49 protein-coding genes and 2 pseudogenes (2 of these 51 cut by a window edge) are annotated in these 57065 nt (G+C 59.3%); 14 read left to right on the top strand and 37 right to left on the bottom strand.

From position 1 onward, the window contains the following. Positions 1–360, bottom strand: the 5' end (the start) of a protein-coding gene (locus ACS4RR_RS29540; RefSeq protein ID WP_162115877.1) for a carbohydrate ABC transporter permease. Its footprint begins 570 nt before the window's first position; only the first 360 of its 930 coding nucleotides appear in the window; its start codon is at positions 358–360; its stop codon lies beyond the left edge, outside the window. A 170-nt stretch (positions 361–530) separates the two neighbouring features. Continuing rightward, complete coding sequence (locus ACS4RR_RS29535; RefSeq protein ID WP_162115876.1) at positions 531–1829, bottom strand: type 2 periplasmic-binding domain-containing protein; 1299 nt, start codon at positions 1827–1829, stop codon at positions 531–533. A 369-nt stretch (positions 1830–2198) separates the two neighbouring features. On the opposite strand from ACS4RR_RS29535, the gene ACS4RR_RS29530 reads away from it, so the two are divergent. Continuing rightward, on the top strand, positions 2199–3245 hold the full coding sequence (locus tag ACS4RR_RS29530; RefSeq protein ID WP_170255533.1) for a Gfo/Idh/MocA family protein: 1047 nt from the start codon (positions 2199–2201) through the stop codon (positions 3243–3245). A gap of 8 nt (positions 3246–3253) precedes the next feature. Here ACS4RR_RS29530 and ACS4RR_RS29525 read toward each other — a convergent pair whose 3' ends face one another. Beyond that, positions 3254–4393 (bottom strand): ROK family transcriptional regulator, encoded by a 1140-nt coding sequence (locus tag ACS4RR_RS29525; RefSeq protein WP_170255534.1) that lies wholly within the window; start codon positions 4391–4393, stop codon positions 3254–3256. A 146-nt stretch (positions 4394–4539) separates the two neighbouring features. On the opposite strand from ACS4RR_RS29525, the gene ACS4RR_RS29520 reads away from it, so the two are divergent. Next, the gene (locus tag ACS4RR_RS29520; RefSeq protein ID WP_260111354.1) at positions 4540–5082 is read left to right on the top strand and encodes a hypothetical protein; all 543 of its coding nucleotides are present in this window, start codon (positions 4540–4542) and stop codon (positions 5080–5082) included. Positions 5083–5147: 65 nt separating this feature from the next. On the opposite strand, the gene ACS4RR_RS29515 is transcribed toward ACS4RR_RS29520, so the two are convergent. From ACS4RR_RS29515 to ACS4RR_RS29485, 7 genes are all read right to left on the bottom strand, one after another. Then, entirely contained in the window at positions 5148–5330 is a 183-nt protein-coding gene (locus tag ACS4RR_RS29515) for a hypothetical protein (RefSeq protein WP_246725894.1), read from the bottom strand. A gap of 162 nt (positions 5331–5492) precedes the next feature. Beyond that, positions 5493–7202 (bottom strand): GH32 C-terminal domain-containing protein, encoded by a 1710-nt coding sequence (locus ACS4RR_RS29510; RefSeq protein WP_260111355.1) that lies wholly within the window; start codon positions 7200–7202, stop codon positions 5493–5495. Positions 7203–7257: 55 nt separating this feature from the next. After that, positions 7258–8631: a NosD domain-containing protein gene (locus ACS4RR_RS29505; RefSeq protein ID WP_456190518.1), complete on the bottom strand. Its 1374-nt coding sequence runs from the start codon at positions 8629–8631 to the stop codon at positions 7258–7260. A gap of 141 nt (positions 8632–8772) precedes the next feature. After that, positions 8773–9915 (bottom strand): ABC transporter ATP-binding protein, encoded by a 1143-nt coding sequence (locus ACS4RR_RS29500; RefSeq protein ID WP_260111357.1) that lies wholly within the window; start codon positions 9913–9915, stop codon positions 8773–8775. A 13-nt stretch (positions 9916–9928) separates the two neighbouring features. Then, a complete protein-coding gene (locus tag ACS4RR_RS29495; RefSeq protein ID WP_456190517.1) occupies positions 9929–10765 on the bottom strand; it encodes a carbohydrate ABC transporter permease in 837 nt (278 codons plus the stop codon). Beyond that, on the bottom strand, positions 10758–11639 hold the full coding sequence (locus ACS4RR_RS29490; protein ID WP_162115867.1) for a carbohydrate ABC transporter permease: 882 nt from the start codon (positions 11637–11639) through the stop codon (positions 10758–10760). Before ACS4RR_RS29490 ends, ACS4RR_RS29495 begins: the two co-directional genes overlap by 8 nt. A gap of 63 nt (positions 11640–11702) precedes the next feature. Further along, complete coding sequence (locus ACS4RR_RS29485; protein WP_170255540.1) at positions 11703–12962, bottom strand: ABC transporter substrate-binding protein; 1260 nt, start codon at positions 12960–12962, stop codon at positions 11703–11705. A 170-nt stretch (positions 12963–13132) separates the two neighbouring features. On the opposite strand from ACS4RR_RS29485, the gene ACS4RR_RS29480 reads away from it, so the two are divergent. Together ACS4RR_RS29480 and ACS4RR_RS29475 are read left to right on the top strand one after the other, a co-directional pair. Next, positions 13133–14152, top strand: a complete 1020-nt coding sequence (locus tag ACS4RR_RS29480; protein WP_162115865.1) for a LacI family DNA-binding transcriptional regulator — start codon at positions 13133–13135, stop codon at positions 14150–14152. A 275-nt stretch (positions 14153–14427) separates the two neighbouring features. Continuing rightward, complete coding sequence (locus ACS4RR_RS29475) at positions 14428–17454, top strand: alpha-mannosidase (protein ID WP_456190516.1); 3027 nt, start codon at positions 14428–14430, stop codon at positions 17452–17454. 67 nt (positions 17455–17521) lie between these two features. On the opposite strand, the gene ACS4RR_RS29470 is transcribed toward ACS4RR_RS29475, so the two are convergent. Beyond that, positions 17522–18160, bottom strand: a complete 639-nt coding sequence (locus tag ACS4RR_RS29470; RefSeq protein WP_456190515.1) for a TetR/AcrR family transcriptional regulator — start codon at positions 18158–18160, stop codon at positions 17522–17524. Between the two features lie 196 nt (positions 18161–18356). Between ACS4RR_RS29470 and ACS4RR_RS29465 the strand changes: the two genes are divergently transcribed. Together ACS4RR_RS29465 and ACS4RR_RS29460 are read left to right on the top strand one after the other, a co-directional pair. Beyond that, positions 18357–20819, top strand: a complete 2463-nt coding sequence (locus tag ACS4RR_RS29465; RefSeq protein WP_456190514.1) for a glycoside hydrolase family 3 C-terminal domain-containing protein — start codon at positions 18357–18359, stop codon at positions 20817–20819. Between the two features lie 696 nt (positions 20820–21515). Beyond that, positions 21516–21986 carry an Hsp20 family protein gene (locus ACS4RR_RS29460; RefSeq protein ID WP_162115860.1) on the top strand — a complete coding sequence of 157 codons (471 nt, stop codon included), beginning with the start codon at positions 21516–21518 and terminating at the stop codon, positions 21984–21986. 316 nt (positions 21987–22302) lie between these two features. On the opposite strand, the gene ACS4RR_RS29455 is transcribed toward ACS4RR_RS29460, so the two are convergent. The 3 genes from ACS4RR_RS29455 to ACS4RR_RS29445 form a co-directional block, all read right to left on the bottom strand. Continuing rightward, positions 22303–22839: an OmpA family protein gene (locus ACS4RR_RS29455; RefSeq protein ID WP_260111434.1), complete on the bottom strand. Its 537-nt coding sequence runs from the start codon at positions 22837–22839 to the stop codon at positions 22303–22305. 14 nt (positions 22840–22853) lie between these two features. Further along, positions 22854–23528, bottom strand: coding sequence for a L,D-transpeptidase (locus ACS4RR_RS29450; RefSeq protein ID WP_260111435.1), 675 nt, complete (start codon positions 23526–23528; stop codon positions 22854–22856). Between the two features lie 179 nt (positions 23529–23707). Beyond that, a complete protein-coding gene (locus ACS4RR_RS29445) occupies positions 23708–24634 on the bottom strand; it encodes an alpha/beta fold hydrolase (RefSeq protein ID WP_456190513.1) in 927 nt (308 codons plus the stop codon). Between the two features lie 159 nt (positions 24635–24793). On the opposite strand from ACS4RR_RS29445, the gene ACS4RR_RS29440 reads away from it, so the two are divergent. The 3 genes from ACS4RR_RS29440 (at position 24794) to ACS4RR_RS29430 (ending at position 26903) form a co-directional block, all read left to right on the top strand. After that, on the top strand, positions 24794–25843 hold the full coding sequence (locus ACS4RR_RS29440; RefSeq protein ID WP_260111365.1) for an AI-2E family transporter: 1050 nt from the start codon (positions 24794–24796) through the stop codon (positions 25841–25843). 92 nt (positions 25844–25935) lie between these two features. Further along, positions 25936–26376, top strand: coding sequence for a DUF2267 domain-containing protein (locus ACS4RR_RS29435; protein ID WP_064250491.1), 441 nt, complete (start codon positions 25936–25938; stop codon positions 26374–26376). Between the two features lie 101 nt (positions 26377–26477). Continuing rightward, on the top strand, positions 26478–26903 hold the full coding sequence (locus ACS4RR_RS29430) for a CBS domain-containing protein (RefSeq protein ID WP_162115857.1): 426 nt from the start codon (positions 26478–26480) through the stop codon (positions 26901–26903). A gap of 39 nt (positions 26904–26942) precedes the next feature. Here ACS4RR_RS29430 and ACS4RR_RS29425 read toward each other — a convergent pair whose 3' ends face one another. The 7 genes from ACS4RR_RS29425 to ACS4RR_RS29395 form a co-directional block, all read right to left on the bottom strand. Next, entirely contained in the window at positions 26943–27947 is a 1005-nt protein-coding gene (locus tag ACS4RR_RS29425; protein WP_162115906.1) for an ABC transporter ATP-binding protein, read from the bottom strand. Then, complete coding sequence (locus ACS4RR_RS29420) at positions 27947–28924, bottom strand: ABC transporter ATP-binding protein (protein WP_260111366.1); 978 nt, start codon at positions 28922–28924, stop codon at positions 27947–27949. The genes ACS4RR_RS29425 and ACS4RR_RS29420 overlap by 1 nt, the downstream gene beginning before the upstream one ends. Then, positions 28921–29835: an ABC transporter permease gene (locus ACS4RR_RS29415; RefSeq protein ID WP_138390398.1), complete on the bottom strand. Its 915-nt coding sequence runs from the start codon at positions 29833–29835 to the stop codon at positions 28921–28923. The genes ACS4RR_RS29420 and ACS4RR_RS29415 overlap by 4 nt, the downstream gene beginning before the upstream one ends. Positions 29836–29839: 4 nt before the next feature. After that, complete coding sequence (locus ACS4RR_RS29410) at positions 29840–30814, bottom strand: ABC transporter permease (RefSeq protein WP_260111367.1); 975 nt, start codon at positions 30812–30814, stop codon at positions 29840–29842. Positions 30815–30878: 64 nt separating this feature from the next. Next, on the bottom strand, positions 30879–32489 hold the full coding sequence (gene ggt, locus ACS4RR_RS29405; RefSeq protein ID WP_260111368.1) for a gamma-glutamyltransferase: 1611 nt from the start codon (positions 32487–32489) through the stop codon (positions 30879–30881). Then, positions 32486–33340, bottom strand: a complete 855-nt coding sequence (locus ACS4RR_RS29400) for an alpha/beta hydrolase (RefSeq protein ID WP_260111369.1) — start codon at positions 33338–33340, stop codon at positions 32486–32488. The genes ggt and ACS4RR_RS29400 overlap by 4 nt, the downstream gene beginning before the upstream one ends. A gap of 156 nt (positions 33341–33496) precedes the next feature. Continuing rightward, a complete protein-coding gene (locus ACS4RR_RS29395) occupies positions 33497–35071 on the bottom strand; it encodes an ABC transporter substrate-binding protein (RefSeq protein WP_260111370.1) in 1575 nt (524 codons plus the stop codon). A gap of 193 nt (positions 35072–35264) precedes the next feature. Here ACS4RR_RS29395 and ACS4RR_RS29390 point away from each other — a divergent pair, with 193 nt between their 5' ends. Beyond that, positions 35265–36029 carry an IclR family transcriptional regulator gene (locus ACS4RR_RS29390; RefSeq protein ID WP_020047487.1) on the top strand — a complete coding sequence of 255 codons (765 nt, stop codon included), beginning with the start codon at positions 35265–35267 and terminating at the stop codon, positions 36027–36029. A 47-nt stretch (positions 36030–36076) separates the two neighbouring features. On the opposite strand, the gene ACS4RR_RS29385 is transcribed toward ACS4RR_RS29390, so the two are convergent. From ACS4RR_RS29385 to ACS4RR_RS29340, 10 genes and pseudogenes are all read right to left on the bottom strand, one after another. Continuing rightward, positions 36077–37012: a dihydrodipicolinate synthase family protein gene (locus tag ACS4RR_RS29385; protein ID WP_222295203.1), complete on the bottom strand. Its 936-nt coding sequence runs from the start codon at positions 37010–37012 to the stop codon at positions 36077–36079. Positions 37013–37038: 26 nt separating this feature from the next. Next, positions 37039–37992 (bottom strand): ABC transporter ATP-binding protein, encoded by a 954-nt coding sequence (locus ACS4RR_RS29380; RefSeq protein ID WP_222295204.1) that lies wholly within the window; start codon positions 37990–37992, stop codon positions 37039–37041. Then, positions 37993–39009 (bottom strand): ABC transporter ATP-binding protein, encoded by a 1017-nt coding sequence (locus tag ACS4RR_RS29375; RefSeq protein WP_260111371.1) that lies wholly within the window; start codon positions 39007–39009, stop codon positions 37993–37995. Between the two features lie 8 nt (positions 39010–39017). Continuing rightward, positions 39018–39935 carry a dihydrodipicolinate synthase family protein gene (locus ACS4RR_RS29370; protein WP_222295205.1) on the bottom strand — a complete coding sequence of 306 codons (918 nt, stop codon included), beginning with the start codon at positions 39933–39935 and terminating at the stop codon, positions 39018–39020. An 18-nt stretch (positions 39936–39953) separates the two neighbouring features. Then, the gene (locus ACS4RR_RS29365) at positions 39954–40832 is read right to left on the bottom strand and encodes an ABC transporter permease (protein WP_222295206.1); all 879 of its coding nucleotides are present in this window, start codon (positions 40830–40832) and stop codon (positions 39954–39956) included. 2 nt (positions 40833–40834) lie between these two features. After that, positions 40835–41794, bottom strand: a complete 960-nt coding sequence (locus tag ACS4RR_RS29360) for an ABC transporter permease (protein ID WP_162115844.1) — start codon at positions 41792–41794, stop codon at positions 40835–40837. Between the two features lie 69 nt (positions 41795–41863). Beyond that, positions 41864–43462, bottom strand: coding sequence for an ABC transporter substrate-binding protein (locus ACS4RR_RS29355; protein ID WP_260111372.1), 1599 nt, complete (start codon positions 43460–43462; stop codon positions 41864–41866). Beyond that, positions 43446–44189, bottom strand: a complete 744-nt coding sequence (locus ACS4RR_RS29350; protein ID WP_260111373.1) for a FadR/GntR family transcriptional regulator — start codon at positions 44187–44189, stop codon at positions 43446–43448. Before ACS4RR_RS29350 ends, ACS4RR_RS29355 begins: the two co-directional genes overlap by 17 nt. 161 nt (positions 44190–44350) lie before the next feature. Next, a complete protein-coding gene (locus ACS4RR_RS29345) occupies positions 44351–45637 on the bottom strand; it encodes a GGDEF domain-containing protein (RefSeq protein WP_260111374.1) in 1287 nt (428 codons plus the stop codon). 451 nt (positions 45638–46088) lie between these two features. After that, positions 46089–46427, bottom strand: a pseudogene (locus tag ACS4RR_RS29340) (4'-phosphopantetheinyl transferase family protein); the annotation flags it as partial. A gap of 413 nt (positions 46428–46840) precedes the next feature. Between ACS4RR_RS29340 and ACS4RR_RS29335 the strand changes: the two are divergent. From ACS4RR_RS29335 to ACS4RR_RS29325, 3 genes and pseudogenes are all read left to right on the top strand, one after another. Continuing rightward, complete coding sequence (locus ACS4RR_RS29335) at positions 46841–48715, top strand: HAMP domain-containing methyl-accepting chemotaxis protein (protein WP_260111436.1); 1875 nt, start codon at positions 46841–46843, stop codon at positions 48713–48715. Positions 48716–49187: 472 nt separating this feature from the next. Beyond that, a pseudogene (locus tag ACS4RR_RS29330) lies at positions 49188–49427 on the top strand (DUF4143 domain-containing protein); the annotation flags it as partial. A 202-nt stretch (positions 49428–49629) separates the two neighbouring features. After that, positions 49630–50019, top strand: coding sequence for a RidA family protein (locus ACS4RR_RS29325; protein ID WP_260111387.1), 390 nt, complete (start codon positions 49630–49632; stop codon positions 50017–50019). Here the strand turns inward: ACS4RR_RS29325 and ACS4RR_RS29320 are convergent. From ACS4RR_RS29320 to ACS4RR_RS29295, 6 genes are all read right to left on the bottom strand, one after another. Further along, the gene (locus ACS4RR_RS29320) at positions 50016–50597 is read right to left on the bottom strand and encodes an NAD(P)H-dependent oxidoreductase (RefSeq protein WP_260111388.1); all 582 of its coding nucleotides are present in this window, start codon (positions 50595–50597) and stop codon (positions 50016–50018) included. The two genes, ACS4RR_RS29325 and ACS4RR_RS29320, sit on opposite strands and share 4 nt — an antisense overlap. Further along, the gene (locus ACS4RR_RS29315; RefSeq protein WP_260111389.1) at positions 50594–52003 is read right to left on the bottom strand and encodes an FAD-binding oxidoreductase; all 1410 of its coding nucleotides are present in this window, start codon (positions 52001–52003) and stop codon (positions 50594–50596) included. The genes ACS4RR_RS29320 and ACS4RR_RS29315 overlap by 4 nt, the downstream gene beginning before the upstream one ends. Before the next feature lies 1 nt (position 52004). Continuing rightward, on the bottom strand, positions 52005–53318 hold the full coding sequence (locus tag ACS4RR_RS29310; RefSeq protein ID WP_260111390.1) for a cytosine deaminase: 1314 nt from the start codon (positions 53316–53318) through the stop codon (positions 52005–52007). Then, a complete protein-coding gene (locus ACS4RR_RS29305; RefSeq protein WP_130818229.1) occupies positions 53318–54160 on the bottom strand; it encodes an ABC transporter permease in 843 nt (280 codons plus the stop codon). The genes ACS4RR_RS29310 and ACS4RR_RS29305 overlap by 1 nt, the downstream gene beginning before the upstream one ends. Beyond that, positions 54160–54984 carry an ABC transporter ATP-binding protein gene (locus ACS4RR_RS29300; protein WP_260111391.1) on the bottom strand — a complete coding sequence of 275 codons (825 nt, stop codon included), beginning with the start codon at positions 54982–54984 and terminating at the stop codon, positions 54160–54162. The genes ACS4RR_RS29305 and ACS4RR_RS29300 overlap by 1 nt, the downstream gene beginning before the upstream one ends. 73 nt (positions 54985–55057) lie before the next feature. Next, complete coding sequence (locus tag ACS4RR_RS29295) at positions 55058–56074, bottom strand: ABC transporter substrate-binding protein (protein ID WP_260111392.1); 1017 nt, start codon at positions 56072–56074, stop codon at positions 55058–55060. Positions 56075–56257: 183 nt separating this feature from the next. On the opposite strand from ACS4RR_RS29295, the gene ACS4RR_RS29290 reads away from it, so the two are divergent. Continuing rightward, positions 56258–57065: the 5' portion of a LysR family transcriptional regulator gene (locus ACS4RR_RS29290; RefSeq protein WP_456190512.1), read on the top strand. 182 nt of this gene lie beyond the right edge of the window; only the first 808 of its 990 coding nucleotides appear in the window; its start codon is at positions 56258–56260; its stop codon lies off the right edge, out of view.

Below are 57065 nucleotides of genomic sequence, written 5' to 3'. Positions count from 1 at the left end.
AATGGTGGTGCCGAACAGCCCACGCTTCTCACCGCGGATAACCACGACGGCGACTGCAAGGCCTAAAATCTGCTGACCGATGACGCTGCCGCCGACAAAGATCAAGGTTGCCCATAATATGTCTGGCAGCTGCGGCGAGCTCAACGCATTAGTGATCGACCCCAGCGTATAATCCTGATTGTCGCCGATCAGCGTGGCATTGGTGAATGAAAGCCTGAAAACGTCGATGACGGGGTAAAGGTAGAAGATGCCGATGACGATGATCACGGGCATGATCCAGGGCAGCGGCGCACCGGCGAAACGGCGCATGAACGATCTGCTTTGAGGCGGGCTGTCAACCTCGATGGCAATGGGGCTCATTAAGCTTCTCTGTCCGGGTTGGCTCGCGCATCGGCCCGAAATCGGAATCGATTTTCGGAAAGCACGATGCGTAGATTCAACGTGTTCCAGCGTCCTTTTGCGCGTGAAAAGGCGCGCGACGCTGTAGGTCGACGGCGCCTAGCGGGCAGGCGCCGTCACAGTCGGAAACACTAGAGACGCTTGTAAGCCTCCAGCGCCGCGTTAAAGGCGGCATTCAAGGCGTCTTCCGGCTTTTTGGTCCCGGAGAGAACGTCGCCCATCATGATCTGGATCTGGTTGGAGATTTCAGGATAGATCGGCACACCCGGGCGCGCCTGTCCGTCAACCAGAGCCTTGGCGAAGGTCTTGTTGGCTTCGGTGGAGAAGACCTCATATTTGTCGAACAGTGATTTCCTGGTCGGCAACTGCTGCTGCAGCGCGTTTGCCGGCCCCATATAGACCTCGCGTGCGAGGTTGGCGCACATCTCGACCTTGTCCTTGTCCTTGCTGAAGGAGGCGATCGTCCAGCCGCCGGTGCCGGTCGAACGCTGATCGGCGGTAGGGCCGGGAATCGGCGAGAAGGTCCATTTGTTGAACTCGTCCTCGTCGAGCGTGGCCTTCAGCTGCGCATATTGCCAGTTGCCGCCGATGAAGAGCGCCGTCGTCGCCGCTGCGGCCGCAGCATTCATATCGTCGTAGTTCGCGATCGTGCTGACGCGTTTGGGCGCGGCACCCGAATCGACGAGATCCTTGAAATAGTTCAGCGCCTTCAGGAATTTCTCCTTGTTTTCGCCTTCGCCGAAGACTGGCTTGCCCGAGTCGTCGACGAGCTTGCCGCCCAGCGCCCAATAATTCGCGAGCCAGTCGAACGTCGTCCCTTCCCAGCGCCCGCCATTGAAGAGAACACCTTCCATGCCTTCCTTGGTGGAGGCGAGCGCGGCCTTTTTCAGGTCGTCCCAGGTCTGCGGCGCATCGGCAACGATCGACTTGTTGCGGTAGAGCACACGAAGGTCCGTATCCCACCACCAGGCGCGGACGGTCTGGTCCTTATCGGTGATGCCGCTGCGAATGAAGGGAAACAGGTCGTCCACTTCCTCCTTCGAAAAATACGGCGTGAAGTCCGCAAGCACATGATTGACCATGAACTGCGAGAGGACGAAGGAGTCGACTGCAGCGCAGTCAGGCGCGTTGCCGGCCTTGGCCTGCTCCAGCATCTTGGCCTGTTCGGTGCCGATGTCCGAGGACATGAATTGCATCTGCAATTTCCAGTCCGGATGCTTCTTGATGAAATCGACGAAGAGCTTCTGGTAGCCCTCGGCGATCGCCGGATCCGAATTGTTGGGACTGTCGTTCGTCAGACGGACGACGAGGGATTTTGGCGCATCGGCAAGGCCGATCCTGTCTTTCGTGGCAAGTTCCTGGGCAAATGAAACGGATGCTGAAAACAACATAGTGCTCAGCGCAAATGCGCTGACGGTGGCGCTCTTCATGATGGGTCTCCTCCCCATTTTGAACGGATACAGCCTGGCGGTCAGTTGACCTCTCCTCATTTCCGTGCTGCATTAATTAGATTAAGTTACTTTGATTTGATGTCAAGCCACAGCTTGGGAGCCAGAACCTGGGAGGTTGAGATGCTGGCGACAATCAACAGCAGCTAGCGCAGAGTTCCGGAAAATCGAGATCGATTTTCGGAAATGGATCTGCGTCGTGAAGGTGATGGAGCGTCCCGCGGGACGCGCGGCGCATCCACCGCAATTTTCCTGAAGAAGAGCACGAGGCAATCGCGGATGGCTGCGATGGCGTGAGTGTGGTTTTGCCCGGCGGACGCCGCGGCGGAAGTTAATTCCATGGAGGATAAGATGCGTTTACTCATTCTTGGTACCGGCGGAATGGCCAACCAGCATGCTGCCAACTTCAAGGCGATCGAAGGCGTCAGTGTCGTGGGCGGCGTCGATGTCGTCCCGGAAAGGCTCGCTGCCTTTTGCACCGAACATGGCATCGCCAATCATTTCATGACCCTCGAGGATGCTCTCGCCTGGGGCGAGTTCGACGCAGTGGCGAACGTCACGCCGGACCGCATTCATTACCCGACGACGCTGCAGGCGATTGCAGCCGGCAAGCACGTCTTCTGCGAAAAGCCGCTCGCCACCGATGCCATCAAGGCCATGGAGATGACCGAGGCAATCGAGCGATCGGGCAAGGTCGGCATGGTCAATTTCACCTACCGCAACTCGCCCGCCCTTCAGAAGGGCCGGCAGATGGTGCTCGCCGGCGAAATCGGCGAGATCAGGCACGTCGAGGCGTCTCACCTTCAAAGCTGGCTGGTCGGTCGCCACTGGGGCGACTGGAAGAGCGAGAGCAAATGGCTTTGGCGGCTGAGCAAAAAACATGGATCGAATGGCGCGCTCGGCGACATCGGCATCCACATCGTCGATTTCGCATCCTATGGTTCAGGGCTCGACATCGCCCATGTCTTCGCCCGGCTGAAGACCTTCGACAAGGCACCGGACCATAGGATCGGCGAATATGATCTCGACGCCAACGACAGTTTCACGATGAATGTCGATTTCGCCAATGGCGCAATTGGGACGATCCAGGCGACGCGGACGGCGGCCGGACAGATGGATCAGCTGCGCCTCAGAGTCTATGGCGAAACCGGCTCGATCGAGATGATCTACGATACCGGAAAATCGACGCTACGCGCCTGTCTTGGAGAGGACGTGCACACGGCGACCTGGCGCGACGTCCCCTTCGATCCGGTCGAGACGAACTATCAGCGTTTCGTCCAGGCCGTGCGGGCGGGCAGGACCCAGGAACCCTCGTTCCGGCGGGCGGCCAATATCCAGAAAGTCCTGGACCGGGCGCTGGCCTCCGATCTCAGCCACGCCGATGAAGCGCTCGCCTGACCCGGCCATCAGGCCGAAGCCGGCGGCAGCAGCAAAGTGTTGAGGAAGGGCAGGAGTGCTGCACCGAGCGCAACGCCGCCGCCGCTGAAGCTCGCGGGTTTCATCGGCGAAATCCAGGGGGTCAGCAATGGTCTCGTCGAGGTGTCGCGCCGCTCGATCGAAAGCTGATGGATCAGCGCTTCGATCACGCTCTGCGGCAGGTCGCTGCCGATCATGACAACGCTCGGGGCGAGAAAACCGGCCATGGCGATGATCGGGTCGAGCAGGTGGCCGGCGGCTTCCCGTATCCATTGCGACAGCGACAGCGAGGAGAATTCCTCCCCTTGCAGTAGGCGGGTGAATGCCTGGTCGCCGATCCGTGATCGCAGCGACTCGAAACCGACCACGGTGTTCAGCTGGACATTGTCTGGACCTGTCAGCATTTCGCCGATGCTGCCTGCCCGGCCATGCACGCCGGAATAGGGAATACCGCGAATGAGAAAGCCGGCCTGAACGTCGTCGTCGATGATGATCATCGCCAGTCCGCCTTCCCTGCCGGAGCTGCCGATCGTGCGCTCCGCGAGAAGGCTCGCCGTGCACTCGTTCTCGACATAGGGACGCGCGATCGTCGAGATCGCGGCGATCTGCTCGCTTTGATCGTCTGTCCAGTCGTTGGCGGCGATGCCGAGCCCGATGATCGGCAGTGCGGCGTGGCGATCGACCATATCCCTGACCGCCGCATGCAGCAGGCCGACTCTATCAGCGAGGTCCAGGCCGAAGTAGACCCGGTCGTGCACCTGGCCACTCAGATCGATGAGCACGGCCTCGCCACGCCTTTGGCGAAGCTTGACGCCGATCGAGAAAGCACCTTCCGGTCGAAGCGCGAATTCCGTGGCGGTTGCGCCACTTCCAATCCCATTGCGGCGGTTTGACGTGACGAGTTTTTCTTCCGCCAGCCGCCGCAGAATATTGGTGATGCCAGGCCCGGTCAGGCCGCAATGCCGGCCAAGCTCCATCCGCGTCAGCGGGCCATGGCGGCGGATGGCTTCCAGGATGACGCGAATATTCCGGTCGGCGATCTCGCCCGACCTCAGACCCACCGTTTTGGCGCGCGGACCGCCCATCTCCTGGGTGTGAAGCCGACGCGGCCCTGACCGAAGATACCGCATGACCGTCTTTCCTAGAGCACTATTCGGTTGTGTATCACGCTTGCAGGTGTTCGTAACGATTTTCCAGTAGATGCTCGTAACGAAGGGCCGCGGCTCTACACTAAGGTGTGCTCGGAATTACTTCCGTGGAGAGTTGAATTCAACCGATGACTGATGAACCTTCTACCGCCGCCGACCGCGACCCAAACGCCACCCAGCCAATTATCGTACTGCGAGGGATCGTTAGATACCCCTTCATGTTCCTTGGCGTCATGGCGCTCCTTTTCGTTTACCTCTCACTTATCGCCCTTGGGCAGATCGAAATGAGCAGAGCTACGAGCGGTGTCGGAGAGGGCCTGTTCGCGATCCTGCTCCTCGTCGTCATCGTTTATGTTGCGGTAAAGGCTCGGCAGGTGGACTTCAGAAAGCCCACAATGGTGGTCGGACCCGACGGTATCACTGGTCAAAAGCTGCCGAAGCTCATCCCTTGGTCAATGATCGAACGCGTTGATATCCCTCAAGCCGGGCAGGCGGGATTTATCTACCTGACTGTGCGCAAAGATGCCGATCCGGAGATACTTGAACAGTTGCGCAAGCGTCAGCCTCTTGAAAGGACCGTCGCGATACCGCACAGATGGGTTCCGGGATTCAGTTCAAGCGAAGTCAAGGACATCGTGAATCGCTACTTTGAACGTTCACGACAAAGCTGAAGCGGAATGAATATTTGCTTCCGACGGCTCATCCGCTGATGTCGCTCGTCGAGCAGCCATTGCCTCTAATAGCTGCAAGGATGATCGTTGCCGAATCCATCGCGGCAGGCAGGCCTGAGCGAATAGTCGGCGCCGGTATATCCAACCGAGCCGGTTTGCATCGAGTCATTCGAGCTCGTCGTGCAGGACGATAAGGCAACCACGATGACGGCTGTCGCGGCTGTCAATAATTTGCGGACTTGAAGCATCCCACCCTCCCCAGCGCTGCCTGAAATTTGCGATATCACTGCAATTCTCGGTCACATAGGGCCGACACAGTGATCAGTCTATGATCCATACGCCAGTTTGAAGCGCTCGACGAGCATGAACCAGTGGCGAGCGTTTCATTCAATAACTCATCTCGCGGCAGCTCAATGGCGTTTCGCATATCTTTCCAGCACCCGCGTTGAAGCGGACGATGAGATTTCCAGATAATCTGGGTTGATGTTCGCGTAGCCGCGACGGGTTCCACAGACAGTTCCGTCATCGGCGAAGATCTCGACGATTCCACGGTCATGAAACAGACGAAGCTCCTTTCCGTCGCCAAGCTCCGCCACGTAACGGATCGAGCCGTCGTCCTGGGCGAGCCGGATCGAGAGGATACCGCCTGCGACGCCCACCTCGAATGCAAGTTCGCCGCCCTGCGTCGCAACGACCTTGCTACCTTCCAGGGCGCCGGAAAGGCGGATTTCAATGGGCGCCATCGGTAGCGAGAATTTGCCGCTTTGTTCCTCGACGATAGGGTCAGCGGCAAAGTGATCGTCGACTTCGATCGCCGGCAGCATGCGCAGCCTCTTCCTATCTTCGCTCAATCTCAGAACACGGGGCAGGGACAGCTCCCCTGAATAGGACGAACCCTCAAGCTTGCGGTATTCCCAGTTGAACAGCCAGGCAAAGGCGATCTGGCGCCCTCCCGCTTCGAAACTCTGCATCGCGTAGTAATCGGTGCCGAAATCCAGCAATTGCAGTTCCGGGATGTCTGGCACGAAGCAGTCGTCAATAAACTCGCCGATCAGGGCATAAAGGAGATTGTGGCGCCGTGTTCGTGGCTCGACATGGCCAACAAAACCCATCACCAGAACCCACTTTTCCTCCAGCCGAAAGAAATCCGGGCATTCCACCGCACGCGCGCCCTCCTGGCGGAATTTAACCGGCGCACGGTAGAGCGGCCTGAGATATTGCCAATCGAGGCCATCGCCGGAGCCGAACAACAACACCGCGGGATCGCCTTCAATCGATGCGCCGAGTATCATGCGATAGGCATTGGCTGCGTCGTCCCACCAAACCTTTGGATCGCGGAAATCGTGCTCGACCCCGTCGGGACGCTCTTCCAACACCGTCACAATGCCTTCCGCCTTGATCATCCGCCGATCTGGGCGCGCTATTTTCTGAATTTCCCGATAGCCCTTGAAAAGGTCATAGGCGGGCAGGCGCTCGGTGTAAAAGAACATCAAACTTCCATCTCGATCCCGAAAGGCATTGCCGGAGAATGCGCCTCCTGTGGCGCCGAGACGCCACAGGTTCTGTTCCGGATGCAGAAATACCGGCATATGAAGCCAATTGACCAGATCGCGGCTGGTCGCATGTCCCCAGTGCATCGGTCCCCAATCATTGCCGCCGGGATGGAATTGATAAAAAAGGTGCCATAGCTCGTCGATCTTGCAGAGACCGACCGGGTCGTTCATCCAATGCCGGATTGGCGAGAAATGAAGCACAGGACGATCCGGATCGGACCGAAGCCAATCTTCAATTTCCGCGCCGGTGTGCTGAAGGATCCCTTTTTGCGAGAATTCAAACACCGTTATGCCGGTCTCGTTCACGGTTTGAGGCTGATATCCATAGGCCCACAGAACAGCGTCCGGCGCATTGGTGACAATGGTGACCTCGCAAGCTTCCCTGTGGTGATATTTGAAAAACTCCGGATCGATGGCAAATGACCGAACCTGCCAAACCGTTTTCCCGTCAATGTCGATACGAAAAAAGCCGTCGCCCGCGGCCCAAAATTCCAAGCGGTACCCAGAGGGTAGGAACAGGTTTTGCTGCGTCAACGGGTCATCTTCCCGGTCCATTTGGTTTGCCATGAACACAACTCCGAATGTCACTGTATTTTTGACCGACGACCTGGCTATGCTCGGTCTAGTGAAACTCTGCCGACGATTGCCCAAGAACTGGAGTGCCCCTGAAAGCATTCACCGCTCTGTCCATCTCGACCTGTTCGACATTGCCTGAATCCAGAACGGTATTCCGCACCGAACCCCGTTGCACCCGTACTGCCGTTACCTCGAGCGCCTTCAAATTGTCCGTTGAAAGCAACGCGCCCACTTGCGTGGAAAAACAGGCACTGTTTGGTGCATCGTTGATTTGCGACATTTCGGTTGTGGCCACGATGTGATTATTGGCGATGTAGTTGCCGCTGCCGGAAACAACATTGATGATCACAGGCTTTGCGGCGAGAGGCTTGATATATTGAGTATCGATCGTCTCTGAAATGTGGTTGGCGATGACAGAATTGTTGCTGCCATCAATGTGCAAAAGTCCGAACAGGTCATCCAGGCCGTTATCGTACTTCTGCATCGGCGCCCACGGCTCGCGATCACGCAAGAAATGATTTGAGGACACCAGGTTTTCGCAGCAGTTCGCAGCAAAAACCAACATTCCGGGATAGAAGGAATGGAATCTGTTTCCTGTGATCGAGGAACGCACGACGCCGGAAAAATAGACGCTGCTCGCGCCTCGGGGGAAGACGTTGTTTGAAGAGACCAGGATGCCTCCGTAATTTTCAGCGTAGACGGAATGTCCTCTATATCCGGCTCCGACAAAATTATTCGCTATCCTCGAGGCCTGCCCCATACCTTTCAATTCGATACAGTTGCCGCACTCTGCAATGAAATTATTGTCTATCGCCAGGGCATCCGCGTCATGAACAGTCACGCCATGTTCCAGATAGATAAGGCCCATCCCCGTTATTCGGAATGAGTCATTGGCGCTGCCGACATAGATTCCTGTTTTGCCATTCCTGTAGGTATTTTCCGCATCATTCTGCCCCGAACCGTCGTCCATGAAGTGCAGGCCATCGATGCAAAAATCAGCAAACTCCACAGAGCTTATGCGAGGATTGCCGGTGCGCTTGACACAAAACGCGGCTCCGGCAGCCCCGCCGTCGGCGGCGTCCGAAGACATGTCCACACATATGCGACTTCCGCCCGGCCACAATTCGCGCCACTGTGCCAGTTCGTCCGCAGGTGTGTTGAAACGGATGCTCGACGACGTAAAGCCATGTCCCGAGCCGACAATCTTCAGATAGCTCACGTCTATCACCACCTGGGTCACAAGACGATAATCGCCTGGCGGTATATAGATCACTGCTCCAGGCTTTCCGCCGTCATTATGGTCGGGAACCGCTTGCCTGCTTTTAATATCCGCAATGATGCTATTGATGACCGCGCCAATATCCTCATAGGGGTTGCCTACGGGATATCGTGTAACGTCGTAAAAATTGTCACTTGCCATGGTTCATGTCTCCTCGGCCATTTCCTACTCTGCAGCGAGAGTAGACCGATGTTCTTGATTGGCTTGTCGTGCCCAAGCCGCCTGGGAAAATGCGTTCAACCGGCTCTCTTGTTCGAGTTTGGAGCAAGATCCTGCGCACCGTCACCAGATGCTGGTGCGGGTGTCCGGTTCAAAGAAGTGGAGCTCGTCGGCATCGACAGCGATGCGCGCAATGTCGCCAGCGCGGACTGCGCTCTTCGGAGAAAAACGAGCTACAGCAGCCTTTTCGTTGCCGATGTCGACGACGGCGTCCGGGTCGCCGGCATCCACCCGGCTGGCGTCGATATTCAGATGCACCATGGATTCAGAACCTAGCGCCTCGACAAGAGTAACCGGGGCCGAGATCTCGGCCGAAGAGGGCCGGATTGCGGCGTCGTTCATATGCTCGGGCCGGATACCGACAATGACCTGACGGTTGGACGCACCGTTGAGCGAGGGGCGGTCTTCGAAAACCCGGTCGGGGATTTCCAGGCTGTTGCTGCCCAGGGTCAGCGTCCTCCCATTCAGAACGGCCTCGTACAAATTCATCGAGGGCGATCCGATGAAGGCGGCGACAAAGACATTGTCAGGACGATTGTAGAGGTTTTGCGGTGTGTCGACTTGCTGCAGCACGCCGCCCTTCATGACAGCGACGCGGTCGCCCATCGTCATCGCCTCGACCTGGTCGTGGGTCACGTAAATCGTCGTGACATTCAGTTTCCTCTGGAGGCTGGCGATCTCGGCGCGCATCTGCACGCGCAGCTTGGCATCGAGGTTCGACAACGGTTCATCCATCAGGAAGGCTGCTGGTTTGCGGACAATCGCCCGTCCCATGGCGACACGCTGACGCTGACCTCCTGAAAGGAGTGCCGGCCTGCGGTCGAGCAAAGTCGTCAGTTCGAGGATGCGGGCGGCTTCGACTACGCGGCTGGCAATCTCGGTCTTCGGCAGGCCTGCCATCAGCAAGGGAAAGGCAATGTTCTCCCGCACCGTCTTGTGCGGATAGAGCGCATAGGACTGAAAGACCATGGCGATGTCGCGATCCTTGGGATCGACATCGTTGATTAGTCTGTCACCGATCCTGAGTTCACCGCTCGTAATGCTCTCCAGGCCAGCGATCATCCTGAGCGCCGTCGACTTTCCGCATCCTGACGGACCGACAAACACCATGAACTCGCCATCCCTGATGTCGAAGCTCAGATCGTGCAGAGCGTGAAACCTGTTTCCGTAGACCTTGTTGATATTGCGCAACTCTATGCCGGCCATGCCTTTGCCTCCCTCATCCCTTTACAGCGCCGAAAGTCAGGCCGCCGACGATCTGTTTTTGCAGTGCGAGCGTTACGATGATGACCGGCAGCGAGTAGAGGACAGCCGCGGCGGTCATCGCCCCCCAGGCGAGCCCATAGACCGAATTGTATTCGGCGATGACGATCGGCGCCGTTTTGGTCGCCTCCGACGTCAGCAGCAGCGCGTAGAGGAACTCGTTCCAGCTTGTGATGAAGGTAAAGAGCGCGGTGACCGCTATCCCGCCTGTCATGACCGGAAGCACGATCTTTCGAAACGCCTGGAATCGTGTGCAGCCATCCATGCGCGCCGCTTCTTCCAGCTCCTTCGGTATGCCCTCGAAGAACGCGGACATGAGCAACAGTGCCAGTGGTACCGCGGCCGACGTGTGAGCGAGCACCAGGCCTGGAATGGAATCGAGCAGACCCAGCGACTTCAAAAGCTGGAACAGCGGCACTCCGAGCGCCACCGACGGCACCATGCGCGTCACCAAGGCGAAGAGCAGAAAAATGGTGGTGATCCGGCGCCGGTACTGCGTGGCAACGTAAGCGGCAGGCACGGCCACCGAAAGCGAGAGAGCCGTCGTCAGCACCGCGACGGTGAGGGAATTGACGAAGGCTCTCGGCAAGGTGGAGGATCGCAGCACTTCGCGGAAATTCTCGAACGAGACAACGGCGGGAAAGAAGCTTGGCGGGATCTGCTGGACATCAGCCGCCGGCTTGATCGAGGTCATGAGGAGATAGATGTAAGGCAGCGCATAGGATAGCACCAACACGAGGGCCGCCGCGTTGATCAGGATTCCGCTGAGATTGAGGCGGGGAGCTCTACGCATGCACCGGCCTCCATATTTTCCAATAGGCGACTGCCGCTAAGAGCATCATGACGATGAGAAACAATGTTCCGGACGCGGAAGCCTCGCCAAGATCGCCGAACCGAACCATGCGCTGGTAGATGTTCATCGAGAACACTTCAGAAGCATGACTGGGACCACCCTGCGTCTGTATCCAGATCAGGTCGAATGTCTTTGCGGCATCCACGCCCCGCACGATCACCACGACGGCGATCACCGGCCGCATAAGGGGAAGGGTGACATGCCAAAAGCGCTTGAGCGCATTCGCCCCGTCGATCCGCGCTGCCTCCAGCAGGTCTTTCGGGATGTTGGTCAGCCCGGCATAGGACACAAGGGCGACAAAGGAAGTCGTCAGCCAGATGTCGGCAAAGGAAACAGAATAGATGACGATATCTTCGCTGGACAGCCATGCGATCGCTTCCGGATCGCTTATCAGACCCAAACGAACGAGCCCATAGTTCAGAATGCCGATATTGCCGACGAGCAGAAAGCGCCAGAGTAGACCCGCGACGATGGGTGGAACCATCAACGGCAGAGCGAAAATCGTGCGATGCCACCGCGATTGACCGGCAAGCGCCGAAAAAAGCAGCGCCGCACAGAAGCCGAACGTGAACTCGAAAAACAGAGCGAAGAGCGAATACTGAACGGTCCGCAGAGCGCTTTCGATGACACGTTTCGACGTCAAGGCATCGACGTAGTTCTGCAGCCCGACCCATTCGCGAATATGGGGCGTGATCGTATCGACCTTGAAAAAGGAATCGAAGACCAGGAGCCCCACCGGGTAAGCGACCAGCACGCCGAGGATGGCGACAGCAGGCGCGAGCATGCAAAGTACAAATCGGTCTTCACCCGACATGTCCGTCTCCGAAAGCTAAGGGTGGGGCATATTCTGCCCCACGACGTGGAGGAATGTACGAGGCTAGTTGAGAATGTCCTCGATCGTTTCCTTGGCTTCCGTCAGAACCTCCCCGGTATCCGCCTTGCAGGTGAGTGCCTTCTGGATAGCGGGCAGCACGGCTTCGTCGACGATTTCCTGATATTTTTCATTGATCGGCCGGCCCTGTGTGGCAGGCGCGCTCAGCGTCTCAAGAAGTGGGGGGAAGTGCTCATAGCCGGCCTTGCCTGAATAGCTGCGATAGGCGGAATTCGTCGCGGCAAGGCCGAGCGGAGCTTCGATGCCCAATGCATTATTGGCAATGGCAAACGAGATGAATTTTTTCGCAGCGTCCTTGTGCTCGGATGTCGAGGGAACGACGTTGTACCAAGGGCCGGGAACAGCTGCGATCCCGGCGTCGCCGGCCAGCATCGGCACCACACCGACCTTGCCGCTGACTTTTGAATCCGGAGGCGTCATCTTGTAGGCGTGCGCCCAGAACTTCATCATGGCTGTTTTGCCCTGGTAGAACAGGTTCTGCGCCTCGCCCCAGCCGATTTCGTTCACGTTTTCAGGAACGGAATGATCAATGCAGTGCGGCGCGATATAGAATTCAAGTGCCTTCTTGTGCGCCTCATTGTCGATAATGACCTGCCCGTCCTTATCGAGGATCACCCCTGGCGAACCAGCCTGCAGCACATGCGCCATCCATTCCTCTGAAAACGTGCCGATGGTGTCGGTGCCCCAGAAGTCGGTCTTTCCATCGCCGTCAGTGTCACGCGTGAAGAATTTCGCGATGTCGCGCCACTGCTGCCAGGTTTTGGGCGGCGCGAGAGGATAGCCATACTTCGCCTGAAAAGCCTCCTTTTCCTCCGCCTTATCAAACAGGTCCTTGCGATAGAACACGATCTCGGCATTGGCCCAGGCAGGCATGCCGATCAGTTTGTCACCGACCTTCGCATCGGCAAGCAAGGAAGGCGGCAGATCCGCACGAACCGCATCGGTGAAAAGAGCCGAAAGATCCTCGACGTGGCTCGCGAATTTCGCATTCCACACGACGTCGATCGTCACGACATCGAACGCGGAAGAACCTGAGGCGATTTCGGCTGAGAACTTGTCGAATACACCCTGATAGGGAACGGTCGTGAAGTTCACCTTGATGCCTGTTTCGGCAGTAAACTTCTCGGCGACCGCCTTCTGCAACATTTCGCCACCACCTTCGACCAAGATATTGATGGTTTCGGCATTGGCAGTGGCGGCCATGAAAACAAGCGCGAGTGCGCTGGCACCAAGCAATTTCTTCATTGATTCCTCCCATTTGGCTCGCTGCACTTGCACTGAGCCCTCCTTCTTGATGCGAAGGTAGTCCTCGTATGACGACGTTGTCAATATGAAATGACGACGTTGTCATAAAAATATGTCGACGTTGTCATTTGTCTGGATTAAAACGAATCCCGACAAGGAGATTGGCGTCCATGGTGAGCATAGTCAGCGTCGCGAAAGTGGCGGGGGTTTCCAACAAAACTGTGTCTCGCGTCATTAACGGCGAACCCTATGTGACCGAGGAAACAAGGGAGAGGGTCGAAAGGGCAATTCGAGACCTCGGATATGTGCCGAATATGGCGGCGCGCCAGATACGCTCAAGTCGCTCCAACACATTTGGTATCATCGCTGACTACGTGTCGACGACGCCTTATTCAGTGGATATCGTTCGCGGGATCCAGGATTGGGCTAATGCTAACGGCAAGACCATTCTGATGGCAAATACCGGCGGCGCGTCCGAACAGGAAATTAAAATTTGGAAAATGTTCCAATCGCACCGCATTGACGGTGTTCTCTATGTAACGATGTACCATCGCATCGTTGACCCCGAAGTCGGCGACGTCGCTATCCCCACAGTCATGATCAACTGCCGACCAAAAACGAGCGAATTGTTGCCGTCGATCGAACCCGATGACTATCAGGGTGCGCGAGATCTGACCCGCTATCTGCTTGAGCGGGGTCATCGAAAGATCGGCTACATCCGGCTCAATCCGATTTTGCTTGGTGCGGAACTGCGCCTCGATGCTTTCCGCAAGACCGCTGGAGACTTTGGCCTTGCGGACAGTGACCTCACGATCCGCCTTGGAATGGAAGGACCCGTCGGAGCAGAGAAGAACTACGTTTTTGCTGCCGCCACCGAGATGCTTCAACAAAAGGATCGACCGACCGCAATCATGAGCGGCAACGACGAAATGGCGATCCAAATCTATATCGCGGCGATGGCCTTGGGTCTTCGGATTCCCGAGGATGTCAGTATTGTCGGTTTTGACGATTTCCGGACAGTTTCCCTGGCGCTGAGGCCGGAGCTGACCACTGCCGCCTTGCCATATTACGGTCTTGGTCTGCAAGGGGCTGAATTGTTGAATAGCGTGGTGGCGGGAAGCGAAGTTTGCCCGAGCAGTCGAGTTATGTCCTGCAATTTGGTGGAGCGACTTTCGGCGTCCTCCTTGTAATCTGACCTCATGCGCGAGAGTGTCTGGTCGAGCAAGCAAGCTTTCGTAAGAACATGGCGTGACGGTGACATCCGGTAAACCCGGAGCGGTTCACTTCTTCTGGGCTTGACGCCAAATCAAAGTTACTTAATCTGAGACTCTGCAAGCCCGCTTGGAGGAGGGGCCGGGCAATCGCGATGTCGGTCGCGCCATCTTCATCTCCCCCAAAACCATGACCACGACCTCAAAAGCATGACGACAAGATTGTCAGCCGTCGATTTTCAACAGGATAAGCCATGCCTCTGACCATTGCCCAGCGCCTCGATCGTCTGAAAGTTCGCATTGCCGAGTTGGCGCATTGGCGGGATCGACAAAGTGCTGCGATCGACGGCTGGACTTTCGAGGGCGAGCCGATCGGCCATCACCAGGATTGGCCGCACCGCCAGGCAGTGGTGCATTTTGCCGCGACCGCTGAAGCGCCGGAGGCGTGGCCTCTGGCAGATATTCGCCTGCAGCTCGATCTCGGCGGCGAGAGCCTGATTACGCTGAGCTATCCCGACGGCGAGACGGAAACATTCGGTCTTGATCCCTATCACCAGGAATTCCCGGTAAAGGGCCGGCGCTTCTCCATCGCAACGGAAACCGTCGCCCGCTTTCCGTTCGGCGAGCCCAATCGAGCGCCCAAACTCAACAAGGCCCGGTTTATCTGGCTCGATGGTCCCGCTCACCGCCTGCATCTTCTGTTGAAGCAGGTTGCCGAGGCAATCGATGCGCTCGGCGAGCATGAAGTTGTGCCGCACCTGATGGATGCCGCCGAGCATGCGTTGCGCAGCCTCGACTGGCCGTCGGATACGGCGGCTTATATCTCCCGCACGTCAGGCGCCGTCATGCAGCAGAAGATCTGGGAACTGCCGGAGCTTGAGGTTAATCCGGCAGGCCTCACGGATGAGCAGAGCGCTTCGGCAACCACGGCCTTCGAGGCTCTGACGGCGCGGTTGAAGGAGCTGCAGAAACCCTTCCCGCCGAATGGAGAACTGCTGCTGACGGGCCATGCGCATATCGATCTCGCCTGGCTTTGGCCTTATCGCGAGACGCGCCGGAAAATGCGGCGCACCTTCAACACGGCTCTGTCGCTGATGGAGCGCTCCGACGATTTTCGTTTCAATCAATCGACCGCTCATTATTACGCGCAGATGGAAGAGGAAGACCCGGAACTTCTCGAGCGCATCAAGCAGAAGGTCGCGGAAGGAAAGTGGGAAACCGTCGGCGGCATGTGGGTGGAGCCCGACACCAACATGCCGACCGGCGAAAGCCTCGCCCGTCAGGTCCTCTATGGCCAGCGTTATTTTGAAAAGACCTTCGGCACCCGCCACACGGTCTGCTGGCTGCCCGATTGCTTCGGCTTTTCAGGTGCGCTGCCGCAAATCCTGAGACAGGGCGGCATCGACAGCTTCTTCACGATCAAGGTCAACTGGAGCGAGACCAACCATATTCCCTCCGATCTCTTCTGGTGGAAGGGTCTCGACGGCAGCCGGGTGCTGACCCACACGTTCGACAATCCGATGCAGGGTTATAACGGCTTCGTGCAACCCGATTGCTACGTGCCGACATGGAAGAATTTCCGCGGCAAGACGCAGCACCATACTTCGCTGCTGGCCGTGGGCTATGGCGACGGCGGCGGCGGCGTCACGCCGGAGATGGTCGAGCGCGAAGTGCAGCTGCGCGATTTCCCGGCAATTCCGCAGGCGCGCTGGGGCACCGTCAAAAGCTTTTACGAGCAGGCGCACCGCACCGCAGGCGAAAAGAACCTTCCCGTGTGGGACGGTGAAATCTATCTCGAACTGCACCGCGCCACACTGACGTCGCAAAGCGGCGTCAAGCGCAAGCATCGCCAGGCAGAACGTGCGCTGATCACCGCTGAAACCATTGCTTCGCTGGCGCATATGCTCGGAGCAGACAGGCCCCGAAGCCTGGAGGCGGATTGGCGCGTGGTTCTGAAAAACGAGTTCCACGACATTCTGCCGGGCTCGAGCATCCGTGAAGTCTATCAGGATGCAGAGCAGGAACTGGGCGGCGTCATCGAACATGCCAAGGCCGAACAGGCGATGGCATTGCAAGCGCTGTCGGCCAAGCTGCCGAAGGGCGGGGTTGGCGATGCCCTCATCGTCGTCAATCCGTCTCTGGCTCCAAGGCCGCTCAGCGCAACGCTTTCTGACGGTACGGTCGTCTCGGCAGCCGATCTCATCGCGCCCTTATCCGTCGCGGTCTTCGACAAGGGCTCGCTCAAGCCGGCGGGCGGGCTGAAGGCTAGCCCCGACCGTCTCGAAAACGACCACCTCGCGGTCGTCATTGGCAAGGATGGAGCGGTTGCGAGCCTTATCCACAAGGCGACCGGCCGCGAAGCCGTCGATGGTTCCGCAAACCAGCTCTGGGTCTACCCGGCCGACAAGCCGCGCAACTGGGACGCTTGGGATATCGACGCGGATTATGCCGAAAAGGCCGTCCGCCTCGATGCGCCTGATGGTATCACCCTCGTGGAAGACGGCCCGCACCGCGCGGCGATCCGCGTCGTTTACCGCTACCGGAATTCGAGCGTCACGCAGACCTATATGCTGACGGCCAACGCCAGGCGGCTTGACATCGAAACGACGATCGACTGGCATGATCGCCGCACGCTGCTGCGCACCCTGAACCCTGTCGCCGCTCAGGCCCGCAAGGCGACCTTCGAATGTGCCTTCGGCATCGTCGAGCGGGCAACGCACACGAATACGTCCTGGGAGCAGGCGATGTTTGAGGCCGTGGCGCACCGCTTCGTGGATATCAGCGAGCCGGATTTCGGGGTGGCGCTGCTCAACAATGCCAAATACGGCCATAGCGCCCGCGGCAACGTGATCGGCATGAGCCTCGTGCGCGGGCCGATCTATCCGGATCCGCTGGCCGACGAAGGCGAGCAGAGCTTCACCTATGCGCTGATGCCGCATGAAGGCGCCTGGCATGAAGGCGGCGTTCTCGACGAGGCGATCGATCTCAACCAACCGCTCGTCTCGGCTGAATCCAGCGGCCTCTCCGCCGGCAGTTTTGCGCCGCTTGCGGTCACCGGCATCCCCGTCGCATTCTCAGGCCTGAAGCCGGCGGAGGACGGCGAGGGGCTTATCCTGCGCCTCTACGAACCGGCCGGCCGGCGCGGCAGCCTCGCCCTCGAGCTGCCTTCCGGATGGGCAGCATCGCAGCCGCTGAACATTCTCGAGGAGCCGATGGAGCGAAAGGGACCCGCCGACATCATGCCGTTCGAAATCCGGACCTGGAAGCTGCAGAATGGCTGACGCCTTGTCTTGGCAGATGGCTCCTTCGTTTCCGTGCCGCGGAATGATCCGCGGCGCTCAACCAAGCTCAGCCCTCTAAACCAAGGCTCGCCAGCAGGCGGCCGACATAAGCTTCCAAGCCGCCGACCATATCGAATCGGGTCGGATCGCGCAGCCAGAGCATCTGAAGGCCATCCATCACGGCGATCAGTTCAGCCGCCATCGCCTTGCCATTAATCTTGCGGTCGATCGAGCCATCGCTGACGGCCTGTTCGAAAGTGGCGGCGATGTCGTTCTGCAGCTGGGTGGCACGATCGAGAAACCATGCCTTGGCCGGGTGATCCTTCATAAGGCTCTCGGCGTTCAGGATGGCGAAGGCCCTGACGACCTCGATCATTTCGGCGTTGCGGCGGAAGACCTCGACCATGCCCTTGAGCAGGCCGCGGAGATCGGAACGGTGGGGCCCGATGTAGCTTTCACATTCGAGATCGCGCCTGTCCAGAATGGCTAGCAGGAGATCAACCTTGGTCGGGAAATGGTGCAGCAGGCCCGGCAGCGACAGGCCGACGTCGCGAGCCACATCGCCGATGGCGGCATTCTGGTAGCCGTCTTCGGCAAAACGTCGCATCGCAGCCGACAGGATCTCCGCGCGGCGCGCTTCGCCCTTGCGAGATCGGCGCCATCGTTTTTCGTCCTGTCCGGTATTCGATTCGGTAACTTCTGCCATCGTCTCTTCCGTCCACCTCTTTCTGAACCCTTTATTTATACATCACCGCTCAGCAGTTGACATCTTAAAAATACAGAGTAATCGGTAGGTTTAACAGTTGGCGCGCTGTGAAGTTAATGACGCCGGATGAATTGGCAACGGGGCATGCTCGGCCAGCATTTCGCAATGCCCGAATTCCATCGAAGGGGAGGTTTGCATGATCGATTCCATTCTCGACAAGATGACGCTCGAAGAGCAGGTCTCGCTGCTGTCAGGCGCTGATTTCTGGACGACTGTTCCCGTCGAACGTCTTGATGTGCCGAAGATCAAGGTGACGGACGGGCCGAATGGGGCTCGCGGCGCGGGTTCGCTGGTTGGCGGCGTCAAGGCGACCTGCTTTCCTGTTGCCATCGCGCTCGGCGCCACCTGGAATCCCGATCTCGTCGAGCGCATGGGCGTGGCGCTTGCCCACCAGGCGAAGAGCAAGGGTGCCGCCGTGCTCCTCGCTCCCACGGTGAATATCCATCGTTCCGGTCTCAACGGGCGAAATTTCGAATGTTATTCCGAGGATCCGATGCTGACCGCGGAACTGGCCGTTGCCTATATCAAGGGCGTGCAGAGCCAGGGGATCGCCGCAACCATCAAACACTTCGCCGGCAACGAATCCGAGATCGAGCGGCAGACCATGTCTTCCGATATCGACGAACGGACGCTGCGTGAAATCTATTTTCCACCCTTCGAACAGGCGGTTCGCCGCGCCGGCGTTATGGCCGTCATGTCTTCCTATAACCGCCTCAACGGCACCTACACCAGCGAGCATCAGTGGCTGCTGACCAAGGTGCTGCGCAAGGAATGGGGATTCGACGGGATCGTCATGTCCGACTGGTTCGGTTCGCATTCGACCGCCGAGACGATCAATGCTGGTCTCGATCTTGAAATGCCCGGCCCGGCGCGCGATCGCGGCGAGAAGCTGGTTGCGGCAGTGCGCGAAGGCAGGGTCGAGGCGGCGACCGTCCGGGCGGCGGCGCGGCGGATCCTGCTGCTGCTCGAGCGGGTCGGCGCGTTCGAGAAGAGGCCCGACCTCACGGAGCAGGCAGTCGACCTGCCGGAAGACCGGGCGCTGATCCGGCGCCTCGGCGCGGAAGGCGCGGTCCTTTTGAAGAACGAGGGCATCCTGCCGCTTGCAAAGACATCGCTCGACCGGATCGCCGTCATTGGACCCAATGCCGCGAGCGCGCGCGTCATGGGCGGCGGCAGCGCGCAGATCGCGGCGCATTATACAATCAGCCCGCTCGAAGGGATTCGAGCCGCCCTTTCCAATGCCAACAGCGTCAGCCACGCGGTCGGCTGCCGCCACAACCGTCTGATCGAGGTGGCCAAGGGAAAGATCATCGTCGAATATTTCAAGGGGCGTGGCTGTCGGGGCAATCCGCTTCATGTCGAGACCGTCGACAAGGGCGAGTTCTTCTGGTTCGAGCTGCCATCAGGCGAACTCGACCCCACCGATTTCTCGGCGCGGATGACGATGCAATTCGTGCCGGAGGAGAGCGGCGATCATGTCTTCGGCATGACCAATGCCGGGCTGGCGCGGCTCTTCGTCGATGGCAGGCTCACGGTCGACGGCCATGGTGGCTGGACACGTGGCGAAAACTATTTCGGCACCGCCAATGACGAACAGCGCGGCACGGTGGCGCTCGATGCGGGCAGGGGCCATACCATCACCGTAGAGTACGACACGCCCGTGGCGACCGAGGAGGGGATCAACCTCACGGCCATTCGCTTCGGCGTCGAAAAGCCCTTGGGCGAGGCCGATATGCAGGAAGCCGTCGAGACGGCGCTGAATGCCGAAGTGGCGCTTCTCTTCGTCGGCCGCGACGGCGAATGGGATACTGAGGGCTTGGACCTGCCCGACATGCGGCTTCCCGGCCGGCAGGAGGAACTGATCGAGCGTGTTGCGGCCGTCAACGTCAACACCGTGGTCGTGCTGCAGACCGGCGGTCCGGTGGAAATGCCCTGGCTCGGCAAGGTTCGCGCCGTGCTGCAGATCTGGTATCCCGGACAGGAGCTGGGCAATGCCGTCGCTGATGTCCTCTTCGGCGACGTCGAGCCCGGCGGACGCTTGCCGCAGACATTCCCGAAGGCGCTTGCCGACAATTCCGCAATAACAGGCGATCCAGCCGTCTATCCGGGTGAGGATGGGCACGTGCGTTACGCCGAAGGCGTGTTTGTTGGCTACCGTCACCACGATACACGCGCTGTCGAGCCCCTCTTCCCCTTCGGTTTCGGCCTTGGCTATACGCGCTTCAGCTGGGGAGAGCCGCGGCTCTCAGCCAGCGAAATGGGTGGGGACGGCGTGACTGTCAGCGTCGATCTGACCAATATCGGCGACCGGGCCGGTTCGGAACTGGTCCAACTCTATGTGCGCCCGCCAAAATCCAAGGTGGAGCGGCCGGACAAGGAACTGCGCGCCTTCGCAAAGCTTTCGCTGCTACCCGGTGAAACAGGGACAGCCGTGATGAACATCCTGCCGCGTGATCTCGCTTATTTCGACGTCGAGGCCGGTGCCTTCCACGCTGAGCCCGGCGACTACCAACTGGTCGTGGCGGCCAATGCCGCGGATATCAGGTTCGTCATCGATCTGCCGTCACCACGCGCATATTTGCTGCCGCCTTCGCAGTAGGCCGTGGTCGCATACCGGATCGGCGGTCATGTCATCGTCGCGGGCGTCTTCGATCGACAAGGCGCGCGTTCGATAAGGCGATAGAGCGGGGCTATCGCTTCACCAGAGTTCAGCGAGCTCGGATATGGTTCGTCATTCAAGGACGACAGCGTCGGAACCCTTTTCCGACATGGCCTGCCGTACCACCTCCGCTATCCGGAGCTTTGAGCGATGATGATATCGGCATAACGCACCCGGGATGGCACGCCAGGCGCCGCGGCAGAGCCGGAACGGCCTCTACCGCATAGAGTTCCGAATCCCACGACGGCAGGATCGCTCTCTTCTCCTGCGCAGCGATCTCGGCGGCGAGAACTTCGTTCGGAGAGGTGAAATGGAAATGGAGACGCAATGAAGAATGTCCGAGGCGGAGAACGCCTCGATAACACCATCCGGAGGTGTCGTGCTGATGCTTTTGCCGGTCATGAACTTCTCCACACAAGCGAAGAACATCTTCAGGCACCCTTGGATTTGCGCGAAGGAAAACAGAGGCTTACAGTCCGCCTCAAGCCTCGACCAAAATTTTTTTGGATATCCTCTTGAATCGAAAAACGCTCGAAACCAGATCATTTTCGTCGACAGCGCAAACGCGGGCCGACCAGACAGGGGACGCGTTTTCGACGCGTCTCCATTCCATGTTGCTTTACGGAGGATATGGCTATGAGAAACGAACTTGACTTCGCACCCCTTTATCGGTCCAGCATCGGCTTCGACCGGGTCTTCAACCTCTTGAACAATGCGCAGCGGCTGCAGGCGATCGAGACCTGGCCGCCCTATGATATCGTCAAGACGAGCGAAGACGACTATCGTATCCAGATGGCAGTGGCCGGTTTCGCCGAGGCCGATCTCGAGATCACCCAGGAGCGGAACGTGCTCGTGGTGAAAGGCCAGAAGGGCGAAGGGAAGGATGGCGAATATCTGCATCGCGGCATTGCCGGGCGCGCGTTTGAACGTCGCTTCGAACTCGCGGACCACGTCAGGGTCGAGAATGCGTCCTTGACGAACGGTATTCTCGCGATCGCGCTGAAGCGTGAGGTGCCGGAAGCCATGAAGCCGCGCAAAATCGCGATTGGAGACGGCTCCTTTCAGCAGGCGCCTCTCCAGATCGAAGCCGAGCGCGAAGTGGCTTAAGGAGGGCCTCTCGATGAAGTCCCGGAAAAAGCCGTTCACGGTCGAAATCAGGAAACGCCGCGGAGCAAGCGCAAAAGACGCCGGAAGGCGTGTGCTCTCGAAGCTTCTTGACAGGCTCCGCTCCGGAGCCTCGGTTCCGGTAGCGCGATCCTGAATTGAGTTGGATCCAAGGAGGGCCGGCTTGGTGGCCGGCCCTTTGCCGACGGACCACCATACTGGCTTCGCCGCATCCCCCGCAAATGCACCTACGCGACGTCGTCTTGTCGCGAAGTACGTGGCTTCATTCCCTTTTGCACGATGGGCATTCGCGAAGAGTTCAGACGGCGTCGGGCTGCTTGCGGAGATTGGAGACGACGCGCCGGTTCTGCACTTTGCAGGAGCGCTCCGTGCAGTCGCGGACTTCGCGTTCGTTCCCGTAACCCTTGGCCCACATGCGCTTTGCGTCAACGCCCTTCGAGACAAGATAAGCCATCGCGGCATCGGCGCGCTTCTGCGACAGCGTCTCCATTTTGGACGCGGACCCTGAATCGTCGGAGAATCCCTGTAGCTTGAGCATCCAGGTCGGGTTGTTGTTGAGCCAGTTGGCTTGGTTGTCCAGGGTCGCCATGGCGACGGAATCGAGCTTGGCAGAGTCCTGGGTAAAATAAATCCGTCGGCCGACATTGAGGATAAAATCCTCCTCGCTTCCAGCCGCCACGTTTTCGAAACCAGGCGCCGGATCGTTCGTCTGGCCGGTCATAGGGGCGGCCGCAGGTTCTTCCAGCGAGGCGAGTTCGGTGGTGGAGCAGGCGGCAAGCGCCAAGAACATTGTCGCGGCAACAAGGCGCCTGGTAAATCCGGTCGCAATTGAGATCAAGGTGATATTCCTTATTCGGCCGGGGTTGTCTGGCTGACCTGGGTGGCGCTTTCAGCCTGGTCTGCAATATGCGGCAGAACCTGCACCGCAGTGCCGATGGGGCAACGCTGGTAAAGATCGATGGCGTCTTCGTTGAACATGCGGATACAGCCGCTGGAGGCATCTTTGCCGATGCTCCACGGCTCCAGCGTGCCGTGGAAGCGATAGCCGGTATCGACGCCGTCGCGATGCAGGTACATGGCGCGGGGACCGAGTGGATTTTTCGGTGAGCCTCCCGCCACGAATTCGGGCAGTTCCGGATGGCGCTTGCGCATCTCCGGCGGCGGCGTCCAGCGCGGCCACAGCGATTTATCGTCGATCGTCGCGCGGCCAAACCATTTGAAGCCCTCGCGACCGACGCCGACGCCATAGCGGATGGCTGTCTTGTTCTCCATGATCACGTAGAGAAAATGGTGCCTCGTGTCGACGACGACGGTGCCGATTGGCTCGCTGCTAAAATATTTGACAACCTGGCGGTGCCACTGTCTGTCGATCTTGGCAAAGTTGGTGCTTCGGAACGTCACGCCATTGTCGACGGTAGTGCCGTCGAAATAGGATGATGCCGCGGCAAATGCCGGTTTCCGGACTGCACCGACGCCAAGTAACGCCAAACCACCCAGCACAATATTTCTGCGAGTCCACGGCATCGGCAATATCCCCCCTTAAAGCCAAGCAGCGAAGCGTCAGTAAATCAGATTTTTCATTTGCGACAACAGAAAAATAATCTCCACTCTAAAGGCAGAGATCGGCTTGCGGCCTTCTGGTGTGGTATTGCCCCATCGTTACTCTGGAATACCGCGGCGCCTCGAATTGGAGGGCCGGGGATTCATCTACTCTTGAGACCGGCACTCGCTTCTGCAACCGCCTGCGAGCCGATGCTCCTCACGCGCGGGAGTTTCGTATCTTGTGCCGATGCCTCCACAACATCACAAAGCATCTCTCGCGCCACGCCAGGGACCACATGATGGGGTAAATGCCCGACACCTTCCAGCAATCTGACGACCGGCCCTGGATGCTTCCTGCAAAGCCAATCAATATGCCAGTTCGGTGAAATCAATCGGTCCGCCATCCCGAAGAGAACGTGCAGGGGAAGATCGCCAGGCAGATCCGGAAGGCGTTCCATGTCTCGGTTGAAGGCGCGCAACTCGTCGGCCATCGTGCGGATGCTAATCGGATTGACCACGTGAGAGGCCGGCAGGTCCGCGAGATGAGAAGGCAGGGGATTGGGAAAGGAGGACGACCTCAGACCTCGATCGAGAAAGAATGCGGGCCACCGGCCGATGACGTGCTGGCGGATCAACGGCCCGACCACCGGAGCGACCGCCGATCTAAGCACAATCAACGGCTTCGATGGCACAGGCGCGCAACATGGGGAAATGAGAAAAAGTCCCCTGACGAGGTCTGGTCTTCTTGCAGCAAGGTGTAAGGCCGCTGCGCTGCCGATCGAGTGCGCGACGATCCTCACCTCCGGCAGCTCGAGAGACGCGAGAAGGCGCTCAAGCCAGAAGGACTGTCCCTCAGGTCCACGCTCAGCCGGTGCAGGCGGCGTGCTCAGTCCATAGCCAGGCCGGTCGGGTGCAATGATCCGGAAATCGCTGTTGTCGAAGGCGAGCAAAATTTCCTGCGCAAGACTGCCGCAGCCATGCAGGAGGACGACTGGAAGGCCATGTGGGTTGCCTCCGTCAAGGATGTGAACATCCTGATCTTCGATATGAATTGTTGTTCCGAGCCTCGGCTGGACTGATTGGTTCATTAACATGAGCCGAATAACAAAAATCGGAAGAAGAAGTTCCTGTCGGTTGCGAGACGGCGCGTGCGGATCGAGCCATCAAGACAGGATGGAAGGGAGGTCCAGCACTGCTGCCGCATCTGTGCTATCATCATCATCGCGGTCTCGAAGCGGAAAGATCGAATGCTCCTTCAGCGTGTCAGTTTCTATGTGCTTCTGGTCCTCGTGACCATTGCCTTCGTCGCCATCGTGCTACCGTTCTATTCGGCGATATTCTGGGCAGTCGTCCTCGCCATCATCTTCTTCCCGCTTCACGCCCGTATGGAGGCGCAGCTGGGTGGGCGCGGAAACCTTGCTGCAGCGCTGTCCGTGCTGGTCTGCCTTTGCGTCGTGATCATTCCGGGGTTGATCGTTCTCAGTTCACTCGTCCAGCAGGGCAACCTTCTCTACCAACGCATGGACAGCGGCGAGATCGATGTCCGAAGCTTTGTCCAGAAACTGCAAGAAGCGTTGCCCCTTTTCCTCCGCGACTGGCTCCGGAGGATCGAGCTGAATGGCGTCGATACGTTTCAGGAACGCGTTTCCTCGGCATTGATGCAGGGCGGCGGCTTCTTTGCCGGGCGTGCCTTGAGCCTCGGCCAGAACACCCTGCGGTTCTTCGTCACCTTCGGCGTCATGCTCTATCTCCTGTTCTTCATGTTCCGGGACGGGCGCGCCGTTGCCCGCGCCATCAGAAGAGCGCTGCCTCTCAGCGATGCTCATACACTTCGCTTCACCTCCAAATTCACTTCGGTCATTCACGCGACCGTGCGAGGAAATATTATCATCGCTATCATCCAAGGTTCGATCGGCGGGATCGCCTTCTGGGCCCTCGGCGTCGAGCCAGCCCTGCTGTGGGGCGTGCTGATGAGCTTCCTGTCGCTGCTGCCTGCGGTCGGCGCCGCATTGATCTGGGTGCCCACGGCCGTTTACCTGGCCCTGGCCGGTTTTTGGGTGAAGGCGCTTGTGCTGGTTGCGGTCGGCGCCCTCGTCATAGGTCTTGTCGATAATCTTCTGAGGCCGTCCTTGGTCGGCAGGGAGACCAAGCTTCCGGACTATGTTGTCCTCATTTCCACCATTGGCGGCATTTCTCTCGTAGGCATCAATGGTTTCGTGATCGGGCCGTTGATAGCCGCTCTCTTCATCGCCGCTTGGGGAATTTTCGTGGAGGAGGAGGGCACGTCGGATTCTTGACGAAGCGGCCGGTGCATTTAACGATGCCTTCCGGAACTTTCATCTCCCTGAGTGGTTCAACAGATTCGAACCATCATCATGGAGGTGAAGCCATGAGCGCTTCGGGTGTCGCCGTCTTCGATAAGACGCTGCAAACCACAAATATATGGCTCGACGATCTGATGGCCGACCAGGGACCTGATCGGCAGCTTGCTTGGCATGTGCTTGGCGCGGTTCTTCATACGTTGAGAGATCGTCTGCCGATCGATCTGGCTGCGCATCTGTCGGCACAGCTGCCGCTCCTCGTGCGCGGCGCCTATTACGACCGCTACGATCCTTCCAAACAACCCGTCCGTTCACGTTCCCTGGATGAGTTCCTGGAGCAGGTGAACGACGAGCTTTCATCGACGCGTCCGGTAGACGCGAAGGAGGCCGTGCGGTCGGTTTTCCGGGTGCTTTCCCACTATATCGATCCGGGCGAGGTGCGGAAAGTGCGCCACGGGCTGCCGGCAGAAGTCCAGGCGCTCTGGCCGGATCCGGATATGCGCCATTAGGGCCTCGAGAGACTGGCAGGAGCCGCAACCACATCGTTTCGGAAACGACTCTCACCGGAACATTCGACGTCCATTAACCGCAAAAGGCAGGAGGAAAGACCATGAAAGTGTCAGAGATCATGTCGCGCGATGTAGAAATCGCCAACCCTAACCAGACGATAGCCGAAATCGCGAGATGCATGGCCGACAGGCAGATCGGCTTCCTGCCGGTCGGCGACAATGACCGGCTCGTCGGAACCATCACCGACCGCGATCTCGTCGTGCGCGGGCTTGCCGACGGATTAGGGGGCGATGCAAAGGTGCGCGAAGTCATGACCCGCGATGTCAAATATTGCTTCGAAGACGATGATGTCGACGACGTGACGCGCAACATGGGGCAGGTCCAGGTTCGCCGCCTTCCCGTCGTCAATCGTGACAAGCGCCTAACCGGCGTCATTTCGCTCGGCGACGCCTCCCTGGCGAACACCGCCGCCGCGGGAGCCGGGTTGAAAAAAGTCTCCCGTCCGGGCGGGGCTCATGCACATTAGCAGGATGACCTGAAGCCATCAGCGGTCTGTTGTTCGAGATTATTCATCATTGAGGTGGCAAGCCGACAGGTGCCCCGGTGCAATTTCCCTTTTCACCGGCACTTCCATATGACAGCGGTCCATCGCAATCGGGCATCTCGGATGGAAGTGACAGCCTTTCGGCGGGTTTATTGGGCTGGGGAGTTCGCCATCGACGGGCTTGAATTGTCGCTTGCCGGGTTCGATGCGCGGCACCTCGGCCAAGAGCGCTTTCGTGTAAGGATGATTGGGCCGCCTGAAAACCTCCTCGACGGGCGCCTCTTCGACGATGCGACCGAGATACATGATCGCAACGCGGTCGGAAATATGTTCCACGACGCCGAGATCATGGCTGACGAACAAATAGGTCAGGTCGAGCTTGTCACGAAGTTCCATGAACAGGTTGATCACCTGAGCCTGGATGGAAACGTCGAGTGCTGCGACGCTTTCGTCACAGACGAGGAATTTCGGCTGCACGGCAAGCGCACGCGCAATATTGACGCGTTGCCGCTGGCCACCGGAAAACTGGTGCGGGTATCGCCTTTTCATGGCCGGGTCGAAACCGGCCAGCATCAAATATCTGTCGACATAGGCGTCGCGTTCCGTGGAGCGGGCAAGCCCATGCGTCCGAGGCGCCTCCCAGATAAGCTCTTCGACGGTCATGCGCGGATTGAGAGCCGCCAACGGATTCTGGAAGATCATCTGGCTGGCGAGACCGAACTGATGCTGCTCGCCTTTCGACATGGCGCTTCGGTCCATCCCCTTCCAGAGGATTTGGCCCTGGCTCGGTGACGTAATCCCTGCAATGGCGCGGCCAAGCGTCGACTTCCCGCAGCCGCTTTCGCCGACAAGGCCGACAACCTCTCCGGGCCGGATGCTGAGGCTGACATTATCAAGCGCGTGAACGATAGGCGCCGGCTTGGCCAGCTTGAGCTTGAGCGCGATCTTGGCGGCCAGGTCGGGCTTGGCTCCGAAGCGCTGCGACACGTTTCTCGCTTCGATCAGGGGCGCGGCGGTCGCCGTCATCATGCTACCTCTTTCGTTACGGGATGAATGCAGCGGAAGGAGCGATCGCCGTCCGGCATAAGCGCCGGCATGACCAGACAGCCGTCGGTTGCCCAATCACAGCGCGTACGAAAACTGCATCCCTGTGGGAGACGGCTAATGGCCGGTGTCATACCGCGGATCTGGTGAAGGGGCTCTCTGCGTCTGTTTTGCGAAGGCACCGACGCGATCAGACCGGCGGTATAGGGATGGTGAGGATCGGTCAGAACCTTGCCCACCGGTCCGGTCTCGACGAGGCGGCCGGCATACATGACGGCGATCTCGTCGGCCAATCTTGAAACGATCGCCAGATCGTGGGTGATCCAGATCACCGCCGTATTTCCCTCTTCGGTGAGTTTCTGGAATTCGGAAATGATCTGGCTCTGGATCGTCACATCCAGCGCCGTCGTCGGTTCATCGGCGATGATGAGGTCCGGCTTGTGAAGAAGCGCGATGGCGATCGCCACACGCTGGCGCATTCCGCCGGAAAACTGATGCGGGTAGGCGGCAAGCCTTTCATCAGGGCTTGGTATTCCGACCAGCGCCAAAGCATCCCGCGCCCGCTGCCGGGCGGCATCCTTCGAGACTCGCTCGTGTGCCTGGACGGCTTCAACCATCTGCGTCCCGACGGTCAGGACCGGGTTGAGCGTCATCATCGGATCCTGGAATACCATGGCGATCCGTTTGCCGCGTAGTTGCCGCATCTCTTCGTCGGAATATTTCGCGATGTCGGCGCCGTCGAAGATGACGCTGCCGCCGACAATCCGGCCGGGCTTATCGAGGAGCCGCATGATCGAGAAGCCGGTCACCGACTTTCCGGATCCGGATTCTCCCACAAGACCAAGGACCTTGCCGCGCTCCACCGTGAATGACACATCATTGACGGCGCAAACGCGGGGCCGTCCCCTGCCGCCGCCGAATTCGGTGACGAGATTGCTCACTTGCAGCAATGGGGTCATGACATGTTCCTCGGGTTGAGGACATCGCGCAGCCGGTCGCCGACGAGATTGATCGCCGCGATCGTGACCAGAAGGGCAATGCCGGGAAAGAAGCTGATCCAGTAGAGGCCCGTCAGAAGATACTGGTAGCCCGTCGAGATCAGCATGCCGAGCGAGGGTTCGGTCACCGATGCGCCGAGGCCGAGGAAGGACAAGGTTGCTTCGAGGCCAATTGCCCGGGCGATCTGCATGGTGGCGATGACGATGACCGGCGCAAGACAGTTCGGCAGCAGGTGCCTGAAGAGGATGCGCCATCCAGGCAGGCGCAGCATCCGGGCCGCCTCGATATATTCCTTCTCGCGCTCGACCAGAGCGGTGCCGCGGACCGTTCGGGCATAGGTCGCCCACTCGGCGATGATCAGTGCGATCACGACATTGGGCACGCCCTTGCCGAGCACGGCGAGCATCATGAGTGCCATCAAGATGGTGGGAAACGACAGCTGCAGGTCGACGAGCCGCATCATCGCGGTTTCCGTGCGCCCTCCCATGTAAGCGGCGAACAGTCCGGCTGAGGTTCCGATGATGGCAGCAGCGAAGGCCGACAGAACGCCCACCAGCAATGAGGTACGCAGGCCATAAAGGATGCCGGACAGGATATCACGGCCCTGGCTGTCGGTACCGAGGTGATAGACAAGCCCGGTCATGGATTCGGACCCCGGCGGCAGTCGTCCATCCATGATGTCGAGCTGCATCAAATCATAGGGATTTTGCGGAGAGATCCATGGCGCGAACAGCGCCAGGCAACAGATGATCACCAGCGTGAGGAAGGCGATCGCGGCTGCCGGAGAGCTGAAGAAATCCGCGATCCCTTTCGACAGACGACTGGGTTCGGGCGTTGGAGCACTAGTGTCTTGCGTTTGTGGTTCGGCCATGGGGTCAAGCCTTTCCTTCCAGCCGGACCCGCGGATCCAGAAGGGTATAACAGATATCGATGATGAAGTTGAGGACGACGAAGAGCAGCACCATCATCATCAGGTAGGCGACGATGACGGGGCGATCGAGAAGGTTGATCGAGTCGATGATGAGCTTGCCCATGCCCGGCCACGCAAAGATGCTTTCGGTGACGACCGAAAAGGCGATCAGTGACCCGAACTCAAGGCCGATGATCGTTAACACCGGGATCATCAGGTTCTTGAGAACGTGCACGGAAATGATCCGCCGCTCTCGCAATCCCTTGGCGCGGGCGAACTTCACATAGTCCTGAGGAAGGACCTCCTGCACGCCGGCGCGGGTCAGCCGAAGAATGAGCGACGTCTTGAACAGAGCCAGGTTGAACGCGGGCAATAGAAGATGCCTGATGCCGTCCCCGGTCAGAAACGACCATTGTGCGCCAAGCAGTTCCCGCGTCGGGCCGCGGCCATTCGTCGGCAACCAGCCGAGCTCGACGGAAAATACCATGATCAGCATGAGGCCGACCCAGAAGGTCGGAAGCGAGAAGCCCAGAATTGAGCCGCTCATGATCAGCTTGGAGGAAATCCGATTGGGGTAGAGCCCTGCATACAGCCCAAGCGGCAAGCCGAACAGCAGCGCGATGCCGAGAGCCGTGATCGCCAGTTCGAGCGTCGCCGGGAGACGTTCGAGAATCAGACCCAGCGCCGGGCGCCCATAAACGAAGCTGTTGCCGAAGTCCCCGTGCAGAAGTCCTTGGAGAAACAGCAGGTACTGTTTCCACAGCGGCTGATCCAGGCCGTAATGGGCGATGACGAGTGCCCGCTCCGCCTGATTGGCGTCCGGGTTGATGAGGATGTCGACCGGGTTGCCGATCACATTGACGCCGATGAAGACAATGATCGTCATCGCGACAACGACGAACAGCGCCTGTATCAACCGCCTGATGATGGATGTGACCATTGAACCTCTCCCTACAGCGCCGCGCGTCTTTTCGAGAGCCGCAAAGGACGCTGTAATTTTGAATCTAGCCGACGGAGATCGCCATCCCGTCGCGCTGCGGATCGGCCGCGCCTTTCGAGATGCCGCCGTCAATCTTGATCGCGTGGACTGCGGCGAACGCATATGTCTGCGGCGACCGTGCCACCTGGTAGCCCTGCGCCCGCAGCTCGTCTTCGACAGAGTGTCGAATGCGATTGCAGATGTCGATCGTGTTTGACACCCCCACGATCCTTGGCGCCGAGACGGCCTCGATCACGGACATGTCGAAATCGATCATGTTCATCAGGCATTGCGCAACGGCCGGCGCGATATAGCTGCCGCCTGGCGCTCCGATGACGATGCTGGGCTCGTCGCCCTTGAAGACGATCGTCGGTGCCGCCGAGCTGGGACGCCGCTTGCCGGGCGCGATGGAGCCGGGCTTACCCGGAAGCGGATTAAAGCGGCTCATCGTGCCATTGTACATGAAGCCGAGGCTATCGGTGATCGCGCCCGAGGGACTGCCTAGGGTGTGGGTCATCGCGACGGCATTGCCGTCCTTGTCGATCACCGAGATGTGGGTGGTGTCGCGCTGCGATCGATCAAGCCGCGATACGCTGGCGATCTCGCCCGCCTTGATCGCGCCGGCATGCGCCTTTGCATGCTGTTTCGACAGCAGCTTTTCATAGGGCACGTCGACATAGGCGGGATCGCCCATATGCGCGTCCTTGTCGATCGTCATCCGCTTCATGGATTCGAACAGGATGCGGACATGTTCGGCGCTGCCATGCTGCAGCGAGCCGACATCGAACTGCTCCATGATATGCAGGAGTTCCAGCATCGGAAAGCCCGAGCCTGGTGGAGGCGAGGTGGCGATGCGGTTGTCGCGGTAGTCGCCCCAAACCGGCTCCACCTTCGACAATTTGTAACGCGCCAGATCCTCCCGATCGATCAAGCCGCCATGTGCCTTGAAATCGTCGGCGATCTGTTCGGCCAGTTCGCCGTGATAGAAGATGTCCGAGCCGCCGCTTCGCGCGATGCGTTCGAGGGTCTCGGCCATATCCTTGTTGACGAGCAGGTCGCCGACATTCTTGAGCGTGCCGTCGTCGTGGAAATAGACTTTCCGGCCCGTTTCAGAAAAGCGCAGCTTGTCGAGCGTGTTGGCAAAACCGTCATTCGACTGGTCCTTGGCCCAATACCAGTGCATGTGGTTTCGGATCATGAAACCGCTACGGGCAAGGCGGATGGCCGGCTTGATGAGATCGGCCCAATCGAAGGTGCCGTAATCGCGTAGCGCGGTCTCATAGCCTTTTAGCGAGCCGGGGGTACAGACGGCAAGGTAGCCGATATCGGAAATATTGCCCTCAAGCACGTAGCCGAAGCCGTCGCGGCTCTGTTGCTTGATCTTGTCGAGCCACATGTCCGGCGCAGCCTTCAACGGCGCGCGCGCATAAAATTCGAGGATCTCGTGCACGCCCTTTTTCGGCATATAGACATGCATGGAGCCGAAGCCGCCGATGCCGGCCATCTGCGGGTCGACCACGCCCTGGACGAAAGCACAGGCAAGTGCTGCGTCGATGGCATTGCCGCCGCGTTCGAGAACTTCCGCGCCGGCTTCGACTGCCTCCGGCTGAGGCGCCACGATCGTTGCATTTCTCATTTCGCGCGACGGCCCTCCAGCACCTTTGCCAGGAAGGCTTTGACGTTGCCCAGAACCTTCATCCGGTCGTGAGAGACGCCCGGAACACGATCGAACGTCACGTCGACACCCGCTTCGCGGAATGAGCTCGCCAGGGCGGCAAGGCGTTCGGGCCGCGTTTTGCCGGCGTCGTTTGCGCCATCCATATAATATTTGCCACCCGGCTTGTGGGTGATTTCCCAGGTCTCCAGATCGGCATCGCCGACGATCATATGCACCGGCACCTTGGCGAGATCTTCGGGCCGGAAGGCCTTGCCGAAGCGCGCCTCCAGATCCCGAATGCCGACCCACCAGTCACGCGTCGGATCCACAAGGGTGACGGAACCAGGTGCGCCGATCGATGCCGCCCAGAGCTTTTCCGGATGCAGGATGGTGAAACGGTGCACGAAATGCCCGCCGCCGGAGAAGCCGAACATGGCGAATTTGGACCAGTCCTGGCGGTATTTGTCGGCCATTTCCGCGACCATGGCAAGGACGACCTGATCGTAGCGGATGTCGCCTTCCTCAAGAAACTTGTAGCCGGAACGCGCACCATCGCCGAGAACGCCAACCGGGAAGATCGGGCAAAGGATGGCACAGTCGTTGTAGAGTCCGAATTCGGCAAAACCGTCGCGGAAGTCGATGGCCGACGTGCGCCCGGTGCCGTGGACCGCGACCAGGAGGTCGAGCTTGCGGCCGTCTGCCGCCGTCGGCGGCACATAAAGCACCATATGGAGGCGGGGATCGGCCTGAGAGGCGAAGATGGCCGTCTGGCCATAGTCATAGATGGCCTTCGCCCGGGCGACGGCTTCGCCCGTTCCAAGTTCCTGCATGAATGTCTCCTGGGAGATGAAGAAAGGGGCGTCCTCGGGGCGGCCCCATGCTGCTGTTTTAAACCGCGTCGCATCGAATGGATCCATGCGACGCACTTCAAGTCTTTATTGGATGCGTGTCGCCCAAAACCGCTGCACGCTTTTGGACGACAAGCATCAGTCCGCCGGTTTCACGTCGTAAGCGAGCGTATATTTGTCGCCGCGCGGGGTGTAGGACACGGTCTTCTTTGCACCCAGCACGACGTTTTCGTAATGCATTGGGAGGAGCCAGAGGTTGTTGAAGGTCTCGGTCGACAGCTCCTCGAGAAGGGGCGCGCGTGCGGCTTCATCGAGCGTCGAACTCGCCTTGGCCAGCACCCCGTCGATCTTCGGATCGGACACGCCGCCGCCGTTATATCTGCCGGTCCCCTTTTTCTCGTCGCGCGTGGCTACTAGCGCGACAGTCGGATTGGTGGTTTCGCCGGTGTTCACACCCCAGGAGCCGAAATAGGTGCTGTAGGTGCCCTTTGAATAGGCTTCCGAATACATCGACCAAGGCAGGACCTCGACTTTCGATTTGATGCCGATGCGTGTGAACATCTGGCCGACCGCCTGCAGAACTTCGGCATCCTTGACGTAACGGCCAGAGGGACCGTGCAGGGTCAGGCTGAAGCCATCGGGATAACCGGCCTCGGCCAGAAGCGCCTTGGCGGCGGCGGGATCATAACCCACCTTCTCGACTTTTTCGGAATAGCCCGCATAGCCTTGGGTGACGAATTGGTCGGCCACCGTGCCGTTCTTCTGCATGACGCGGTCGACGATTGCCGGCCGGTTGATCGACATCAGCATTGCCCGACGCACCCGTTCATCCTTGAGCGGGTTCTTGTCGAGATCGGAACCATCCGCAGCCTTCACGAAAGGCGAAACATCGCGGCTGACATCGAGGCCAAGATAAACGAAGCGGGAAGACAGGCCGTTGATGACTTGCAGATTATCGCTCGCTTCCACGCGTGCCATTCCATCGGCAGGAAGGGTTTCGACAATGTCGATCTCGTTGGAGAGAAGCGATGCCAGACGGGCGCCGTCATCGGGCAGGAAGCGCAGCGTGACGTTCGACCAGTGCGAGGGGCCTGCGAAATAGCTGTCATTGCGCTTTAAGGTCAGGTTACTGCCTGGCGAATAGGAGACGAAGGAATAGGCCCCGGTTCCGATTGCACACTTGCCGTTGTCGAAATCCTGGACCGGCGCCTCCTTGCAATCGGCGCTGATAATGCGAATTCGGCTGACGGAATTCAGCAGAATCGGATCAGGAACCTTTGTCTCGACGACGATGGTATAGGGATCCGTGGCCGTGACATTGACAATATTGCGGGTGTAGGAAGCAAAGCTCTGGCTTGGCTTGTCGCGAGCACGCAGAAGCGAAGCAATGACGTCATCGGCATTGAACTCGCTGCCGTCATGGAATTTCACGCCCTTCCGCAGCTTGAATTCCCAATGGGTCGGGTCGATGACCTTCCATTCGGTGGCGAGTTCCGGCGCATTTGCCGACGTTCCCGTGAGGTTTATGAGGCTGTCCCAGATATGGCGTGAGGTCGCATTGTTTGGCGCCGAACTATCTTCATGAGGATCTAGCGTCGTCGGCGTCGTCGACATCCCGATCGTCAGCGGGGTTTCCTGTGCGGCGACCATTGCAGGAATAGCAATCGTACCAAGCAGCCCGATCGCTGCCCGCGTCAATGTTTTTGCGGCCATTTCTTCAATCCCGGTTTAGCGTTTTTGGGCCGACCTTGCTTGGTCGGTGCGAGCAGGTTCCCATCCACTCTTGACACAAATTGGTAAGGGGGCCGCAAGGGGGCTGTCAAACGGAAAACAAGCGCGTTACGATAGGCGTAACTTGAAATTATGCCACTCCTTCAGCCTTGGTCGCGGAGAAAATTCTGGCCCCATGGACAAAAGAAATCCGTCAAAAAGCGATATCGTGCAGTCTGTTGATGTCTGCATCGAGGTATTGCTAAATGTCGCCAAAAACCCGGATATCAGGCTGACTGAGGTGGCGCAGAACCTCGGGGAAACCAAGCCGAGAATTTTGCGCATGTTACGCACACTGGAACGGCGCGGCCTGGTGCGGAAGAGTGATACGGGCACTTACCGGCTTGGGACGACTGCGATCATTCTCGGGACCGCTGCCTCGACACAGGTTGATCTGGTGCGCATAGCCAATCCTATTCTTGAAGAAGTCGGCCAGAAGGCGAACGAAACGACCCAGCTCAGGATCATCGACAATGGGGAATCCCTGTGTATTGCGAAGTTCGAACCGATGCGCGACTTGCGGGTGCAGGCGATGATCGGTCGAAGACGGCCGCTCACGGCCGGCTCGTACAAGGTGCTTCTCGCCTATCTCCACCCCCAGGTGCAGTTGCAAATGATCCCCGAGACTTTACCGCGGCTGACCAAGCGCACGATCACGGATCGTGGCAAGCTGGTTGCTGAATTGGATAAAATCCGCCGCCAGGGATTTTGTGTGAGTTACGGTGAAGTCAGCGATCAACTCGTCTCCGTCTCGGTGCCGGTTCTGGCATTCGACGGATCCGTGATCGCCGCGGTGAATGTCGGCGCCCCGGCCTTCCGCACGCAAAAAAGCGATGTCGACCGCTTCATCGTTCTGCTGAAGGAGGCCTCCAGCAAGATATCGGCCCGGCTGGGATGGTAGAAGTTTTCGTTGCGCGCCATATCGGAAAGCCCCTTCTTTAGGCAAACTCAGGGGAAAAGATCGGGGAGTTCGGAACGTGCGATGCGTCGCAACCTGACCGCTTCTGCGATGTCTATCGAGCGATAGGGAAACCGCAAGCGGGTTCCCACGGGTCCCCAATTGCCGATCGCACTCAGGAGCTTGTCGAGAGCGGCGTTCGAATAACCGAAATCCTGCCGAAACGGGACGATATGCGCGTCCATAAACGTGCGGATGCGTCGCTCCAAATCGAGTGCGGCGTCGATATCGTTTCGCATCGAGACCGTCCAGATCTGAGCGCCGCGGGGACTAAGGCAGGCCACGTTGGAAAAAGAGCCTGCTGCCACACCTTCCCTCGTGCCGGTTGCGAGATGATGGCCGGGGACGAAGAGCGAAAGCCCCGAGAGATACAGGCGTGCCTCGGCATACCAGGAGCCGTCGCCGTCGGCGAGCTTGATGCCGATCACCTCAGGCACCGCCGCACAGACCGCGCCCAACTCCTTTGGCGCCAGTACCCGTTTTGCGTGCGGTGGATTGTAGAGGATGAGCCGAATACCGTCGGCAGCCTCAGCCGCTCGTTTCAGGAAATCGATCGCTTCGGCATCGGTAAGCGGCCACCAGTCCGGCAATATGACCTGAATGGCGTGGGGATCGAGTGCGGCGGCGCGGCGGACGCGATTGAGCATGATCAGCGGGTCGGGCTGGCAGGCGCCGATGACGAATGGGGTTGAAGATGCCTTGCAGCGCTCGGCCAGCATTGCCTGCATCCTGTCGAACTCCGCTTCCGTCTGATTGTGGAATTCGCCGGCAGTGCCATTTGAGTAAATACCATCGACGCCGGCATCGATGAGGATATCGATCTCTTCACCGAGCTTGTCGAATTCGATGCTGTCATCGGCTGCGATCGGCAAAAGCAGGCTCGCCCAATTTCCGCCGATGGCGGGACGCGGCGTCTTTGCATTCATCTCTTGTTTCTCCGATGGATGACGGATCAGTTGAGGTCGTCGCGGATGCAGGTCTTGAAATGGCCAGGTGCGATTTCCCGCAATTGCGGAACGGTGCCGGCGCAGGCCTCGAGCGCGCTCGGACAGCGCGTGCGAAAAACACATCCGCTCGGCGGATTGGCCGGACTTGGAATATCGCCTTTCAGGATCTGCCTGTTACGGCGGGCATCCGGATCGGGCGACGGAATCGCCGAGAGCAGCGCGCGCGTATAGGGATGCTGCGGTCTCGCATAAAGATCGGCACTTGGTGCGACTTCCATAATGCGGCCGAGATAAAGCACGATCACCCGGTCGCAGATATATTCGACGACGGCAAGGTCATGTGAGATGAACAGCATGGTCAGGCCAAGTTGCTGCTGGAGGTCGCGCAGCAGGTTGATCACCTGCGCCTGGATCGATACGTCGAGCGCCGAGACCGGCTCGTCGGCGACGATGAATTCCGGCGACAAGGTCAACGCCCGGGCAATGCCGATGCGCTGGCGCTGGCCACCGGAAAATTCATGCGCGTACCGATTGATCGCATCGGCGGGCAGGTCGACCTTTGCCAAGGCCGACTGCGCCCGTTCGAGCCGGTCACGGGCGGTGCCGATCCCCTGGATCTTCAAGCCTTCCGTCAGGATCTCGCCGATCGTCATACGCGGCGACAGGCTGGCGAAGGGGTCCTGGAAAATATACTGCATGCGCGGCCGTTGCCGTCTGAGCGCGGAGGCGGAAAGTGCCGTGAGTTCTGTGCCGTCGAAACGGACGCTGCCGGACGACGGCTCGACGAGGCGAAGGACGGAACGCCCGATCGTGGTCTTTCCGCTGCCGGATTCGCCGACAAGCCCGACGACTTCACCCTTGCCGATATCGAAGGAGATACCCTCAAGAATGTTCAGTCGCGTGCCACGGGAAGTATAGTGTTTCGAAAGGTCGCGGACGGAAAGCAGCGGTGCGCTCACCTAGATCTCCTGCCATCTGATGCAGCGGCTGCGATGCTGCGGACTGACCTGTTCGAGCGCGGGAACGGCAGCGCGACAGGCTTCGATCGCGAATTTGCAGCGCGGAGAAAAGGCGCAGCCGCTCGGCATGTTCATCAGGCTCGGGACCATTCCGGGAATGGCGGCGAGCTTTTCGCCGGCCTGTTTCATCCGCGCGGCATCGCCAAGGCGCGGCATGGAGGCGAGAAGGCCCATCGTGTAGGGATGCTTGGGATTGCGGAAAACCTCGCCGACCGGCCCTTCTTCGACGATCCGGCCGGCATACATCACCGCCACGCGATGGGCGATTTCGGCGACGACGCCGAGATTGTGGGTGACGAAGAGCATGGCCATGCCGCGCTCGCGCTGCAGTTTGAGGAGCAGGTCGAGAATCTGCGCCTGGATCGTCACGTCGAGCGCCGTGGTCGGCTCGTCGGCAATCAGCAGCGCCGGATCGCAGGCGAGCGCCATGGCGATTGTGGCGCGCTGCCGCATGCCGCCCGAGAGTTCGTGCGGATATTGGCCGGCGCGGCGTTGAGCGTCCGGTATGCCGACGCTTTCAAGCAGCGCGACGGCTGCGTTCATCGCCGCCTTGCGATCGCTACCGCGATGTATACGGATCGGCTCGGCGATCTGGTCGCCGATGGTAAAGACGGGATTGAGGCTCGACATCGGCTCCTGAAAGATCATGCCGATGTCGTCGCCCCTGATCCTGCGCATGCTCTCGTCGTCGAGGGAGACGAGATCGCGGACCACACCGTCGCTCGTCGCAAGGCGGATGCTGCCCGCGGCGATCATACCGATGTTGCGGGTGAGCAGCCGCATGATGGATAGGCTGGTGACCGACTTGCCGGAGCCGGATTCGCCGACGAGCGCAAGTGTCTCGCCGGCTGCAACGGTCAGGTCGATATTGTTGACCGCCGTGATCTCGCCGCCGCGGATGCGGAAGATCGTTCGCAATCCCCTGATGTCGAGCACGGGTTCGGCGGTCTGTTCCATCAGCCGGCTCAGTTCAGCAGGCCGGTTGCACGCAGGATCTCTTCGATCCGCGCCGTTTCGGTATCGTTAAGGGAGGCACGCGGCCGCGGCATGACGGCGGAATCGATGATGCCGAGACTGCGCATGGCGGTCTTGAACGCGCCGATGCCTGCTGCGCCGCCACTGACGCGGCCCTGCGCGACCCAGACGATCTCAAACAGGCGGCAGAGGCGCTCCTGTTCTTTCTTCGCGGCGATCCAGTCGCCGCGCTGGGCAGCATCCCAAAGGCGGACATAGCCGCGCGGATCGACATTGGCGATACCGGGGACAACGCCATGGGCGCCCATCAGCAGCGCGGCATCGACGACTATCTCGGAGCCGGTCATCAGGAAGACGTCCTTGTGCTCGGCAAGATCGAGGAGCGCGTAGCGGAAGTTGCCGTCGTCGCCGCTGGAATCCTTCAGGCCGATAATGGCGCCTTCCCTGGCAAGCGTGACGACCGTCTGGCGCTGCAGCTTGATATGAACGCAGACAGGAATGTCGTAGGCGACCAGCGGAACATCCACTGCGTCGCGGATATAACGGAAGTGGTCGAGGATCTCGGACTGGCTGGTGACGGTATAGAATGGCGCCGTCACCACGACCGCATCGGCGCCGGCGGCCTTTGCGACCTTCGCATGGGCGATGACGCGATCCGTGGTCGGATCGATGACCCCCACGATCAGCGGCACCCGGCCATTCACCACCTTGGCCGAATGTTCGATGATGTCCCGCCGGGTCTTGTCATCGTGGAAGATCACCTCGCTCGTCGAGCCGAGCACGAATACGCCATGGCAACCGGCATCGATCAGATGCTCGAGCACGCGCGTATAGGATGGGTAGTCGACGGTGAGATCCGGATTGAGCGGTGTTACGACGGGAGGGACGACACCCTTGAATTTGGTCATTTTCGTTTCTTTCGATTGTCAGTTCAGTTCGGCACGCGGGTCGAAGGCATCTCTGAGGCCATCGCCAATGAAGTTGATTGCCAGGACGGCAAGGATCAGCGCGGCGCCGGGGAAGAGCCATTGCCACGGATATTGTTCGAGCACGGCGGTCGAGCGGGCCGCGTTCAGCATGTTACCCCAGCTTGCCGCCGGCGGGGCGATGCCGAGACCGAGGAAGGACAGCCCCGCCTCGAGCAGGATGGCATTGGCAATCTGCAGCGTTGCATAGACCACGAGGATATCGATCGAGTTCGGCAGGCCGTGGCGAAACAGCAGATGTCCGATGCCGGCGCCCATGCCGCGGGCGGCCATGACGAAGTCGCGTTCGCGCAGTTCCAGCAACCGCGAACGGATCATGCGCGCCAGCAGCGGCCAGGAGAGCAACGAGATGACGAGCACGGTCGGCCAGATGCCGGTGCCGGCGATCGAGGCGAGCACAAGCAGGAAGATGACGGGCGGCAGGGTCATCACCAGATCGACGAAGCGCATCGAGACGGCGTCCGTCCAGCGTCCTGCAAGCGCCGAGATTGCTCCAAAAAGAAACCCGATGACCGCCGAAAGCGCGGTCGACGCGACCGCGACCAGCAGCGAAATCCTGCCGCCCTCGAGCACGCGCGCGAAGACGTCGCGGCCAACGCCGTCGGCTCCGAACCAGTGCGTTGCCGTCGGGCCGCTATTCATCGCCAGAAGATCGATGTCGTTCGGCCGGTAGGCCCACCATAGCGGATAGGAGAGGATCAGCAGCAGCATCGGAATGGCAATGAAGACGCCGGCAACGGCTGCGCGGTTGAGCAGAAACCGACTGAAGGCGCGGGCCAGTGGTCCGGGGCTCCGGCGTTCGGAAGAGCGTGCCAGCATGGTCAGCCCACCTTGATGCGCGGGTCGACGACCGCATAGGTAATGTCGGTCAGAAGATTGACGGCGATAACGCAGGCGCCGATGACGAGCGTCGCCCCCATGATGACGGGGTAGTCGCGGGTCTGCACGGCATCGACGAGCAAAAGCCCCATGCCCGGCCAGTTGAAGACGCTCTCGATGAAGATGGCGCCGCCGATGGCAAGCCCGATGGTGGAGCCGATCAGCGTCACAATCGGAAGAAGCGCATTGCGCAAGGCATGCTTGCTGATGACCCAGAACTCGCGAACGCCTTTGGCGCGGGCGGTGCGCACGTAATCCTGGTTCAGGACTTCGAGCAGCGAAGCGCGCATGTAGCGCATGATCAATGCGGCCTGCGCAACAGACAGAAGTGCCGCCGGCAGGATCAGATGGTGGAGAAGATCGCCCACCGAGAATTCCTCGCCCGGCGTCAGCATGCCGCCGGATGGCATCCAGTGCAGGCGCACGGAGAAGATATAAAGGCCGATCAGCGCGCTGAGGAAGGCAGGGCTGGAAATCCCCGCAAGCGCAACCACCGACAGCGAGACATCGGCCAGCGAATTGCGGCGGACGGCGCCGATCACCCCGAAGGTGATGCCTGCGACGATGGCAAAGGCAAGTGCGGTGCCCATCAACAGCACTGTCGGGCCGATCCGTGACAGCACTAAGCCTAGAACCGGCTGATCGAGACGCTTGATCGAATAGCCGAGATTGCCGGTCAGCGCCTGCTGCAACCAGCCGAGATACTGCACCGGCAAGGGCTGATCGAGCCCGAGGCTTTTGCGCAGATCGGCAAGATCGGACGGCGACATCGGCAGGTTCGGATCGATATAGGCATCGATCGGATCGCCGGGCGTCAGGCGCAGCAGCAGGAAGATCAGCATGCTCAGGGCGACGAGCATGCCTATTCCTATGATCAGGCGTCTGAGACTGTATTGGAGCATCGGCAATCCGTCTGTCGGGCCGTCTTGTCAGGGTGGCCGAAGCCACCCTGACGGCTTTGTGGAATACGCCTATTCGGCAATCGACCATTTCTGTGGGTTGGCCTGGTAGGGGCCGCCGCCCGGCGCCGGCGTCCAGACGAAATCCTTCACCTTGGTCGAGACGATGCCGTAGCGGTTTGCCACCCAGAGCGTCGCCCAGGGCAGGTTCGCGTTCATCACCTTGCAGACGTCCTGGTAGGCGGCATCCCGCTTGGTGCTGTCAGGCTCGGCCAAGGCACTATCGAGCGCCTTGGTGAGGTCAGGCATGCGAACCCTGGCGACATTCGGTCCGGCCGGAGGGATCTGCTTCTCGTTGAGGCCGACATTGATGCTTCCGGCATCCGGCCCATTCTGCAGTCCGGCATAAACCATCTGGAACTGGGCAATGTCCGGCGTCGCATTGAGCACGATGCTATTATAGGTTGGCGCATCGACGGCGCGCGGGACGATGTTGATGCCGACCTGGGCAAGCATCGCCTGGACTGCGGCAAGCACATTGGTCGCCAGCGGCGTGGTGTAATAGGTCAGAAGGGTGATCGGCTTGGCGCCATTGATCTGGTCCCAGCCGGCTTCGGTCAGCAGTTGCTTGGCCTTCTCAGGATCGTAGGCATAGGTGTCGATGCCCTTGGGTATCAGTTGGTCGGCGACATAGGCGCAATTGGCTGGCTTGGCCGCACCGCCATAGAGGCTCTGGATGATGGCGTCGCGATTGATCGCGTACATCACCGCCTGGCGGACGCGCACGTCTTTCCAGAGCGGGGAATCGTGGTTGAAGCCGAGATAGTTGACGACGAAAGAGTTGCCTTCGATGACCTTGAAATCCTTGTTGTCCTTGAAGGTCGGCACATCGTTGGAATCGACATAGGTGAACTGGATTTCACCGGCTCTCAGCGCCGCGATCGCTGCGGCCGGGTTGGCGAAATAGCGATTGATGACGCGTTCCAGTGCGGGTTTGCCACCGCGATAATCGGTATTTGCGGCAAGTTCGACATATTGATCCGAGACGTATTTGGTGAATTTGAACGGACCGGTGCCGATCGGAGCTGTGGACCACCACGTGTTCTTCGCCAGCTGGTCGGCCGGGATCGAGGAGAGCGCATGCTCGGGCAGCATCATCACCTTGGTCATCGTGTCGGGAAAACTGCTGCTCGGCGCGCTGAGCTTGATAACGACAGTGTGATCGTCCGGCGTCTCGACCGACGATATGCCCTTCAGCCGGGCAGCGAGCACCGAGCCGGTTTTCGCATCCATCGCAAGGCCCATGGTGAACTTTGCGTCCTTGGCGGTGAACGGTTTGCCGTCATGCCATTTGGCGTCCGCCAGCTTGAACGTGTAGGTCATCTGGTCGGAGCTGACCTCGTAGGAGCTTGCCAGCGCGCCGACGACCTTCTGCAGCTTGTCGTCATAGGTGATCAGCGGTTCGTAGTAGATGCTGAGCCAGGTGAAGCCGGCGGTCGCGGCGAGCGGATTGAAGTTGCCCTGGAAGCCTCCGGGGCCGACATCGAAGCCGCCGGACAGAGTGGCCGCCTGAGCCTCTGTTACAACGCCGGAAACGACAAGAGCCGGAACGGCAGCCGTCGACAGCAGGGCGCCAAGCGCAATAGCCGATAATCTAGACAGTCTTTTCATGTGTTCCTCCCACGTTTGAACTCGTCTTGTTGTTGGCAATCACCCGGGCAATGCCCTCGTAGTGACGATCCAGGCGTCTGCGCGCCTCCTCCAGATCTTTTGCCTCGATCGCATCGACGATGGCGGCATGGTCGCGCCACGTCGCCATCGGATCGGCATTTTCAAGGTTGACGAAATCCGACGCCTTGTAGAAGGCGAGCCAGAAGACATCGATCAACCGCACTAGCGTTTCATTGTCCTGGCAGCGAAACAGCAGTCGGTGGAACAGCTGGTCATCTTCCGCAAAGGTTTCGCCCCTCTCGGCATGGGCGCACATCCGATTGACGGTGGCGCGCAGCTCGGCGATGTCCTCCTCGCCGATCACGTCGATGGTTTTGCCGATCAATCCCACTTCCAGCGTGCGCCGGATTTCGAGGACCTCCTCGATCTGCCGCAGGGCGCCGCCGAGGCCGTAAGCGAGGTTGTCGAGAAGCGGCTCGAAGGAAAAGGCCTTCACGAAGATGCCGACGCCGCGCCGCGTCTCCAGCACGCCGAGCGATTCCAACGCCTTGATGCCTTCCCTCAGCGAATTGCGGCTGACACCGAGTTGGGTGGCAAGCTCTCCTTCCGCCGGAAGCAAGGTTCCGGGCGCTAAGCCGTTATCGTCGATATAGACGCGCAGACTTTCCTGCACGGAGACATGCAACAGCGGCGCGCGCGTCAGCGGCTTCATCGATTTCAATGTCATGCCCGCTCACTTTCCCGCATCGCCGATAAGAACGCATGTTACATATAGACTTGTAGGATATCCTGTCAAATGGGCAGCCTGGACGACTGACACCGAGCCGGCTCGAAGCCGTTTGAGCGCCAGAATGACAACAGGAGCAGCGTACTCTTGCTGGAATTACTTCATTGGAGGCTTTGATCTATCTCACGAGAGTGGACCACCACGCGGTTGCGGCCCGTCTTTTTGGCAAGGTAGAGGGCCGCATCCGCTTGGCGCTGCATGTGCTCAGCTGACACGAGTTCACCGTTTTGCATCGATATCGCTAGTCCGATGCTGACAGTGACCCAGGGACCGACGCGGGAGGTAGGATTTGGAAGAGACGCAGCTTCTACTCGGCTGCGAATTCTTTCGGCGACCAACCCGGCCTCTTGTTCATCGGAGCCTGGGAGAAAGACGAGAAACTCTTCGCCTCCGTAGCGGGCGACCTTGTCCCGCTCGTCTCTCATGCTGCTCTGAATGATGCCGGCAATTTTCACCAGGCAGCGGTCGCCTTCGGCATGTCCGAGATTATCGTTTAGATGCTTGAAGTCGTCGACATCGCACATCAGCATCGCCGCGCCGCCCGTTCGTTTCAGGTCCTCGTTCCAGAAATGATTTAACGTTTCCATCATCGAACGCCGGTTGGCGACACCCGTCAGCGGGTCGGTCCGTGCCAGCAATTCCAGCTGCGAGTTGGCGTCAGTAAGCTCCGCCAGGCGAGTCCGATCTCGTAACTCCAGCAAGAAGGTCTTCTGAGCGAAGACCGTTGCGGTGCGTCGGGCAACGACGGTTGCAGCCATACCGCTTGCGAAAAACAGCGTGCCGGCCAGAGCACTCCCAGCTTCGATGCCCGGATTTCGCAGTTGAAACACAAGATAGATACTGAGGGCAGAAGCACCGATCGCCATCGCCCAACCGAGTGGAATGGGAAAAATGATAATGGCCGTGACGGCCACAAAAAGCATGATGGTCAAATGCCGCTCGTAAAACTCGCCACCGGTGTTAACGCCCACCAAGGCGACCGACAGGAGGATGAAAAAAACAGCCGAGAGGAGGAAAACTCCCTGCGCCCACAAAGCATGCGGCCGCAGGAAGGCAATTGCGGCAACAAGAGCCGCGGGGGGAAGGATAGACGCCGGCCAAAGCATGGATATGACGGTTTCTGTCGGAAGCAAGATCGCGTTAAGGCCCAACGTCAGCACGTCGAGCACGATAACCCAGACCATCCACGAGCGGATGATCTTGGCGGTCCGCGTCCAGGAGCGTTCGCCAAAAAGCTGAGCTAGCTCCCCATTGAGGCGGATATCACGCGTACGTCCACCAAGCAGGTGCTCTACCTGCTCTACAATGGCCGGGCTCAACCTCTGGAGAGGTTTCCGCGAAGACGCCCTTACCGATTTGATATGAGCTGTGGTTCGCTCGGTATCCATGTGTCGGATCTAGGGAGCAGACGACCGGAGGCAAGACGAGCCGCGAATTCCGCCCCAGAAAGACGATATGCTTGCCCTAATGATTTTGTACCAGGAGACGACAGTGTGCAGTTAGCGTGCCATATTGGGCCAAAGTCTCACACACGTGACAGGCCGAATTCACGGCTCGATTCCTTTCAAGACCGGCAGATTGACGATCGTCTCGGTCCCTTCCTCCCCGGACAGAACGGCCTGTTGAGCAATTCACCTGGCGCAGAAGGCGTCGATGCTAGGTGCAACCTTTTCAAGAATGTCGAACGCATTCATTTTATCGATTAAAAGGTACTAACACACTCATCTTAGTTGCACGGGCGCCATTAAGGCAGATACCGGACTGCTGTTTGCCGAGACGCTTTCTGCTTGGCGCGTTGGCGAAACCAGCGCACCCGCCACCGCGCGCAGGGGCAACCGAGTGATCACATCCAAAAGCCACAGCGACCGCTACGGAGCCCATCGGCACTGGTGAGGCTGAACTGTAGCCTCTCACGTCCCTTAAGCCTCAGCCTGCCGTGGTTGTCCGGGGACAACAGCAGCCCGCTCGGCGATATCCGAGGATGCATGCTCAACAGCCGCCGCAGGAGATACCGGCCGGCGATGAAGGGAGCCCCATCCCGATCAAATCGGTAGGTCGATGCGCGCTCCCGTTCATCCGATGAAAGCGGCTGCATCCGTCGGTCCCAGTCGCCTTCGTTCCGGAATACTGCCAGAGCGCGATTTCAATCTCGGCAGGTTGATCTTCTGGTTGCTGCATCGACCCGGTATGTGTTCGGTAGATCGAATTGCAAGCATGCAGCTGCTTGCTGAGCTCGCACTTGGCAGGACAGCTGCGTGAGCTGATCGGCATTTGCTGTGGCGATTGGCATTCCAACGCTTCTCAATGGCGAAATGACCGGGGGTGCCGATTCTGGTCGATGTCGACCGATTCATCCTGTTATCGAGACTAAGACCGGGGTTATTTCCGCTCGCGACACGTGTCATGTTCCTCAGATTCAAGGAACTTAAAGTCGCGGTGCGCTTATTTGATCGCGTAAGTATGGATCTGCTTGGCAGATCTGAGGAAATAAAGCGGGACCATTGTTTAGTTAATACTAAATTATTGAATCCGGTGCGAAATTTTACATCAGCCGGCACGCCGGTCGTCGTAGTACCTTGGAGGAGACCCGCATGAAACGCCCGAGTATCAAGCAAGCCCTGATCTTAAAGCTATCGGTCATCAGTCTGTTCATGGTGGGCCTGTCCTATATCTCGCTGACCACGATTTCGACGCTTCGTGCCAATACCGAGCAGATCGGGACCTTCTGGATGCAGCGGCTGGTGACGGCTCGCGAGATCAAGGATAACTTCCTCGACCTGAAATTGGTCTATGGACAATACCTTCTCGTGGACACGGCGGAGCAAAAAAAGGCCGGCCAGCAAGAGATCGATGCGGCTGGCGTTGAGCTGGACACGGTTGTCGCCGAATACGAAAAGGGTGTCCGCACGGAGCGTGGGCGCGAACTGATCAATCAGATCAAGCCGGAACTCGCCAAATATCGTGCGTTGGCAGAGCAAATGATCGCGTTTGAGAATGACGCGAAGACGCCTGAAGCTATCCGCCTCTTTAAGGAAAATATGGAGCCGCAAGCCGAGCTGGTGAACAAGGCAGTGGCGGATCTAGTCGCTTTCATTCTCAAACAGGCCGAAGGCTTTGTGACCGCGAGCGGTGATTCCGCGCAATCCGCCTTCCTGCTGACAGCCGCGATCGCAGGGCTGGCCGTGCTTCTTGCCATAGCCGGCATCTTCTTTGCGATATCAGGCATCGCCAACCCAATCCGAGACATTGCCTCCGCCATGAGGCGCTTGTCGGGTGGCGATCTTGACAGTGATATTCCCTATGCCGGTCGCGCCGATGAAGTCGGCGAAATGGCCGGTGCGGTTGAAATCTTCCGCCAGAATGCCCTCAATGTCGTCAGGCTCGAGAAGGAAGCGGCCGAATCCCGCAGAGAGAGCGAGGCAACGCGCGCCGCAGCCCAGCAGCGCGTTGAACGCGAGGCGGAACAATTGCGCTTCGCGACCACGACATTGGGCGAAGGTCTCCGGCGGCTTGCAGCAGGCGACATATCCTTCCAGCTTTCAGAGCAATTTTCGGCCGAGTATGAAGCGTTGCGCGAAGACTTCAACGCCTCGCTCCGGCAACTGGGTGCGACGATCGGCGCCGTGCTCGAGACGGTGCACAGCATCGATAATGGTACCGGTGAAATTGCATCTGCCGCGCAGGATCTGTCCAAGCGTACCGAACAACAGGCAGCCTCTCTGGAGGAGACGGCCGCAGCCCTGGATGAGATCACGTCGAATGTGACGATGTCGACCAAACGCACCGACGAGGCGCGCAACGTCGCCAAGGAAGCCGATATCAGCGCTCAGCGGTCGGCAACTGTCGTCTCGCAGGCGGAACAGGCCATGCGACGCATCGAAGACAGTTCACAGCAGATTTCGAACATCATTAGTGCAATCGATGAAATCGCCTTCCAGACGAACCTCCTGGCATTGAATGCCGGCGTTGAAGCTGCCCGTGCGGGTGAGGCGGGCAAAGGTTTTGCAGTGGTCGCACAGGAAGTCCGTGAGCTTGCCCAGCGCGCAGCTCAAGCGGCCAAGGAAATCAAAGGCTTTATTCAAAAGTCATCAACTGATGTGGAAAATGGCGTAAAACTGGTTCTCGAAACGGGAACGTCGCTCAAGTCGATCGGTGAGTATGTCGTGCAGATCAACCAACTCATGGATGCGATTGCCACATCGGCGCGTGAGCAGTCGACGGGACTTGCTGAGATCAACACGGCCGTCAATCAGATGGACCAAGCGACCCAGCAAAATGCGGCGATGGTTGAGCAGTCGACGGCTGCCGCTGCCTCATTGTCCTCCGAGGCAGGCCGCCTGCGGGATCTGGTCAACCAGTTTCAATTGGACGGCGACAAAAGCGCGGACGGGCAGCGCAGCGGACGGACCTTTGAAGGCAACGGGCCTATCCACTTGGTCGCTTCGCGGCGCGTGACGCAAAGATAAGGCGTAACCGACTTCAGATCAGGGACATGAGACAACCCTGCCGGCGGTTCCAGTCGCGTTCGTTCCTTGAGCACTGGCCAGAGCGATTTCGATGCCGACGGGTTGGTTTCTGATTACCGCGTTGATCCAGTATGTGGCCCTGGGTCTGTTTTGTCCTGGTAGTCGCGACATCGAAAGCACTGCCGGCTATCGTCCGATACCGGTCAGCCACGCCGGCTTTTTCCGCATTCTGCCTCGACAGCTCCAACACTGCGGCCCAATCGAGGCGTCATTCGATACTGTTCGCCCTCCTTGGTCAGGAAGCCATGAATCACGAGATAGTCGCGGAGGATGCGCACCCCGGTCGGCTTGGCGGTGCGATGGAAATATACATAAATTTGCTTTCGCTTCTCTCCTGATCAGGTACCCCTCCGTTGAGGATCAGCCAGGTCAGTTCCGGTGACCGCCGCGACAGCTTCAGCAGCGCCTGCGTTTTCGTGACAAGCAGCAGAACGAAGTCGATATCGTTATCGAAGATAGAAGAGGGAGAGTTGTCGGTATCGAGATAAAAGCGGCAGCATCCGTCTCGAGTTTCGATTTTTCCGGATTGCGAATTTTGGCCGAAGCATGTGGAGAACAATTTGTTTCGGGCATTGTCTTGTACGATCATAACAAGGTGATTCCATTCGGCGAACGCCTATCTGCCGTGCCAATTTCGGCGTTGTGGCATTAGCGCCTGGGAGTTTCGCTTCAGTCTCCAGACTCGAGCATTCCTGAAATTCCGACGGTGTCGATGAAAATGGGCCGCAGGTTCGATTCCCTTCAAGGCGGTCGTCCTGCTTTCTGTCGCAAAACATTATGGACGCAGCGATATTCTCATATCCCGCCGCATCCTGTAGGCTCGATGTCTGCAGCCCTCGGAAAATTTCAGATCGATGAAAAAAACTTTCAATCCGGTCTCGGTGCGCCGGCCTTTCGGAAATTACAATCACGGCCTGCTGGTGCCGCCCGGCGCCGCGCTGCTCGTCACGTCGGGCCAGCTTGGTATTGGTCTCGACGATACTGTTCCGAGCGACATCACTGCTCAGGCGGAACTCTGCTTCGAGGCGATCAAGGCGATCTTGCAGGAGGCGGAAATGAGTTTTGCCGACGTCATCCGCATTTCAGGCTTCGTCACCCGCCGCGAGGATTTCCCAGCCTATATGGCTGTACGGGATCGCTATACGCTCGATCCGAAGCCGGTTTCCACCTTGCTCGTCATCGGCGGCTTTACCCGCCCTGAGTTTCTCGTCGAGGTCGAGGTGACGGCTGCGAAAATCTTCTAAAAGCGCTTCATCGCGTCTCCGACGCGGTCGAGGAATTTTGCGCGCGTCTCCGGCGTGCAATTGTTCATGTCGTAATGGGCTAGGAACGTCACCGGCCTCAGCGGATTGATCTGCGCCCTCAGCACGCGCTTGACGATTTTCTTCGGCGGGTTGCCGGCGACGAAAGCCCGAAAGGGCGTTGCGCCATAAGTCAGGACGGCTGCGAGCTTGCGGATGTGGCGTAGCCGCGATTCCACCTTGCCGTCGACCAGCTCGAAGGAAACGCCCGGCAGCCAGACGCGGTCGAAATATCCCTTCAGGATTGCCGGAAAGCCGAAGTTCCAGATCGGGGTGCAGATCACCAGCGCCTCGGCCGCCTTCAACCTTTCGACATGCGATTCCACTAGCTTCAGATTTTCCGGATAGTCGTGATAGACGAGCCGGTCGTGGCGCGAGAGCACTGGATCGAACCGCTCTTCATAGAGGTCGCAGCCATCCACAACATGCCCGGCCTTCTCAAGGCTCTCGATGGTTTGCCGGTAAAGCGCCTTGCCGTAACTTTCCTCGACCGGGTGAGAGTGGAGGACGAGAACCCTCATGAGGCCTCCATCAGGGCCGCCAGGCCGGGGAAGAGATAGTTCTTGCCGGCGTTGAAATCGAAATCGGGATTATCCCATGCGATCATCTTGCCGGGATTGAGCAGGCCCTTCGGATCGGTTTCCTGCTTGAAGGCGAGCTGCACCGCGTCGGTGCGCTTCATGCCGCCTTCTTCCAGCGTATAGCGGTGCGGATTGAAAATCGGGCATCCATTGTCCTGGTGGATCTTGATGATCTCCTCCAGCCGCTCCTCGGTGGTATAGCGCACCAGCGGCAGCCCGGAGCACTGGATCTGTCCGTCGAATTTGATGAATTCGAGATGACCCGGAACTTCGTCACCGAAGATTTCGACCATCTTCCGAACCTTGGCGACATGATCCGGCCCCGGATATTGCACCTGCAGATAGGTGAAGCTCGGGTCGACCTTCAGCGCACGCAATGTCGTGTGGTTCCAGGCAAGCTCATAGGCATGCGGGATCCCGCGCATGCTTTCCACCTTGTCGGAGCGGAACATGATCTCGCCCTTCTGCGCCGCTGTGAAGGCAAGAAAAGCATCCATGGAGTGCGGCGCGATCATCAGCACGGCGATCGACTGGCCCTGACGGATGTAGGGCTTGTGGCGGGTGAAATAGTCGCAAGGAATGGGAGCGGCAATCGGTGCGATCTCCTTGACGAGGATGCCGTTGCATTTCGCCAGTGCGTCTGAGAAGCGCACCGCTTCCATGAAGTCGTCGTAACCGACGAGCACATCGACCCAGTCATAGGCAGGTGCAAGCGGCATCTCGATCTCCGTGATGATGCCGTTTGTGCCGTAGGCGTGGCTCACCTTCTGGAGATCCCAGCCGGTGAGATCGAGGACACGCGGTTCGGCTTCCATGGTGACGACGCGCAGGCGCAGGATGTTGCCGAGGTCGCGCAAGCCGCCCCAGGTGATCGAGCCGACGCCGCCCGAGCCGCCGGCGATGAAGCCGCCGACCGTCGCCGTCTGCGCGGTGGAGGGATGGAAACGCAGCTCTTGGCCGGAATGGGCCTTGGTCTGCTTGTCGAGCTGGGCAAGCACGATGCCGGGTTCACAGATGACGCGGCCGGGATGGATCTCCTTGATCTTGTCCATGGCGGCAAGGTTCAGCACGATGCCGCCGGAAAGCGGCATTGCCTGGCCGTAATTGCCGGTGCCGGCGCCACGCGGCGTCACCGGAACGCCATGGGCATAGGCGACCTTCAGCGTCCGGATGACCTCTTCCTCGGTCTTCGGCGTGACGACGAGATCGGCCGTCACATTGTCGAGCTGGGCTTTGAGTACAGGCGAATACCAGTAGAAATCCCGGCTCTTCTGGCGAACCAGCGCCGGATTATCCTCAACGGCGATGCCTTCGAGTTCCTTTTTGATCTTCTGATAATCGGCCATGTCAGGCTCCAACGACGTTATCGAGTTCACGGTAATCCGGCAGGCTGCGGTCGATCACCTTGCCGCGGCGAAGCACGACGCGGTCAGACTGCGGACGGGACAGGAATTCACTCCAGCGCCGCGCGCTGAAGAGCACGAGATCGGCCGGATCGCCGGCGGCGATGCGGCCCTTGTCCGGCCGTCCGACGATGGCGGCGGGCGAGGTGGTGACGACACGGGCGGCGGTATCGAGCGGGTGATCGAGATGCAGAATCCGCACGGCCTCGCGGAAGACCTCCACCGGATCGAGGTCGCCATAGGCATAGAAGGGGTCGCGGGTATTGTCGGATGCGACCGCGGTCGCGACACCGGCGGCGGCCAGTTCCTTGAACAGCGTGACGCCGCGCCAGCGCGGGGTGCGGCCGGGATAGCGATCCTGCAGATACATGTTGCACATCGGCAGTGAGATGACCGCGATACCCGCCTTGGCGACCAACTCGACGGTGCGCGCGGCGGTGTCTTCGTCCTGGCGGGCGAGCGAGCAGCAATGACCGGCGGTCACCTTGCCCTCGAACCCGTTGCGCAGCACGGCCTCGGCGATTGCCTTCAGTGTTTCCGCGCCGCGATCATCCGTCTCGTCGACATGCAGATCGACATCCAGGCCCTGCTCTGCGGCAGTCCTGAAGAGCGTGTCGAGCTGCCAGACAAGCTCCGGCCCCATCCGGGTGACGCCGCCAAGCAGGCCGCCGTTCTGTCGGATTGTTGTGACGAGATCGGCAAAGAAGGCGCTGTCTGCCATGGCATCCAGCGGGAAGAGGGCGACCGCCTGCAGCGCAATTCTGTCCTTCCAGACATCCCGGATTTCGGCAAAAACCTCGAAGGAGATGCGATGCTGGGGCGCAAGCGAATCCAGGTGCGTGCGGATCAGGCTGGTGCCATGGGCATAGGCGGAGCGGAGCGAGAATTCCATGCGCCGTTTGACGTCTGCGGCTGACCAGTTGGCTTCCCGGTCGGCCCTGACGGCATCGAGCGCACCCATGAAGCTGCCGTCGGGATTGGCCTGGCGCGGCCAGATATGGCCTTTGTCAAGATGGGTATGGATATCGGCAAAGCACGGCCAGACCATGCCGTCCTTAAGATCGGTCCTGGCATAATCGGCGGGTGCAGCGCCGGCCGGCCGGATGGCGGCAATCATGCCGTCGCTGATGACGATATCGACCGTGGCCAGCCCTTCCTTGACCGGCACGTCGAGATGCTCGACGGTGATGGCGGGCACCGTCGCATTGCTCAGCACGAAGCGGGCCGCATTCGGCGGGGATATGAAGGAATAGGTCATCAGTTTTCCCGTTTGATGCTGCTTTCATGCCAGCGATGAAGGCTCAACCAGGCGATGAAGGTGGTGAGGCCGAAGATCGCCACCCCAAGCATGGAGAGCATCAACAGCGCCGCAAAGAGCCGCGGTATGTTCATCCGGTACTGTGCTTCCAGCAGGCGGAAGGCGAGACCGGAGCCGGCACCGGCAGAGCCCGCGGCAAATTCGGCGACGACGGCGGCGATCAGCGCCAGGCCGCCGCCGATGCGAAGACCGGTCATGAAATAGGGTTGTGCGGCAGGCAGTTTGAGAAAGAGCAGCGTCTGCCAGCGCGAGGCGCCGTAGAGCTCAAAGAGGTTGATCAGATTGTGGTCGACGCTCTTCAGGCCCTGGACCATATTCGACAGGATCGGGAAAAAGGCGACGAGGAAGGCGCAGATCAGCAGCGCAACCTGCGTGGAGGGCGCGTAGATCAGGATCAGCGGCGAGATGGCGACGATTGGCGTTACCTGCAGGATGACGGCAAGGGGATAGAAGGCAAGCTCGACCCAGCGCGACTGCACGAGAAAGATCGCAAAGCCGACGCCGCCGGCAAGCGCCAGCATCAGTGAGATGAAGGTGATCTTGGTGGTGACCCAGAGGGCAGGGGCAAGCGTACCCCAATCCGTCACGAAGGCGTTTGCCACAGCGGCCGGTCCTGGCAGGATATAAGGCGGCACGCCCGACAGTTTCACATAGGCGTACCAGACGAGGATCATCAGGGCGATGACGAGGAAGGGGATGGCGATGCGCAGCGCAAGATCGCGGCGCCTTGCGCTTGCGGTACCCTTAACGAGCAGCGGCGATGTGTCTGTTTCGTCGCTCATCAATGATCCCCTGCCGAATTGATCGCCCCGATCAGCGAATGCGACACCGTTTCGCAGGCCTTGCGGTATTCCTCCGAGGTGCGGTAGTGCGCGTCGCGTTCGAGGCTGGTGATCAGCGGGACGTCGGCATGCACGCGCCCGGGCCTTGCCTTCATCACGACGATGCGGTTCGAGAGATAGGCGGACTCGAAGACCGAATGCGTCACGAAAATCACCGTAATGCCGGTCGCTTTCCATAGCCGCAGCACGTCGTCGTTGAGCTTCTGGCGGGTGATCTCATCGAGCGCGGCGAAAGGCTCATCCATCAGCAGCAGCTTCGGCTTCGTCACCAGCGCACGGGCGATCGAGACGCGCATCTTCATGCCGCCGGAAAGTTCGCGCGGATAGCCCTTGGCAAAATCCTGAAGGCCGACGGTGGTCAGCACTTCCATGATTTGATCATGCGCGGCTGCCTTCGAAACGCCCCTCAACCTCAGCGGCAGATGGACATTGTCGAACACGTTCTTCCAGGGCATCAACGTCGGCTCCTGGAAGACAAAGCCGATATCGCCCTCCGGCAGACCTCTGGAATTGATGCGAGAACTCGGCCAGTCGATCGTTCCCGAGGTGACATCGCCGAGACCGGCTATGATGCGCAGCGCCGTCGACTTGCCGCATCCGGAAGGGCCGAGCAGGCTGACGAACTCGCCGCTTTCGACCGTGAGCGACATGTTCGAAAGCGCGGCAGTGCCGCTGGAAAAGACCTTCGAGACCGACTGCATGACAACAAGCGGCTGCTTGCGCGTCTCTTTCGGGGATACCGCCTGGGCGTTTGCTGGGAGCATTGCTGTCTCGTTCATGCGGGAGGATACGGCCCGCCACATCCTCGATGGCGGACCAGGAGAGCCGTCAGTCGGCCTACTTCTTCAGTGCCACGCCGGTGCTCTTGCAGACGAACTTCGTCGTAAAGGCTTTGGTGTAGTCCGTCTCCGGCTTGAAGACCTTGATCGCCACCATCTCGTTGAAGAACGTCTTGTAGTGCGCATCGGTGATGCAGCCGATGCCCTTGTCGAGGCTATCACCGGATTCGATGATCCCGTATTCCTTCATCTTGGCGATGGAGTAGGCGAGCTGGCCATCCGTCATTTCAGGATTATCCTTCTTGATCAGTTCGTTCGCCTTGGCGTTGTCGCCGTAGAGGTAGTTGTACCAGCCTTCGATCGAGGCATCGACGAAGCGCTGCACGACGTCGGGTTTGCCGTCGATCATTGTCTGCGTCGTCGTGATCATCGTCGAATAGGGCGAGTAGCCGTTGTCGGCGAGCAGGAAGACCTTCGGCTCGAAGCCTGCCTGCTTCTGGATCTCGTAGGGTTCGGAGGTCAGGTACCCCTGCTGAGCTGAGTCCTTGTCTGCAAGGAAGGGCGCGGGACTGAAGTTATAGGGCTTGTACTGCTCGTCCTTGAAGCCTTTGAAGTTGGCCTTCATCCATTCGAAATAGGTGAGGTAGCCGTCCTTGCTGAGGAACAACGTTTTCAGCTTGGCGAGATCCTCGAACTTGTCGATGCCGTTATCCGGATGGGCGATCAGCACCTGGGGATCCTTTTGGAAGATTGCTGCGACATCGACCAGCGGAATGCCCTGTTCGACGGCGGATACCTCTCCCTGCGGACCGCCCATGTAGAAATCGAGCTTGCCGGAGATCAGCAGCGCGCTGTTTGCAGCATTCGGGCCGCCCTGCACGATGGTGACGTCGAGGCCATATTTTGCATAGGTGCCGTCGGCGACGGCTTGGTAGAAGCCGCCATGTTCCGCCTGGGCAAGCCAGTTCGTCCCGTAGCTCACCTTGTCGAGGGCGAGCGCCGGCGAGGCGGCGGCAAGTACCGAGGCGAGGCCGAGGCAGCGCAGGAATTGCATCTTCGTCTGTGCTTTCAACATGGTTGGCAGTTCCCTTTTTGAGCCGAGGGAAGCCTTGCTCAGCCCCCTTTTGAGGGAATTTGAGCCATTGCCATGCGCTTTGAAAAGCATCAAAATTCGTGCGCATTGATGCCTTTTCGGCATCTCTGGGAAAGCTGAAGATAATTTGTGCGCCATGCGCAAAATTTATGCATTGGAGAGATCATGTTGCACTCCAGACGCCTTCTTTACATCAATGAGATCGCCCGTTGCGGTTCGATCCGCAAGGCGGCCGCGCGCCTCAACGTGGCGTCGTCGGCGGTCAACAGGCAGATTTTGGCGCTGGAGGATGAGATCGGGGCGCCGCTTTTCGAGCGGCTGCCGCGTGGCCTGCGGCTCACGGCTGCCGGCGAACTCTGCATCGAGCATATTCGGGACGTGCTGAAGAATTATGAGCGCCTGGAGGGGCGCATCCGCAGCCTCAAGATGCAGCAGGCAGGCAAGGTGCGCATGGTGACGACCGTTGGGCTTGCCGCCGGGCCGCTGCCCGAAATCATCGCGCGCTTTCTTTCAGAGCATCCGCGCGTCTTCGTCCAGCTGCGCAACGATACCGGCGGCACGACGGCCAGCCCTGTTGTATCAGGCGAGGTGGATATCGGTCTCGGCTTCAACATCCCCGCCATGCCCGGCATCCGCACCCTCGGAAATTTCGATATCCCGATCGGTGTCGTGCTGCCGCCGGGGCATCAGCTGATCGGCCCCGGGCCGATCAACCTTGCCGATGTCACCCAGGAAAAACTGGTTCTGGCGCAGCCGGGCACCAGCCTGCGCGAGGTGATCAACCTTGCTTTTGCGCGCCTGCCCATCTCGGTCGAGCCGGTGCTGGAAACCAATGCATCGGAGATGCTGAAACAGCTTGTCAAATGCGGCACAGGGCTGACGCTGCTCAATCCGCTCGACGTCATCACCGAATGCCGGCGCGGTGAACTTGTCTTCCGGCCGATCGCCGAGCCGCATGCGCGTTACCAGCAGA

It is taken from the genome of Rhizobium zaerense, assembly GCF_051810725.1.
GTDB lineage: Bacteria > Pseudomonadota > Alphaproteobacteria > Rhizobiales > Rhizobiaceae > Rhizobium > Rhizobium leguminosarum_I.
The sequence above is the reverse complement of the archived record's forward strand: the minus strand, read 5'-3'. Positions and strand labels throughout refer to the sequence as shown.

What these genes read in the sequence shown, in the direction of transcription:
- ACS4RR_RS29535 (WP_162115876.1), bottom strand. Translation starts at nt 1,829, where the DNA reads ATGAAGAGCGCCACCGTCAGCGCATTTGCGCTGAGCACTATGTTGTTT.
- ACS4RR_RS29530 (WP_170255533.1), top strand. Translation starts at nt 2,199, where the DNA reads ATGCGTTTACTCATTCTTGGTACCGGCGGAATGGCCAACCAGCATGCT.
- ACS4RR_RS29525 (WP_170255534.1), bottom strand. Translation starts at nt 4,393, where the DNA reads ATGCGGTATCTTCGGTCAGGGCCGCGTCGGCTTCACACCCAGGAGATG.
- ACS4RR_RS29520 (WP_260111354.1), top strand. Translation starts at nt 4,540, where the DNA reads ATGACTGATGAACCTTCTACCGCCGCCGACCGCGACCCAAACGCCACC.
- ACS4RR_RS29515 (WP_246725894.1), bottom strand. Translation starts at nt 5,330, where the DNA reads ATGCTTCAAGTCCGCAAATTATTGACAGCCGCGACAGCCGTCATCGTG.
- ACS4RR_RS29510 (WP_260111355.1), bottom strand. Translation starts at nt 7,202, where the DNA reads ATGGCAAACCAAATGGACCGGGAAGATGACCCGTTGACGCAGCAAAAC.
- ACS4RR_RS29505 (WP_456190518.1), bottom strand. Translation starts at nt 8,631, where the DNA reads ATGGCAAGTGACAATTTTTACGACGTTACACGATATCCCGTAGGCAAC.
- ACS4RR_RS29500 (WP_260111357.1), bottom strand. Translation starts at nt 9,915, where the DNA reads ATGGCCGGCATAGAGTTGCGCAATATCAACAAGGTCTACGGAAACAGG.
- ACS4RR_RS29495 (WP_456190517.1), bottom strand. Translation starts at nt 10,765, where the DNA reads ATGCGTAGAGCTCCCCGCCTCAATCTCAGCGGAATCCTGATCAACGCG.
- ACS4RR_RS29490 (WP_162115867.1), bottom strand. Translation starts at nt 11,639, where the DNA reads ATGTCGGGTGAAGACCGATTTGTACTTTGCATGCTCGCGCCTGCTGTC.
- ACS4RR_RS29485 (WP_170255540.1), bottom strand. Translation starts at nt 12,962, where the DNA reads ATGAAGAAATTGCTTGGTGCCAGCGCACTCGCGCTTGTTTTCATGGCC.
- ACS4RR_RS29480 (WP_162115865.1), top strand. Translation starts at nt 13,133, where the DNA reads ATGGTGAGCATAGTCAGCGTCGCGAAAGTGGCGGGGGTTTCCAACAAA.
- ACS4RR_RS29475 (WP_456190516.1), top strand. Translation starts at nt 14,428, where the DNA reads ATGCCTCTGACCATTGCCCAGCGCCTCGATCGTCTGAAAGTTCGCATT.
- ACS4RR_RS29470 (WP_456190515.1), bottom strand. Translation starts at nt 18,160, where the DNA reads ATGGCAGAAGTTACCGAATCGAATACCGGACAGGACGAAAAACGATGG.
- ACS4RR_RS29465 (WP_456190514.1), top strand. Translation starts at nt 18,357, where the DNA reads ATGATCGATTCCATTCTCGACAAGATGACGCTCGAAGAGCAGGTCTCG.
- ACS4RR_RS29460 (WP_162115860.1), top strand. Translation starts at nt 21,516, where the DNA reads ATGAGAAACGAACTTGACTTCGCACCCCTTTATCGGTCCAGCATCGGC.
- ACS4RR_RS29450 (WP_260111435.1), bottom strand. Translation starts at nt 23,528, where the DNA reads ATGCCGTGGACTCGCAGAAATATTGTGCTGGGTGGTTTGGCGTTACTT.
- ACS4RR_RS29445 (WP_456190513.1), bottom strand. Translation starts at nt 24,634, where the DNA reads ATGAACCAATCAGTCCAGCCGAGGCTCGGAACAACAATTCATATCGAA.
- ACS4RR_RS29440 (WP_260111365.1), top strand. Translation starts at nt 24,794, where the DNA reads ATGCTCCTTCAGCGTGTCAGTTTCTATGTGCTTCTGGTCCTCGTGACC.
- ACS4RR_RS29435 (WP_064250491.1), top strand. Translation starts at nt 25,936, where the DNA reads ATGAGCGCTTCGGGTGTCGCCGTCTTCGATAAGACGCTGCAAACCACA.
- ACS4RR_RS29430 (WP_162115857.1), top strand. Translation starts at nt 26,478, where the DNA reads ATGAAAGTGTCAGAGATCATGTCGCGCGATGTAGAAATCGCCAACCCT.
- ACS4RR_RS29425 (WP_162115906.1), bottom strand. Translation starts at nt 27,947, where the DNA reads ATGACGGCGACCGCCGCGCCCCTGATCGAAGCGAGAAACGTGTCGCAG.
- ACS4RR_RS29420 (WP_260111366.1), bottom strand. Translation starts at nt 28,924, where the DNA reads ATGACCCCATTGCTGCAAGTGAGCAATCTCGTCACCGAATTCGGCGGC.
- ACS4RR_RS29415 (WP_138390398.1), bottom strand. Translation starts at nt 29,835, where the DNA reads ATGGCCGAACCACAAACGCAAGACACTAGTGCTCCAACGCCCGAACCC.
- ACS4RR_RS29410 (WP_260111367.1), bottom strand. Translation starts at nt 30,814, where the DNA reads ATGGTCACATCCATCATCAGGCGGTTGATACAGGCGCTGTTCGTCGTT.
- ggt (WP_260111368.1), bottom strand. Translation starts at nt 32,489, where the DNA reads ATGAGAAATGCAACGATCGTGGCGCCTCAGCCGGAGGCAGTCGAAGCC.
- ACS4RR_RS29400 (WP_260111369.1), bottom strand. Translation starts at nt 33,340, where the DNA reads ATGCAGGAACTTGGAACGGGCGAAGCCGTCGCCCGGGCGAAGGCCATC.
- ACS4RR_RS29395 (WP_260111370.1), bottom strand. Translation starts at nt 35,071, where the DNA reads ATGGCCGCAAAAACATTGACGCGGGCAGCGATCGGGCTGCTTGGTACG.
- ACS4RR_RS29390 (WP_020047487.1), top strand. Translation starts at nt 35,265, where the DNA reads ATGGACAAAAGAAATCCGTCAAAAAGCGATATCGTGCAGTCTGTTGAT.
- ACS4RR_RS29385 (WP_222295203.1), bottom strand. Translation starts at nt 37,012, where the DNA reads ATGAATGCAAAGACGCCGCGTCCCGCCATCGGCGGAAATTGGGCGAGC.
- ACS4RR_RS29375 (WP_260111371.1), bottom strand. Translation starts at nt 39,009, where the DNA reads ATGGAACAGACCGCCGAACCCGTGCTCGACATCAGGGGATTGCGAACG.
- ACS4RR_RS29370 (WP_222295205.1), bottom strand. Translation starts at nt 39,935, where the DNA reads ATGACCAAATTCAAGGGTGTCGTCCCTCCCGTCGTAACACCGCTCAAT.
- ACS4RR_RS29365 (WP_222295206.1), bottom strand. Translation starts at nt 40,832, where the DNA reads ATGCTGGCACGCTCTTCCGAACGCCGGAGCCCCGGACCACTGGCCCGC.
- ACS4RR_RS29360 (WP_162115844.1), bottom strand. Translation starts at nt 41,794, where the DNA reads ATGCTCCAATACAGTCTCAGACGCCTGATCATAGGAATAGGCATGCTC.
- ACS4RR_RS29355 (WP_260111372.1), bottom strand. Translation starts at nt 43,462, where the DNA reads ATGAAAAGACTGTCTAGATTATCGGCTATTGCGCTTGGCGCCCTGCTG.
- ACS4RR_RS29350 (WP_260111373.1), bottom strand. Translation starts at nt 44,189, where the DNA reads ATGACATTGAAATCGATGAAGCCGCTGACGCGCGCGCCGCTGTTGCAT.
- ACS4RR_RS29345 (WP_260111374.1), bottom strand. Translation starts at nt 45,637, where the DNA reads ATGGATACCGAGCGAACCACAGCTCATATCAAATCGGTAAGGGCGTCT.
- ACS4RR_RS29335 (WP_260111436.1), top strand. Translation starts at nt 46,841, where the DNA reads ATGAAACGCCCGAGTATCAAGCAAGCCCTGATCTTAAAGCTATCGGTC.
- ACS4RR_RS29325 (WP_260111387.1), top strand. Translation starts at nt 49,630, where the DNA reads ATGAAAAAAACTTTCAATCCGGTCTCGGTGCGCCGGCCTTTCGGAAAT.
- ACS4RR_RS29320 (WP_260111388.1), bottom strand. Translation starts at nt 50,597, where the DNA reads ATGAGGGTTCTCGTCCTCCACTCTCACCCGGTCGAGGAAAGTTACGGC.
- ACS4RR_RS29315 (WP_260111389.1), bottom strand. Translation starts at nt 52,003, where the DNA reads ATGGCCGATTATCAGAAGATCAAAAAGGAACTCGAAGGCATCGCCGTT.
- ACS4RR_RS29310 (WP_260111390.1), bottom strand. Translation starts at nt 53,318, where the DNA reads ATGACCTATTCCTTCATATCCCCGCCGAATGCGGCCCGCTTCGTGCTG.
- ACS4RR_RS29305 (WP_130818229.1), bottom strand. Translation starts at nt 54,160, where the DNA reads ATGAGCGACGAAACAGACACATCGCCGCTGCTCGTTAAGGGTACCGCA.
- ACS4RR_RS29300 (WP_260111391.1), bottom strand. Translation starts at nt 54,984, where the DNA reads ATGCTCCCAGCAAACGCCCAGGCGGTATCCCCGAAAGAGACGCGCAAG.
- ACS4RR_RS29295 (WP_260111392.1), bottom strand. Translation starts at nt 56,074, where the DNA reads ATGTTGAAAGCACAGACGAAGATGCAATTCCTGCGCTGCCTCGGCCTC.